The sequence below is a fragment of the Pseudomonas sp. GZD-222 genome, assembly GCF_049310525.1.
Classification (GTDB): domain Bacteria; phylum Pseudomonadota; class Gammaproteobacteria; order Pseudomonadales; family Pseudomonadaceae; genus Aquipseudomonas.
In genome coordinates, this window is the sequence record NZ_JBMOWO010000019.1 from 1 (window position 1) to 55,001 (window position 55,001).

Here is a 55,001-nt window from a genome sequence, read left to right on the forward strand (position 1 = left end):
GGGGTTGGCTGTCCCCTCCCTTTGTCGTATACCCCCCCCCCCCCCCCCCCCCCCCCCCCGCCCCCACAACAATCAGGCATAAAAAAAGCAGGCCGAGGCCTGCTTTTTTTGTTTTCAGCGCTGCTTACTTCTCGACGAATGCACGTTCGATCAGGTAGTCACCCGGCTCACGCATACGCGCCGAGATCTTCAGACCGAAGCTGTCGAGCACTTCGCTGGTTTCATCCAGCATGCTCGGGCTACCGCAGATCATTGCACGGTCGTCCTGCGGGTTGATCGGTGGCAGACCGATATCCTCGAACAGCTTGCCGCTGCGCATCAGGTCGGTCAGACGCCCCTGGTTCTCGAACGGCTCGCGGGTTACGGTCGGGTAGTAGATCAGCTTGTCACGCAGCGCCTCGCCGAAGAACTCGTTCTGCGGCAGGTGCTCGGTGATGAACTCGCGGTAGGCCACTTCGTTGACGTAACGAACACCGTGAACCAGGATCACTTTTTCAAAGCGCTCGTAGGTTTCCGGGTCCTGGATGACGCTCATGAACGGCGCCAGGCCAGTGCCGGTGCTCAGCAGGTACAGGTGCTTACCCGGGTTCAGGTCGTCCAGCACCAGGGTGCCGGTAGGCTTCTTGGAGATGATGATCTCGTCGCCTTCCTTCAGGTGCTGCAGCTGCGAGGTCAGCGGGCCATCCGGCACCTTGATGCTGAAGAACTCCAGATGCTCTTCCCAGTTCGGGCTGGCGATCGAGTAGGCGCGCATGAGCGGGCGGCCGTTGGGCTGTTGCAGGCCGATCATCACGAACTGACCGTTCTCGAAGCGCAGACCCGGATCGCGGGTGCACTTGAAGCTGAACAGGGTGTCATTCCAGTGGTGAACACTGAGGACACGTTCGTGGTTCATGTTGCTCATGTACGGGCTCCTGAAATAAAACGCAGCGCTAACCTAGAGCGCGATTGCGCGATAGTTTAGTGCGAGCGACAATATCTGTTAACTGAATTATCAAGATATGTCTTATCGGTTATATAGATATGCGATTTACCCTTCGTCAACTCCAGGTATTCGTCGCCGTAGCCCAGCATCAAAGCGTCTCTCGAGCCGCGGGAATACTGGCGTTATCGCAGTCTGCCGCCAGTACCTCGATCACCGAGCTTGAACGCCAGTCCAGCTGCCAGCTGTTCGACCGGGCCGGCAAACGCCTGAGCCTCAACGCCCTGGGTCATCAACTGCTGCCACAGGCAGTGGCGCTGCTCGACCAGGCCAAGGAAATCGAAGACCTGCTCAACGGCAAGTCCGGGTTCGGTTCACTGGCCGTCGGCGCGACCCTGACCATCGGCAATTACCTGGCCACGCTGCTGATCGGCAGTTTCATGCAGGCCCACCCGGAAAGTCAGGTCAAGCTGCATGTACAGAACACGGCCAATATCGTGCACCAGGTTGCCCATTATGAAATTGATCTGGGTCTAATCGAAGGCGACTGCAACCATCCGGATCTGGAAGTCCAACCCTGGGTTGAGGACGAACTGGTGGTGTTTTGCGCCCCCCAGCACCCCCTCGCCAGCCGCGGCCAGGCCAGCCTGGAAGAGCTGACCCACGAAGCCTGGATTCTGCGTGAACAAGGCTCCGGTACCCGCCTGACCTTTGACCAGGCGATGCGCCACCACCGCTCCAACCTGAACATCCGTCTGGAGCTTGAGCACACCGAAGCGATCAAGCGCGCCGTGGAATCCGGCTTGGGTATTGGCTGTATTTCACGCCTGGCCTTGCGCGACGCATTTCGCCGCGGCAGCCTGGTAGCGGTGGAAACACCCGAGCTGGACCTGGCCCGGCAGTTCTACTTCATCTGGCACAAGCAGAAATACCAGACCTCGACCTTGCGTGAGTTTCTCGAACTGTGCCGCAGCTTTACTGCCGGCGTGCAGCGCAGCGACGAGATCGTCCTGCCCAGCATTGCCTAAAGAAGAATCACCGCCCAGACCAGCCCCACCATTGTCAGGGCAACGAACTGGGCAGCGCTACCCATGTCCTTGGCGTTTTTCGACAACGGGTGACGGTCCAGGGAAATCCGGTCGATCGCTGCCTCGACTGCCGAGTTGAGCAGTTCGACGATCAGCCCCAGCAGGCACACCGCGATCAGGATCGCCCGTTCGGCACGACTGACATCCAGCCAGAACGCCAGCGGCACCAGTACCACATTGAGCAGCACCAGCTGGCGGAAAGCCGCTTCACCGGTAAAGGCCGCGCGCAGACCGTCAAACGAATAGCCGGCAGCATTGAAGATACGTTTAAGGCCGGTCTGGCCCTTGAAAGGCGATGACATAGAAGGTCACTTCATCCACTGAAAATGCGCTGCAGCCTAATGCAGGGCGGGTCAAAAAAGCGTGAATGCCCTGGCCTCAGCTCGGCGAAACCGATTCCAGTTGTTGCAGGAGCAACGCAGCCTGAGTCCGGGTACGCACACCCAGCTTGCGGAAAATCGCTGTCACGTGGGCCTTGATGGTCGCCTCGGAGACGTTCAACTCATAAGCGATCTGTTTGTTCAGCAAGCCTTCGCAGACCATGGTCAGCACGCGGAATTGCTGAGGTGTGAGGCTGGCCAAACCCTCACTGGCAGCCTTGGCTTCTGGCGATACGTCGACTTTTTCAAAGGCCTGTGGCGGCCACCAGATGTCACCATCAAGGACCTTTTTCACCGCTTCCTGAATCACTTCCAGTGAGCTGGACTTGGGAATGAAGCCACTGGCGCCAAATTCGCGCGACTTCACCACAACAGCGGCTTCTTCCTGAGCCGACACCATCACCACCGGAATCTGTGGGTACTGGCCACGCAACAGGACCAGACCGGAGAAACCGTAGGCCCCTGGCATGTTGAGGTCCAGCAGCACCAGGTCCCAGTCGGACTTTTCAGCGAGGCGGGTTTCAAGTTCTGCAATGCTCGCCACTTCTACCAGGCGAACATCGGGCCCCAGGCCCAGGGTTACAGCCTGACGCAGGGCACTGCGAAACAGCGGGTGGTCATCGGCAATCAGGATTTCGTACGTGGCCATCGATCTAATGATCCTGTTCTGTGCAGGCGCAGGGAGGAAGAATAGGCGCCTGGCGGGCAACTCAAGGTGTAAACGGCACTGCCGCACACCCAAAAGGCACTTCAAGGCCAGGAAAAACAGCGTTTCAAGCCTTGTATATGCCCGAATCGGCGCCAAGGATGCCGAGCCGGAACCGGGTGGTCAAGTTGATTACCCGGTCGCGGAACGCACGCAATGGTCGCCAGCCTGCCCATTATGACCCAATGTGCGCTATCTGCCCCTTGTACTATAGGAAGGTATGCAAACGCTGGTGGACGGCATCCTGCTCATCTATTGACCACTGGTGCTTGGCACTCAGGTAGTGGGTGCTGAACACATCCAGGTAGGCATCCAGCGCTTCGGCGGCACGCTGATCGCCGGCCAGCTCCAGGCACATGGCCGCCACTTCGGCAGTGCAGAAATGATCGTCTCGCTTGGAGCGGCGCAAACGGTAGCGCGACAGTTGCTCGGGCTGCAGGCTCAATACCGGGAAGCGATCCAGGTACGGGCTCTTGCGAAACATCTTGCGCGCCTCGGTCCAGGTTGCATCCAGGAGGATGAACAAAGGCCGCTTGCCCGGCTCGCGTTTTACTTCGCTGACCACCCGCTCGGGCGCTACGAACTCACCGGGGAACACGATGTAAGGCTGCCAGTGCGGCTGATCGAGCAAGGCCAGCAATGCCTCATCGACGGAGGTACGCTGCCAGCCGAACGCCGAGGTGTCGGCAATCAGGTCAGCGATCAGCCAGCCGGTATTGCTCGGCTTCAATGGCTCGGTGTCGTGCATCAACAGGCACATGGCCGAATCGGATGGAATCTGCGGACGCCAGGCACACAGGCAATGGCTGAAAATCACCCGGCACTGCGGGCAGCGTGGCGCCCGGGATCCGCGCGCGAGGAAAGGTTTGACACTGCGCGCCAGGCGCTCGGCGCGCAGGCGCGATACGGCATGGCTCATGGCAGCAGACTGTATAGGCAGGAAAGGGATGGCACTGCACGGACTCGGCAAGACAGGAAATCCGCGACAGTTTATCAGAGCCCGCCCGTGGGCAGACGGTATTTGCCGTGCAGCCAGCCTGCCGACTCCCCTATAATCCTCAGCCTGTCGCTACCCGCTGGCACCACGACTTCGCGCGTGACGGAACACCGTGCGCAGTTGCCGGTCCAATCGCCAGTTACCGAACCAGGAGAAACCCATGTTGCGCTTCATCGCCCCGTCCCTGAGCTTGCTGCTCGCCCTGCCCCTGGCTGCCAATGCGGCCTCCAAGCAGGAGTACGAGCTGAGCCAGATGCTGCAAAAAGTTGCCACTGAAAGCAGCGTGGGCACGCCGCGGGCGATCAACGAAGACATCCTCGACCAGGGCTACACCGTCGAAGGCAAGCAACTGATCAACCACCTGAGCGTGCTTCCCAGCCACGCGGAAAAAATGAAGGCCGACCCGAACCGGGTGCGCAGCCAATTGGGCGACAGCGTCTGCAAGAACACCGGCTACCGTCAGTTGATGGCCAAAGGTGCGGTACTGACCTACCGTTTCACCGAGTACAAGACCAACCGCCCGGTCAGTGAGCAGGCATTCGATGCCAAGAGTTGTGGTGTGAAACCAAACAAGTAAGCCTAGGCGACCTGCTCACTGTCGCGCCGCTGCTTTTCATCGGCGCGCAGTTCAGCCACCAGGGCCTGGACGTAACGTGAGTGCCGCACCCCTCCCCCCAAGCGACGTAGACACTCTTCTTCAAGGCTCAGGTTATTGGCCTGGGCCGAGCGCTCGAGCTGCTCGAACAGCTGTGCATCGAGCTCCAGATTAAGCCGTTGCATGTGACAGCCTCCCTGCACCGCGACAGTCGCTCAGACTTCCAGTTAACCAGACCCACGCCTGGATTGGATCCCGACTGACGAGCGGTCTGATTCCACGCCTCACCACGCTGATATCGCGAAGATCCGTCCGGCATAAATACCCTTCAGGGTCTAGATTGATAGCAAGCGCCCGCCCGTTTCAGGGCTCGCACAGGGGGATGCCTGCTGACGCCGTGCCTTAGCATTGCCGAGCGAAAACAACAAAGAGCCCATCACCACTGCACTAAGACCTTGCAGGTCTACTGCAATGCTCGAGGCGCACACTCGAGCCACGGCAGCCAGCGACACACGCAGTGTCGCGGCCGGACCTGAACAGATCCGGTCAGAGGTTTTGCTGCAGAAGGAGACGTTGAATGCCTTACCAACCGAATGAACTGCTAGCGAGTCACTTCAGGAACCACGGAATCGACCTGAGCAAGCTGGAAGAACAACTGCAACTGGTTGCACCTGAAAGCCCGAACCTGCCGCTGTACCGCGACATGCTGCTGACCGTCCTGCGCATGGCCCATGACGACAGCAACCGCTGGAACGCCAAGATCACCCTGCAAGCCCTGCGCGAGCTGGATCATGCCTTCCGCAGCCTTGAACAGTACAAGGGCCGACGCAAAGTCACCGTGTTCGGCTCCGCCCGCACCCCAATAGAACACCCCATGTATGCGTTGGCCAGGGAACTGGGCGCAACGCTGGCCCGTTCCAACCTGATGGTCATCACCGGTGCTGGCGGCGGCATCATGGCTGCCGCACACGAAGGCGCAGGTGTCGACCACAGCCTGGGTTTCAACATCACCCTGCCGTTCGAGCAACACGCCAACCCCACTGTAGACGGCACCGACAAGCTGCTGCCGTTTCACTTCTTCTTCATTCGCAAGCTGTTCTTCGTCAAGGAAGCAGATGCCCTGGTGCTGTGCCCGGGTGGTTTCGGCACGCTGGATGAAGCCCTGGAAGTGCTCACCCTGATCCAGACCGGCAAGAGCCCGCTGGTGCCAGTGGTGCTTCTGGATTCTCCGGGTGGCACCTTCTGGCAGGACGCACTGAATTTCATTACCCGGCAGCTGGAAGAAAACCGCTACATCCTGCCCAGCGACCTGAAACTGTTGCGCCTGGTGCAGAGTGCCGAAGACGCCGTGGAGGAAATCAACCAGTTCTACCGCAATTACCACTCCAGCCGCTGGCTGAAAAACCAGTTTGTGATCCGCATGCACCACCCGCTCAGCGAGGGCGCATTGCTCGACCTGCAGGAGGGCTTTGCCGATCTGCGTCTGAACGGCCACTACCATCAACACGCGTATGCAGGGGAACACCACGACGAAGCCCGGTTCAGCCACCTGACGCGGCTAACCTTCGCCTTCAATGGTCGCGACCAGGGGCGCCTGCGCGAACTGGTGGATTTCATCAACCTGTCGGAAAACTGGGCCAAGCCTGAAGCGATGCACACCACACAACGCGCGCGTGAAGCCTTGAAGGTCACGTGAGCGTTATGAGCGACTAGTCGTCCAGACCTCGGCCGCTCAACAGGCGGCCGATCATCTCCATGGAAAAACCACGGTAGACCAGAAAGCGGGTTTGCTGTGCGCGGGTGCGCGGATCGGTGGGTAACTGACCGGAAAACTTGCGCTGCCAGACATCCTGCAACTGCCCCGCCCAATCCACACCGCTCTCGCGCAGTGCCTGGTCGATGTCGCCGCGTTGCAGACCGCGCTGGCTCAACTCTTCGCGAATACGCGCCGGGCCGTAGCCGGAGCGCGAGCGGTAGCTGATGAAGCTTTCCAGGTAACGGGCTTCACTGAGCAGGCCTTCTTCCGTCAAACGGTCGAGTTCCTGATCAATCAATTCGGGGGGAGCGCCGCGCTGACGCAATTTGCGCGTCAGCTCGACTCGACCGTGCTCGCGGCGTGCGAGCAGGTCCATGGCTGTCCGTCTTACGGCGACGGGTGTGTCGAGTACGACGGACATGGGGACGATCAGTAGCCGGCTTCGGTTTCGGCTTCGTCTTCAGGCTCGGCGTTAACCGCAGCAGCCTTGCCAGCAGCCTCGACAGCACCTGCATTGAGCAGCTTGTCGCGGATCTGCTTCTCGAGGGTTGCAGCGATCTCCGGGTTATCCTGAAGGAACTTGGCCGAGTTGGCCTTGCCCTGACCGATCTTGCTGCCCTGGTAGCTGTACCAGGCACCGGCTTTTTCCAGGAAGCCGTGCAGCACGCCGAGGTCGATGATCTCGCCGTTGCGGTAGATGCCCTTGCCGTAGAGGATCTGGAATTCAGCCTGACGGAAAGGAGGCGCCACCTTGTTTTTGACGATCTTCACGCGGGTTTCGCTGCCGACCACTTCGTCGCCTTCCTTCACCGCGCCAGTACGGCGGATGTCCAGGCGGACCGAAGCGTAGAACTTCAGCGCGTTACCACCGGTGGTGGTTTCCGGGCTGCCGAACATCACGCCGATCTTCATACGGATCTGGTTGATGAAGATCACCAGGCAGTTGGCGTTCTTGATGTTACCGGTGATTTTACGCAGCGCCTGGGACATCAGACGGGCTTGCAGGCCCACGTGCATGTCGCCCATTTCGCCTTCGATTTCGGCCTTGGGTACCAGGGCAGCCACGGAGTCGACGATGATCACGTCAACAGCGTTGGAGCGCACCAGCATGTCGGTGATTTCCAGGGCCTGTTCACCGGTGTCCGGCTGCGAGACCAGCAGGTCGTCAACGTTGACACCCAGCTTGCCGGCGTACTCGGGATCGAGAGCGTGCTCGGCATCGACGAAGGCACAGGTAGCGCCCATTTTCTGGGCCTGGGCGATGACCGACAGGGTCAGCGTGGTTTTACCGGACGACTCAGGGCCGTAGATCTCGACGATACGACCTTTTGGCAGACCGCCAATGCCCAGGGCAATGTCCAGGCCCAGGGAGCCGGTGGAAATGGCCGGAATCGCCTGGCGCTCGTGGTCGCCCATGCGCATGACCGCGCCTTTACCGAATTGACGTTCGATTTGCCCCAGGGCCGCAGCCAAGGCGCGCTTCTTGTTGTCGTCCATTGAAGTCCTCACGTAATCGATAGGGCCTGACGGCCAGAACACCTGTATAAGTAGCCAGTATTATTCCACAGGGTTTTGTTCCCGCCTACCCCCGACGTGCGATTTACTCTGCACCAAGCTGTAACAAGCCCTCTAGCGCGGCGATTACCGTTTGTCGGCGTACCTCGTCGCGGTCGCCGTCGAAGTGCCGGCGCTCGCTGCTGACATGGCTGCCATCGGCCCACGCCAGCCATACGGTACCCACCGGTTTGGCCGGTGATCCGCCATCCGGCCCGGCCACGCCACTGACCGCCACGGCAAAACGAGCGCCACTGGCGGCCTGGGCGCCGCGGACCATGGCTTCGACCACCTCCTGGCTGACCGCCCCGACGTGAGCGAACAGGGTTTCAGGCACCCCCAGTTGGCGGGTCTTCTGCGTATTGGAATAGGTCACGTAACCGGCCTCGAACCAGGCCGAGCTGCCCGGAATCCGCGTGATGGCTTCGGCGATGCCGCCGCCGGTGCAGGATTCGGCGGTGCTCACCTGGGCATTGAAGCGACGCAAGTGTTCGCCCAGGCGGGCGGAAAGCGCAGTGATCGGGTCCATGGCAAGCTCCTTGAAAGACTGTCGCCTACCCTACACCAGCTACCGCCTGGCACAACTCCTCAGCGCTGTAGCGCGCGCACATAGGCCTGACAGGCGCGCAGGGCGATCAATCCCTGATCGCCCTGTTCGGTGATGGCGATAATTCGTCGAGCATGCGCCGGGTCAAGTCGGGCGCGTACGGGGTCATGATCCAGGCTGCCGGTGCCGGCGCTGGCAGGCAGACCGGGAGCGGCGCTGGGGTCAAGGAGGACTGACAGCCGTAGATCGGCAGTAGCCAGGCGGTCACGCAAACGAGCTTGAGCCTGTTGAGCATCGAGTAACTCCTGGTAATGGGATTGGTCAGTGGCCTCTATCTGTTGCTCCAGCACCCGGCGTTGCTGACGTTCGTCACGCTGCAGGCGCGCCAGGGCTTGAGCCTGTTGCTGGCGCTCCTCGGCATGGGCCTGCGCCTGCTGCGCCAACATAGCGCCGTAACGCCAGGCCTGAAGCTGCCAGGTCAATCCTGCAACCAGCAGCAACAGCGCTATCAGCACTCCGGCCTGCAAGCGCTTCAACACAGCACCTCACGGGCCCGCGCCCAGAGTTTCAGGCGATCCTCCAGGCCATTGAGCCCGCCATTGATGTGACGGGTTATACGGTTGAACTCACCGCGGTCGGCCAGTTGATTGAGCCCGCGCGAATGCCAGAACCAGGCCGCCGACTCACTTGCCCAACGCGGTTGCTCCAGTAGCTGTGGCAGCTCCAGCAACCGCTCATCGCCGAACAGTGCCATGCTGCAGGCACGGTAATTGTTGCGCCCGGTGACCTGAATCAGACCGCGGCCGCAATACCGCTGACCGTCGCCATCGGCTTCCGGGCTATTCCCCAGACGCAGGGCCAGGCTGCCGGTGTCATAGCGCGACAGGTAGCGGTCATTGCCCAGTTCCTTCACATAGCGCAACTGCCCCGACTCATGGCCAATCTGTGCCAGGAAGGCCGTTATGCGACGCGGGGAATCGATTTCCCAGCGCTGCATCGCGGCGTTCAAGGCAGGCACAAAAACGCCCGCTTGCTGGCGGGCGTTGGGGAAAATCAACAACAGCGTCTTCTCAGTTATTTCCATATCTACCTCGCCTGTATGGCAACGTCCTTCAACGCGTAACCTCAGCCTTACGCGGTGTATTACCCTTGGCCCGGGCTTTACCCTGCTTGCCACCGTTGCACTCGACTGTTGTTGTCCAGCCGGAAGCGCTGAACACCTGTTCCACCGTCTCCACCAGGTACTCGCCATCAAGTCCGCTCTTGAAGCCCTGCAGATCGACCGATCGCTCAGTAAACAGATCGGTACGCCCTGGCATGTCCAGGCGAACATTGGCCGTGCTGCGATTGAGTGCCGCCAGTTTGGCCCTGGCCGCCTGCTGCGCCGACGCCTGGTCCGGGTAGAGATGACGGTCGGTATGAACCGGCGCCAGCCCCTGCGGTGCTTCGGCGTTGGCCAGGTCGACCACCTTGAGCTGGCCGCTGCGCTTGTCCTGATGTCGGCTCTGCACGGCCTTGTAGGTACCCTTGTCAGCCAGACGAAACTGCCAACGCGTGACATCCGAACGCCGCAAGCGCACAACGCCCAGGGCTTTACCACTTGCGCTCTGCCCACCCTGGCGCGGCAACACCAACAACGTGCCGTCGCCGATCTTGGCCGTGCAGTCGTACTGCTTGGCCAGACGCGTGATGAAATTGAAATCGGATTCGTTGAACTGATCGACCCGCTGCACCCTGGTCAGCACCGGACACGCCGGCTGCCAACCATTGCGCGCAGCGATATCGCGCACGATCTGCTGCAACGGGACATTCTCCCAGCTGCCGCTGCGTATGGTTTTGCCAGTACCGCGCATGTCGCTGGCCTTGCCACGAATAATCACACTGTCGGGAGGCCCGGACAGCTCGACTTCATCCACGGTGTAGCGCCCCAGACGGGTCAGGGTCTGGCCGGCGTAGCCGAGGTGAATCTCGATGAGCGCCCCACGTGCGGGCAAGGTCACGGCGCCGTCACGGTCATCGATGCGCAGCTCGAAATCGTCCGACTCCATTCCTGGTTTGTCGGAGGTGCGCAGCAGCAACAATCGGTCGTTGATCACGGCGGTGATGTCGCTGCCGTCGGCAACGATGCGAAATTCAGGTTGCATGACTCATGCTCCAGAAAAGCAGACCCCGCACGCGGCGGGGTCTGGTGGCGGAACCTGTGACGGCGGCGTCAATCCCATAGCTGGACCGTGGCGTCGCTGGCTGCAACCAGCTGCGGTAGCTGGATCAGGACCCCGGCGCGAAACGGCTGGGGTTCGTCGGCCAGGCCCTGATTGGCATTGAGCACCGCTTCGACGCTGCCGTTCAGGTGTCCGTAGTAGTGCTGACACAAGGTGTCGAGCACGTCGCCGTCAGAGGTTCTGCAGGTCGTCGCCATAGCTCACAAACTCCAATGTGAATGCCTGTTTACGCGGGATTCCACCCGCCAGAAGGTAGCTCTGCTCTTCATCGATGCCGGTCAGGCACCAGTTGCCCAGCACCTGACCGTATCCGGTGACCAGGCTCATTGGCCGCAACAAACGTCCGAAACTGCGCAATGTCTGCAACTGGCCAAGACCGCTTTTAAGCGCCGGGAACACTGCGCCCCTGATGTTGATTTTTTCCTCACCCAGGCTCACCCCCTGCTGGGCAGCACTGCGCGTCAGACGCTCCTGGCCAACCCAGCGAAAGCTGGTCTGGCGGCGAAGTTCTTCGAAGGCTGCGGTATCGAGGTTGAAGTAGTACCCCGGTGACACGCCATCCAGCGGTTGCAGGATCAACAAATGAGGAAAAGGTTTGACCGCTTCCGCAGCCGGGGTGACCTCGGGCGCGAAACTGCCAGTGGGCAGGATATTGGCCAGCGATGGACTGATCTTGCCAGCCACCTGGTTGATCTTCGCCGCAGCCTTGGCCAACTGATCGTCGAATGCCTTGACCTGTCCCTGAACCCGTACCACCGCCGCAACACCCTTATCGTATGTGTCCACAACCTTCTTGACGGTGTTTTGCGCAGTATCGATGGCGCGCATCGTGCGTTGCAGCTTTGCCCCGATCACCGGCCCGACAAAGGGAATGGCTTCGAGCTCGGTAACCACGCCGGTGATGTCACTGACCGCGCTGTTCATCGGTGCCAGCATCTTGTCGATGCTCTGGCGCCCCTCCTGCCCGGCCTTCACCACGGAACTCAGGGCAGACTGTAACTGTTGCAGGTAAGCCATGGGTTCTCCTTAGACGTAGACATGGGGCACGTCGGATAGCTGACGAGATGTCGCCATGCGCATCAGCTCCTCAAGTTCCCGGCGGACCATGGCTTGCAGGTTCTGGGCAAGCAGCATGGGGTCGGTGACGCTGCCCTGAACGGTGATGGGCATGTTGGGGGTGAATGTGAACTGTTGGCTGATCTGTTGCGGCTGGGCCAGCGCAGGGCCAGCGTTGGCCAGAGTTGACGGTGATTCAGCCGTGGGCACGGCACTCACCAGCGAGCGCACCACATCTCCCGGTTGTGCGGCTGCAGCTAGGCTGTTGTCAGCTGGTTTGGCGGCCGCTACCGGCTCCTCGCCGGATGACGCCTTGCGCTTGCCCAGCCAGCCACCGATTGCATCGCCCGCCATACCACCGAGCAAGGCGCCGATGGAGACTCCGATCACCGGGACGAACGCACCGATCACGCCACCAACGACCGACCCCACCAGACCGCCAGCGGCTGCACCGTAGCCCTCGGCCTTTTCTTCCGGGGTTTCGGCACTCACGAAGGTGGCGACGGTCTTGATACCAGCCTCTAGAAAAGCCGGGCCACGAACCTCCTTGATCGCGGCGCCGATCTTGCCAACGGTACTGACCGGGGCCGACGGTATGGTCGGCGGCGCGGGTGAACGCGAACGCTCCGGTGGCCCCGCTGAAGGCGTCTGACGTTGTGGTGCCTTGCTTTGCGACGTCCTGCTGCGTGGTGTCTTACTTTGTGGCGTCCTGCGTTGCGAACCCTTTCGCCTGCTCTGCGGCGAGCGTCTTTGCTCGCGCCTCTTGTGCCCGACACAGCAACCGATATCGCTGGCGTTGACCACGAACACATTGAGCGGATCGCTGAATGCGAACATGTTCGACAGGTCGCTACCCGGCTCCGAGCCACCACTGACCGTCTCCGGCCTCGACGCGCCCGGCAATCGCTCTCGTACTTTATTCAAGAGGTTCTGAACGACCGTTCCGCCTTTGAACAGCATGAAGGTCGTGCCAAGCACAGTGGCCCCCGCGATCAGCCATTTGATCGCATCCGGGGCACCGGTAAATGCTTTTGCCGTCGCGGTAACACCCTCGGCCAGTCCGTCCGACAACGGCCGAATGGAATCGCCAAAGCTACGTAGCGAGTCATCGACCGCATCGGACGCTTCGCTCAAGCGTCGATCAGAAGTGCCACGGCGCGCAATCAGGTCCCTGTCGAGAATCCCACTGGACGCCTGGGGCTGAGTACTGTTGAGCGCCGTGTTCAAGCCCTGATTCTGTGAAGCAGTCAAGCTGTCAGCAACGCCCTCGCCCGTCCCTTTGCGCTGGAGCACGATATGCTCCAGCGCCTTTTCCAGGTCAGCCGGTTTTTTGATCTTCGGGTTGTTTCGCAACTCGCCGATCAAGTGCGCCGTGTCGTCAGTCGAGGCATCCTGCCCAACCGAAAACTTTGCCGCCACAGGAGCGTACGCCAGGGCCTGATCCAGCCCCATGCCGGAGTCGTACAGCTGTTTGATCAATGTGGCCGCCTGGTTACGCTCCATCCCGGTTGCCTCATTGATCGCACTGACGGTGCCGATCACTTCCTGCTCTTTCGCCGAAGGTTCATCGCCATCGGCCACTCCCGCGCTGATTGCAATATCGCGGGTGATCTTCTGGTACTGCGCGCTGATTTGCGTTGGCAGCACCAACGCCTTGCCAACCTTTACCGCCTGGCCGAGCACCGGAAGGTCCTCGAAAACCTTCAGGTTGTCCCGCTCAGGTGTTACCGCCTTTGCCGCAGCACCAGCCTGGCTCACTGACACCACTACCGGACGTTGCTGACGTAGCGCAACGAGTTGCTGCTGAAGCAGGTTGAGCGTTGCGTTCAGGTACGGTCGCAACTCACCTTCCCCATTAACACCCGTGCTCGGCACAGGCTTCGCCTCGTTACGCAGGCGAAAGACTTCGGCGAATATGTTCTCCAGTACCTTGGTATTTTTCTTGATACGGTCTTCGACCGCCTTGAACGCGATGCCCACCGTGAAGGTGACGGAGGCACCGAGCTGCAGGTTCACTTCCAGATTGCTCGCCATCCGATTCCCCTATAGCCAAGCCACAGGCTTAATCCGTGAGCCACCAGACCATGTCGTTGAACGACATGGTCATGATTTCGGCGGCGCAAAAGTTCAGCTCTTTGGCGAGCCGCCTTGCCGCCGCCCTCTGCACGGCGGGGTCAAACCTCGTCGTCTTGCACCAGACGAAAATACCCGGCCTGCAAGCGGCTGTAGTCCTTCAGGGCAAGCCCTTCGAGGTCCTTGATACCCACTTCGGCCAGCGAGGCGAAGAGGTTCAGCTCACGCTGTTCATCGTCACTGTTCGCTGTCGATTGCGCGGCACGAATGTCACGCACCGTGGGGGCGCGCAGCGACAGGCTGTCGACCTGTACGCCGTTGGCCTCGGAACGCTTGGTGAGCGTCACGACCACGCGCTCGGCGCTCACGTTCAACCAGCTCGGTGTGTTGTTTGCCTGATTCATGGAGTTTCCTTACAGGCCCAGGGCCGAACGTTGGGCGGCGAGCTGGTCGACACCGTTGATGACGCGCTTCATGCCCAGCGGATCGATTTCGTAAACCGGACGACCGTCCACTTCCAGCTTGTAATAGGTCAGCGCCACGTTGTGTTTGATCTCAGCCTTGTCACCAGCCTTCCAGTCGCCCATGTCGACTTCTTTCAGGGCCCCGCGCAGGGTCACGATGACCGGCGTGATACGCCCCTTGAGGCCTTTGAACGCACCGCGGAAGGTACCGTTGAAAGAAGAGCCGTCGGCCAGACCGAAGAACTTCAGCGACTCGCGGCGTACGCCGGTGGTGACGAAACCGGCCTCCTGCTTTTCCATGCCCATGTCGAGCTCGATGGGCATGTCCATGCCGCCGGCACGGTGCTCCTCCATCTTCAGGGTCAGCTTGGGCAGGGTCAGGCTGGGGACATCGCCTTGAAAACTGACGCCATCGACGAACAGGTTCAGGTTTGCCAGGGTTTCGGGAATCATTGCCATGGTTGTTGCTCCTTGATTAAGCGGCTTGGTCGAGGACTTCGGTCAACCACTGGTTGGTAACCTCGACCCGGAAGTTCGGGTTTTCTGCTGGCGGCACGTCGGTGAAACGGATATTCCAGTACACCTTGCCCTGCTCCAGCTGGCTGGCGGTGTTCAGCTCGGGATCGGCGAACACTTCGAAGTTGATGATTGCGCCCTGGGCTTTGAGATCACGCATGAACGCCTGCAGGCCTTCGGTCACGTCCTTGACGTAGGTGGCAGTGATCGAGCGGTCGACCGCCCACTTGTGGCCGTAGAGAATCGCGTCCATGACGATGTCCATGGTTCGCACGCGGGTGACGAAGGCCCATTTCGGATCGCTGCTCAGCGTGCGGTTACCCCACAGGCGGTAGCCGTCATCACGAATGATGGTGGTGATATTGGCGTTGTTGAGCAGGTTTGCCCGGCAGCTGGCGTCGCCGTCCAGGTACTCGATCGAGCGGCTGGTCCCGGTGAGGCCGACAAACTCCTTGTTCGATGGCGACGCCCAGAAGCCGTACTCGCTATCGGTCCAGGCAAACAGACCGGCGACCCAGGCCGAGGCCGGTGCGTCGACGGTGGCGTCTGCGCTGGTGTCCCAGTACTGCACCCCCGGATCGACCAGGAAGGCACGCTTGGCGCCGAAGTTCTCGGCATAGGCAATCGCTGCTTCATCGGTGGTGTTCGGACCATCGAGAATGGCCAGGCCACGCAGCTTGTCGGCCAGCGCTACCAGCGCAGTACCGACAGCCTGGGTCGCGCTGTGCTTGGGGGTCACCAGCAGGCGCGGTTGGGCGTTGAAGCGACTTTTGCCGTCGAGCAGCGCTTGCAGACCGGTGCGTTTACCGTCGGCCAATACACCGCCGATGATTGCCGAAGTCTGTTCAGCAGCGTCCTGCAGCTTGGCCACGCCACAGGCGACGATGACCGCCTTGGTTCGGCTGTAGATGGCCTGGCAGGCTTTGGTAATTGCTGCATTGGCACCGAACGCGGCGATGGCTTCACGTTCGCTGGTGATCAGCACCAGGTCGTTGGCCTTGGCCGTGGCGGTTGGGCCTTCGGTAAAGGTGTCGACCAAACCGATGATCGAGGAAGAAGGCAGCGTGATGGAGCGTGCGCCGGTGTCAACGTTGGTAACGGTAACGCCGTGGAAGAATCCACTCATGTTTGAATCTCCATATATGCGAAGGCCCCGCAGTGCGGGGCCTTCAAGGGGTTTGTTACAGGTAAGAAAAAGCCCCGGCGGTGCGGGGCTTTATTGAGTCAGTTCGGCAAGCCAGGAGGGTGCCAAGGGCCTGCTAGAAACGCTGGGGAAGACTAAGGCCGTTGGCCAATCGCGCAGTTGCTGTCGAAACACCTGCAGTTCCTTGAACTGAGTTGCCGACAACGTTGTGGTCAGCCCCATGTCCTTTTCATCGCGGTGACGGGCCACAATCCATTCGCTGCGAAGAATCTCGCTATCACGCCAATGTCTGGCGGCCGCCACCTGATCATCTACAGTGATAAATGGCGCTGCGAAGCCGGTCGCTTGCAGCAACCACCCCACCGCTACATCACTGGTACAAGGCGTCCAGACTAAATCCGGGTGAAATCGTCCTTCGGGGTCGAGGTCGGTCAGTTCGACGACAATTCCTCTTTCAATTCGTGCCCACATAATCACCACCAGATCGTCACGCGGCCAGCCGAACCGTCACCGCCATTACCATTTTCGTTTCCGCCACCACCACCGCTACCGGGCACAGTTCCAGAAGTACCCGGCCATCCGGTCGCACCACTACCCGAACCTCCGCCACGCGCGCCACCACCGTGGCCGCCTCCGTAGTTAGAGGAAGTTCCTCCGAGAGAGTTGTTGTCATGCCGTGTACTGTGATGGCCTGGGCCAAGTGTGTCGTTTACGTCGCCACCAATGCCGATGCCGCCACTGCCGCCGAACCATTTCGATGCACCGCCACCGCCAGAAGCGCTGAGGTACGCGCCAAAGGATGACGACCCGCCACTTTCACCGTCACCGTTACTTTCTATGCGCCCTGTCCCACCCGCGCCGACTACAACTGCAATTGTTGCACCAGGCACCAAACCTGAAACCAGTCGCCTAGAGCGCCCTCCTCCGCCACCGCCGCCGCCGCCATTCAAAAATCGGCCACCGCCGCCGCCTCCTCCGATTACTTCGACCCACGCAGAATTGACACCTTGTGGAACGACCCAAGTGGACGCCCCTAGCGCAGTAATTGAGCGAACCCCCCTAAATGGTAGATGGCGAGAGGTGATCAGTTCCTCCCAATCCGTCCAAACGCCTGATGCCAATCGTGACCGCTTAAACGTGAGACCGCCGAGCGGTGTGCCCACCCCAGAAGTAATCGACTCCCAAATTTGCAACGCACAGGTCGAGACGTTCCGCTCCATGTGAAAAAGCATACCGCCAATAATCTCTATCCCTAACGTCGGATGCTTCGGTCGTGTGCCCGTGGTGTCATTATTGGATGTATAGAGGCCTGTCTCAATAATCAGGTCAATATTACCGGTCCAAATAAAAGCGTTACTGGTAGCTAGCCCATAACGCGCTAGTAGGTTACGTACAAAGGCTGTTGTAGCAACCGAAGTATCGTTATCCGTAATTGCGGGCGTTGGCGCTCTCGGATCTCCTGTAAATATCGGACCTGCCAAAGGTGCCTTGAGGGCTAATTGGTTGACCATCGTGGTAGCAAAGTTCGGATCGTTGCCAATGGCTGATGCCAGTTCCTTCAGCGTGTCGAGCGCCTCTGGCGATGACGCAACCAGGGCTGCAATTGCCGCTTGAACGAAAGCCGTGTTTGCGAGTTGGCCTGTATTGGTCCCCACCGCTGCTGTCGGGGCAGAGGGCGCGCCAGTAAACACCGGACTCGCCAAGTTCGCTTTAAGTGCTATCGCTTGGTCAATCTGGCCCTTTGTGTACACGTCGGTTAGGGCATAGCCAGCCACTGTGGTCGGATTGGTCGCGGCTACTACACGGCCGTATGCATCTACCGTAACGCTACGGTAACTCCCGGCCGCAACGCCCGTGCGCCCGAACGCCATTTCGAAAGCCAGCGCCGAGACACCCAGGGTGATCGGACTGTCGGTCACCAACTGCCAAGTACTGTCAGCGTTAATGGTGCCCTTTTCCACCGGTACCAACATACCGGGGGTTACCTTGGCGCTGGTGTCTGCATCGCTGCAGCGCGTCCAGGCGCCGCCCGCAACCACCAGATACAGGCCGTTGTCCTTGGCGGCAGCCTGGTTCTTCACCAGCACCCGCGCACCGGCTGACAACGCCACGCCGTCGACAGACTGCAAACCACTCAGGGTGATGGCCGCCGTAGTGGCGACGAGTACCGAGTGCTTGAAGTCCTGCTTGGCCAGCTCTTCAGTCACCCATTCACGGGTCGCCAGCACAACACTCGGATCAATCTTGAGCTGCACATTACTGGCACTGCTCACAATCAGGTTCATCCGTACCACCTGGGTACGCCCTGAGCCCTGATTGAGCAAGGGTTTGTAGGTCGGTGCGCAGTTGGCTACCGCGATCATGTCGCCGTCGGCATCGTACAGCGCCAGCTCGCGGATCCAGCGTCCGCCGACATCGGCCGGGATCACCTGCTCGGCGACGATGACCGCGCTGTTCTTGTCGTCCACTTTGAGCTGGTTCAGCGGTGCCCGTCGCCACTCGTTGAGCAAGGCGCGCGCACTGGCATCGGGCATCGGTAGTGCCGGGTTTTCCAATCCGGCCGGGTTGCCGTCACCAACGGCCATTTGCGTGATTTTCCAGGGAATGCCCAGGGCATCCGCATTGGCCTGCTTCGCGGCTCCTACCGTAGTGAGGATCGCGTAAAACTGAGAGGTTTGATCAACCATGATAAACGTCCAGATAGTCAATGATGTGCTCGCGTCCACCGCGCCCGACTGAGCCGGTAACCTCGATATCAGCAGCGTGAGGGGGATAGACGTCGAGCTCGTCGCCGTCGTAGACCGCGGAGCCCAGGTGCAACGCTCCAATGCTTTCCAGGCTGATGACCAACCCGGTCATGTGTCGGCTCACCGGCCGGGCGTCATCGATGAGCCAGGAAAGCTCTTGATAGGTCTGCTCGCTGATGCCTGCATCGGATACACCGATCTTCAGGGCGAAGGTGCCCGGTACGCCCTGAGGCTGAGTCTGGAACCACTCTTCAACCTCAATCAGGTAACCGAAAGGCTCGACCACCCGGCGCAACGCGCCGATGGTGCCTTTATGCGCATGCACGTGGAACGCCGAACGAATCACCGAGCGTTTGATTGCCTCAGGCCAGGTTTCGTCCCAGCGATCCACCGACCAGGCCCACGCCAGTTGGTGCAGCAGGTGCGCCGGACAGGTGTCCGGGTTGTACAGGCTGCGTAGTGGAATCGGAGTGGTTTCGGCGCCAGCCGTTTCGATGGCGCGTTCGAGTTCAGTGCTGTTGAGCGGCAGCAGGCTGTCCATCTCAGCTCCCCCGCGTCACGGTGATCCCTTCGCACCAGGCCGCTTGCGCCTGGGTCGGGCGGATGTCGCTCCAGTTGTTCAGATCGACCCGGCTGACGCCATTGATATGCAATTGGGCGTCGACCCCCGAGCGCGACACCTCGACGCCCAGGCGGCGGCGTGGATTGATCCAGTCCTGCAGCCGGCGTTTGCATTCGGCGAGCGTCGCCTCGATCTCCGGACCACTGCCACTCATGTGCACCACAGCATCGATGCGAAAGCGCAGGATCGTCGCACCTTGCACGGCCAGGCGGTCGCCGACAGGACGCACATCATCGTCATTGAGAGCCAGCCGCACGGTGTCCAGCAAATCGGCCCCGGCCCCGCCATCGCCCTCAAGCGCCAATACAGTGACCACGACCTGGGCCGGTGCAGGACTCTCAGCCGTGGCATCTGCCACCTGCCCTGAAGCATTGCGGGCGTGCAACACGTAGCTGTTGCGCGGGCCTGCAGTGGTCAGCCCTTCATAGACCAGCTGCACCCGTTCGCGCAGCGCGTCGTCCTCTTCAAGCACCTGGAACGTCGGCGGCACCGTGCTCAGGTCTTCCACCTGCACGACCAAGCGCTGCAACTGCACATTGGCTGCCAGCTGGTCCAGGTCGGCACCTTGTGCATACGCCAGCAGCAGTGCCTTGGCCGCATCGTTGACCCGCGCGCGGTTGAGCAGTTTGCGATAAGCACCGACTTCCAGCAGCTTGCTCACCGGGTCACTTTCCAGTGATGCGTCCCAGTTGTCGCCCATATGCGAGCGGAAGGTCGCCAGGTCAGCCTGGAAGATCGCCTCAAAGTCGAGGTCCTCCAGCACCTGCGGCGCGGGCAGCGCCGATAGATCCACACTACTCATGCCGTCACCTCCCGGTGAGTTGTAAAAATGAAAACGCCCCGAAGGTCGGGGCGCTCAAGGGACGCGTGTAGTGATCAGGCGTTACCGACGCCGACCACGCTGGCGCGGATAGTGGCGATGGCCGTATCGGCAAAGCCCTCAGCCTGTTCATGACTGGTCGCCTTGAGCACCGCCTGCTTGCCCTTCAGACGCGCGGCCCGGATGGCGTACAACGCGCCCTGCCAGGCCTGCGCCTCTGCAAGGATGCTTTCGGCGGCTGCGCGCGGTTCCAGCCCGGCAGCTTCGACCCAGGCCTGCACGGCGGGCGGCGTGTCACCCTCGAAACCCGTTGCCGCGAAGGCTTTTGCTTCGTGCTCGGCCAACTGATACTCGACGACGCGCAGAGGATCACCAATGACAGCAGTGCGGGCCTGATCGGCCACTTGATCGATTTGTTGCTGCGCCGCCAACAGGGCCGCTGGCAAAGGGAGGTTATCGAACGCATAACCCACGTAAGAAAGTCCGCCATGGACGACGTTCAAGAATTCTTTTTGCATGCTTGTCTCACAGGGTGGCAAGGTTGGTAATGACGTGACTGAGGGTTTTCGACTCGGTACCTGCGGCAATACCGGGGATGAGTCGGCCATTCAAACTTGCCGGCAGCGATGTACCGACGAGGGCCAGCTGAAACAACACTGAACCTGGGCCCATCAGGGTGCCAAGGAACGCGCCGCGCAGCTCGAAAGTCAGGTTGTAAAGGCGCAATTGGTTTACGGCGGGTGCCGAACTGCCGCTACCGAAACTCAACGCGTAGTAAGCGGTGTTATCTCCGGGCGTAGTGGCCGGAAGACTCAGCGTCAGGCTGACGAGTTCAACTGCAGACTCACCGCCTTGCCAGAAGGAGCCCATTCGTCGGTTCACGGTACCGTCGTTGTCGACCTGAAACTCGTTGAGGATCAGCTTGCGCCCGGCCCCGGGCTCACCACGCACCACCAGTTTGCGGCCGCTCAGCACAACGTGAGCACTCAAGGTGTAGTCGCGCTGCAGGGTCACGTCCGCCCGCCCCCCCGCTGGCACTGCCTTGATAGCTGCCTCCAGAGTCTTGAACGGGCTGGCGGAAGTGCCGAGGTTGTCATCGCTACCCAACTGGCTATCGACAAAGAAAGCTCGGGAAATGCTCGGCGCCGCCGCGACCGCCGCCGACACAGCCGCGTCAATACCCGCCTTCTTGCCATTGAAGTAGGTAATCAAATCAGTAGTTTTCGTCACCAGGTTGGCGACATCAGTCTCAAGACTCATCGGTCTTATGCTCCATGGATTTGTTGAACAACAAGGGTTTGCAGAGCGATCAGCGCCGCCGCGTTGCTGACCACCGCACTGAGCAGGCCATCATGGTCATCGCTCTGGCGTTGCTCGACGACCTTCATGCGCACCCGCAAATTGGCGATCTGCTCGCCATCGATCCGCAGACGCTTTTCGTGATCGTCCAGGCGATCCTGCTGCTGCATGCTGCGCAGTTGCTCGGCAATCAACGCCGAAGCCTGGGCCGCGAGCGGCGCCGCCAAGGTCAGATTGAGCCCTGCTGCACCGCTGACAATAGTGACGCTGTTAGCTGGCAGCGCGGCCAGCGACAGGTCGTAGGCCAGCAGCAAGTCAGTACCGGCGGGCTTGTAGGCCAGCGCCTCGGTGGGATGCGACCACACCGCCAGCAGCGTGCCGTCACTCAGCAGAAAGCCGATTTCGCGCACCCAGAACGCCCGGTCACCATCGGCGACGGCAGTCAGGTGGATTTGCGTGTTACCCAAGCGCTCACCACCGGAAACAGGGTATTTGGCGGTTTGCGCGATCAGGCTTTTCTGCTCGGTGTTCGGCGTATAGCCCGAGGTACCAAGGACGATATGGGTGATCTCGGCGGCCAGGCCGGTTTTGTCGGCCCGCCAGATCGCGGCCAGGCCGGCCTTGGTAATCACAGGTTGTAGCGGGATACTCATAGAACAGCCTCCATCGTGCCGCGCACGACAATGCGGGCCCGTGTCGCATTGGCGATCTGCAGGCCGTGCTCAGCGTTGATCGGAACGCCCAGCGCCTCGACGGAACGTCGAACCACCGCACGCAGGTTTGACACGTTGGCCATCTGCAGGCCCTGGACGGCCGGATCAACCGGGACCACCCGGGCGTCCATCGACCGCCGCTGCACCGCACGCATTTGTGTGGCATTGCCCAGCCGAAAGCCGCCATCAAAGCGGGCACCCAGGCGAAAGTCATAATGGCTACGCTCATTCTTCGCGGCATCGACCAGGGCACGCAGCCGGGCGTACAGTTGCGGCGAAATAATCGAGCCCTCGCCGGGCCGGTTGTTGTTGGCCCAGGCGGTCAGCTGGAACGTGTACGGTGCGGCTCCCGGTATCTGCTGCCATTCCTTGAAGTCGGAATTGACCCGCACCGCCTTGAGCACCCGGCGCACCGCGCCTACGGTGCCTTTGGTCTTGTGCAGCGGGATCGCCTCACGAATCAGGGCGCGCTGTTGCTCCCCGGATTCGGCGACCTCCCAGCCATCGACTTTCATCGCCCAGGCCAGCCACGGCAGGAAGTTCGTCGGGCAGCGCTGCGAGTCGGCTACGCCGCGGATAATCCCAGGGTCGATACCCAGATCACAGGCAGCTTCAAGCGCTTGTTCCAGGGGCGTGGCGTTGTGCGGTAGCAGGCTCATGCCACCACCTCGACGGTTAGCTCGATGCCACTGCAACTGGGAAAATGACGCTTGTCGCTGGTCACGTCGGCGACCGGCTGGATCAATTTGACCCGGCTCACGCCCGTTACATGCAAGGCAGCGTATATAGCCGACATTGGCAACTGCCCCTCCAGGCGTCGTGCCTCGGCAATGGCCTTACCGAGGCTCATCCGCACAGCCGCCTGGACCACCTCAGGATCGGGGCCTGCCTGCAACTCCAGGATCGCCTCCACCTTGAATGGCGTTGGCTCGCCCAACTGCACGCGCGGCCGATCCGTCAGCGGCCGCACATCTTCGGCGGACAACGCAGCCTGCACCGTCCTCACCAGCTCGTCACCCGGCACCGGGCTGTCGATCCGGGGCAGTACGGCCAGCGACACGTCACCCGGCAAGGGCTGGAACAGGCCGGCCTCATAGTCACAGACCAGCACAATCGCTCCGGGAGGTAGCTGCGTCTGCAGCGCAGCACTGACTTGCACCCCTGTGAACGTTGGCGAGTCCACCGACACGCTGGCGACCTGGGCCGACGCACTCAACCCATGAAACTCGTAGGCGCCACGACTGCCGGCAACCGACAAGGCCTCCAGCGATAACCGCGTGCGGTACCGCAGCCCGGCGTCCCCCTCCATGACCGCCGCCACAGGGGGCATGGCATCGGGATCGGCCGCACTGATGATCAGGCGCTGCACACCATAATCAGCGGCGCGGTTGTCCAGATCGGCGCCCTTGGCATAGGCCAGCAGGCTTGCTTTGGCCGCGTCATTGACCCGAGCCTGCCCCAGCATCTTCTGGTAGGCAGCTACTTCCAGCAGCTTGACCACTGGATCGGACTCCAACAGTGCAGTCCACTGATCGCCCATTTGCTGGCGAAAATGGCCCAACACCTGTTGATACAGCGTTTCAAATTCAAGCGTTTCCAGCACATCGGGCGGCGGCAACAGGGACAGGTCAATCATGCGACGACCTCCAGAGTGGTGGCTTGCGCCAGGTAGACCCCAGTCAACTGCAAGGTGATCTGGCCACCGACCACTGCGATCACCCTGACTCGCTCCAGTTTCAAGCGCGGCTCCCAGCGTCCGAGGCAGCGCGCGACTTCTGCCTGCACCGCGCTTTTCCAGCCCTCGTTAACCGGCAAGTCGACAAAACGGCGCAGCTGGCTGCCATAGTCCGGGCGCATGCGCCGACTGCCCAGCGGGGTCGTCAGGATGTCTTCAATGGATTGGCGCACATGCTCGATGCCCGATAGCGATGCGCCGGTACGGCGATTCACTCCGATCATCGGGTTACTCCTTCATTAGCGTGGCCATGATTTCTCCAGGCGTAAAAAAGCCCGCGTCGGCGGGCAGGGTTCAATGCTTGTGGTTAGCGGTGTTGCCACCGGTGTCGATGATTTTTCCGCCGCCGAGAATGTCGCCGGTTACCCGAAGCATCCCGTTGATCTGCACCTCGCCAGTCAAGGAAATGCTGGTGGCTTTGGCGGCAATGGAGTCGGCGGTGACCACGGCTGAACTGCCACCAACCTTGAGGGTCAGGGTGCCACCCGGTAGGTCGATGGTGTAGCTACTGGCCTGCCAGTCGTAGATCAGCGAGCCGCCATCGGGGAAGCGCCAGACTTCGACGTGTTCGCGATTGTCCGGCTGATCGCCAGCGTTACCGTACAAACCAGGTATGAAAGTACCTTGCGCGGGCTCACCGCTTGGGCTGACCAGCACACCTTGCTCATCAAGACCTGGCGCACGCCAATGCCGCGCTTTGCCTGCGGCCAGGCTGTGCCAGCGAACCCAGGTGCTGGTCCAGCCAGCCCCATCGGAAACCCGTACTCTCGCGGCGGCAAGATCGACCGCAACCACCCGACAGGGGATGACCAACGCCGCCAGCATTCGATCATGGGCTGCACTGGCGTAGCTCATGCCAGATCCTCCGGTAGCTGATAGCGGTCTTCGTTACCGAGGCCCGTGTCAGGACTGAAGGCAAAGGCCAACGGACCCGGCTGATCGGGCCACGGCCATTGTGTAATGCCCAGGCGCAACAGTTGCTGCCATTGCACCAACCAGATCGATGTGGGCGCTGCAGCAGCAGGCACCGCCCGAACAACTGAGGCCTCCTCAACAAAATCCAGCGCCCAGAACTGTTTGCGCAGCAACACCGTAAGTTCGGTCGCCAGCGTGACCGCCAACAAAGGGGCATGCGGGTGAGCGGGGTCGACCAGAATGCGTGCCTCGAAACTTGCAATGATGCCCGTACGTCCATCACCTGGATCAACTCCAGGCTCAAGGCTGGTGATGGTGTAGAACAATGCGGGTAGAACTGTGGATTGGTCCGCTGCCGCATAAGCGCCAACAGTTTCAAACTGAGGAATCGCGGCCTTGATGGACGCGGTGATGGCCTCATGTAAGGTCGTTAGTTCGTTCATGTTCACTCCTGAGTGAGAGTCGTAACGGCCGGGCTGGAGGCACGCGCCAGCCGGCCGGGCAGGCGCTCGACCTCATGGAGAGGGAAGTTTTGACAGGGATATGCTGGACACAACAAAGTGCGTCCTTGCAAGCGGGGCGAAGGCGTTAACTACGTCGCTGAATTAACGTCTGCGGGTGCTTTGAGATATCGCCTCCAGGTCAAAAAGGCATGTCCCAGGCACAGCGTGACCAGAAACACAGTGAGGACTGACGTTCGCACTATTGAATCGTTACCGGTGGATGCGATGTAGCGCTCCATGTTGGCATCGAACAACACGCGACCTTCATGCGTGCTCAGCTTACGCACCAGAGCGCCCTCTGCCGTATGCTCGACCTCGAGTGCAACCGTTGCCCCCCTGCGCAATCCTGTGCTCTGGTAAACATCCTTGTAGGCATACACGGGTTGTCGGTCTTCATATAAGCCATGTGGCGCCACACCGAAGTCGACAATCCTGCGGTCTTGCTTCCACACCTGCGCATCGCTGGTCAGCCTACCCTCAAGCTGCACGACTCGTTCAGGATTCGGTTCTTGATAAACCCTCCATTCAAGCAGGAACAAAGTGCCAATCAACAAGGAGAAAACTGCCATCATCAAACAGAGTTTGACTTGGGACTTTGGTGGCAGGGCTTTTATTTGTTTGATTACAGAGGGCATTTCATTCCTTTGAGCAATCCGGGTGTAATTTTCCAAGCAGTCAAAACCCTAACACGAAAACAATCAGTGATAGCCATCCTGGCTACCGCTGCAACAGCCGTAGCCGTCCTGTGGCTGACCATTGATAGACTCAATAAAGATGTCGATGTTTTCGCTCGGGCGCTCCGGTCGCGGAATCACCAACGGAGGCATCACAGAGCCGCCAGCATAAGAACCACCCGGAACTGAGCCGCTAGCCCCTCCACCACGCAAACCGCGGGAGACTTTGACTGTGTTGACTCGAGGATCCCAATGGCTCACTGCAACCTGGTTACCATAACGGGCTATGATCTCTGCCAGAGGGACCAACTTCAGATCTGGTGCAACCCAATAATCGGGATACGTTGCGCTAGGCTTATTCTTGAAATTCTGGTTCCAGACAGGCAGAACGGTGGAATTGAAGAAATTGGTCACCGCCTCCGACGTAAAGATCCCGTAGAGGCTTGTCACTACGCCAGCGGCAACAAACGCTGAGGCGGCCAACCCTGGACCCGCAACCAACAACGTAATGCCCGCGGCAATGCCGGCAACGTTTCCAACCAGACTAACAGCATCGCCTGTTTTGAATTTTGTGTTGCCTTTGTATTCCGCCGTGATCTTCAGAAACATCATCGTACCGGCGAGAGCATTGGTCTGAATGTTCAAAAACGGCACAAACCCTTTAGTCAGCTGAACGATGGAGGTCACTGTAGCGACCACCGACACCCCGGTCTGCGCACTTTGATTGACCAGCTCAAAGCCTTTTTTGTCAGTCGTGTATTGATCGATCACCGATGTACCGGCGTTAGCGATACCCACATTTTTATCGGCCTTACCGACTAGGCCTACGAAGATTTCGACTTTTCCTGCCATGGATTATTACTTCCTTAGATAATGGTTTTGAACGCAAGCGTCATCCGTAACCGATCACAGCTAGCGGAAGGCGAACGGGCGCTATGGGGCACATGCCCGTTGAAAATGACTATCCGCCCAGGTTTGGGCAGTACCGCCTTGATGATGTTTTCCTTCTGATCGTCATAGAACACCAGTTCACCGCCCCAACACGTGGCCCAGTGATCGTTGCAGAACATCACTACTGTCAGTCCTTTTTCACTGGCTTTGTTGTCGCGATGAATTGGAGACTCCTGGCCGAAGGTCTGGCCATTGGCATAGACACCCAACAGTGTTGCGCCAGGCATATGGGCGAGTCTCACCCGGTCCCAGAACGTTGAAAGAAAGCCCCATTGCGGATGACTGGCCAGTTCGCCATCCGATGACTGCCGCTCGACCCGCTGACTGCCAACAATAAAACTGTGCCAGCAAGGGCGGGCAAACGGTGCGTGATTCACTGGCCAGCCGAATCGCCAGATCGCGCTGTTGAGTTGCTCAGCAATCTGCTGCTGTTCTTCTTCAGTGACGGCGTCGTCAATGACGCAGATGTCTGCTTCGGTAAAAACCCGGCTCATCCTCACTCCTTGTTGCCCTGTTTATGAAAATCCGCATCTTGCGCGTCGACCCCCAAGCGCCGTGCAGCCCACCGCTCATAAAGCCCGATCGCCACATCGGCGCCGGCCATCGCCGTCAGGCAGCCAAAAGCACTGGCGGTCCAGATCGACATGCCGCTGGCATACAGCAGCATCACCGTCGATACGCCGCAGACCATGCAGGCTCCCGAACGCAAAAGCAGACGCCGAAACAGTGCCCAACCTCGGGCACCGGCCTTGTCCGCCCGCCACATCTCGCCAGAAAGACCGCCCAGCAGGGCCAGGACGATCACCAGCCAGATCGGCATTTCCAGTAACGTCTGTTGCTCGCTTGTCACTGTCCTGTCTCCTTTTTATTGTTCCGCATGGCACCTTGCCTGCGGCATGTGCTTAAAACCGATCACTCGGCATTCCAAAAAGCCCGGTTTCCCAGGCTTTTCAGTAATGCGTTGTCGAATCGCCGGCCACGACTGGTGCGCTGACGACTGCGCTTCAAATTGTTCCTCCGACCGCGGCCGCCTGCCCGCCGGATAACTGCTTGTGGTGCTTTACGCTGCACACCCGGGCCAGTTGCCAACCCTCTGAACAGTTCAGGCCTGTTCATCGCTGCCTTTGTCGCTACCGGTGATGACCGGCTTGAGACAAAGATTATGCACTGATGCATATGCAGTCAATGCATTTGCGGAAATATTTATGCATGAGAAAATGCACACGTGCATGTAGGCCTTGTCCTATGCGGCGTGGAGCACTTTCCTGGAGACGAAAAAAAACCCGCCGTAGCGGGTTTTTTGATGATCTGGATGTGAATCAGCGAGCGTACATGCCCCACCAGAAGACGTGGCCGAGGATGCTGATCTGCTCCTCTTGCATCTGCTGGAAGCTGTAGTCTTCATCCGGATGCTCATCACGGTTGAAGCTGCGCAGGCGTATACCGGTAGGCAGGCGGTAGAGCTGCTTCACCCGCAGTTGACCATTGTGATTGATGGCGTACAGGTCACCATCGACGATATCGCCGATGCCGCTCTTGCCCGCATTGACCCCCACCGTGGCGCCATCGCGCAACACCGGCAACATACTATTGCCGCGCACCGTGACACACTTGGCCTGGTCGAACTGCACGCCGTTGTGGCGCAGGCTGCGCTTGCCGAAACGCAGGCTGGCCTTCTCGCTTTCCTCGATGACGAATCGTCCTGATCCTGCTGCCAACTCGACCTCACGAAGAAACGGAATGGAAACCTCGTCGTCCTCGACAGGGGTGTCGTCATCCCACAGGCTGATATCGCGCAACTCAGCGTGGCTACGCCCGGGCGCGGCTTCGCGGCTTTCACCGAATTCGACGCGACCACGCAGTTGATCGGTGCTCACGCCGAAATACTCGGCGATCTTCGACACATGTTTGTCGGAAGGATCGACGATCTTCTCGCTGAGAATGCGCGACAGGGTGGATTGCGGCACGCCGGTACGCCGGTGCAGCTCCGTGGGGGAGATACCGTGGCGGTCGAGCAGTGCTCTCAAGACGGATGCTACGTTGCGTTTTTGCATAATCCGCATAATGCAACCGGATAATGCAAAAAGCAATTGCCGATATGCACACAAATGCATGGACAAATGGTCGCGCCAGGGCTGTTGGCCTCGGCATCGCGCGCAAAATCCCTGTACCATTGCCCGCTTGCCTTTGGTCTAAACGACACTGCGAGCCAAGTTTCTGTAATGAGCGATCTCTCCGCACACACTCCGATGATGCAACAGTACTGGAAGCTGAAAAACCAGCACCCAGATCAACTGATGTTCTACCGCATGGGCGACTTCTACGAAATCTTCTATGAAGACGCGAAGAAGGCCGCAAAACTCCTGGACATTACCCTGACTGCCCGTGGGCAATCGGCGGGCCAGTCAATTCCCATGTGTGGTATCCCCTTCCACGCGGCCGAGGGTTACCTGGCCAAGCTGGTGAAGCTGGGCGAGTCGGTGGTGATCTGCGAGCAGATCGGCGACCCGGCCACCAGCAAGGGCCCGGTAGAGCGCCAGGTGGTACGCATCATCACCCCCGGCACAGTCAGTGACGAGGCGCTGCTGGATGAACGCCGCGACAACCTGATCGCTGCCGTGCTCGGTGACGAGCGTCTGTTCGGCCTGGCCGTGCTGGATATCACCAGCGGCAACTTCACCGTGCTCGAGATCAAGGGCTGGGAGAACCTGCTGGCCGAACTTGAACGCATCAACCCGGTCGAGCTGTTGATCCCCGATGACTGGCCGCAAGGCTTGCCGGCGGAGAAACGCCGTGGTGCGCGCCGTCGTGCGCCCTGGGATTTCGACCGCGACTCGGCGCGCAAGAGCCTCTGCCAGCAGTTCGCAACCCAGGACCTCAAGGGCTTTGGCTGCGAGAAGCTGACCCTGGCGATCGGTGCCGCCGGCTGTCTGCTGGGTTACGCCAAAGAAACCCAGCGCACTGCCCTGCCGCACCTGCGCAGCCTCAAGCACGAGCGCCTGGACGACACCGTAGTGCTCGACGGTGCCAGCCGCCGCAACCTCGAGTTGGATGTGAACCTGGCCGGCGGTCGCGACAACACCTTGCAGTCGGTCATCGACCGCTGCCAGACCGCCATGGGCAGCCGTTTGCTGACCCGCTGGCTGAACCGCCCGCTGCGCGACCTGAAAGTACTGCAAGCGCGCCAGGGTTCAATTCGCTGCCTGCTCGACAGCTACCGCTTTGAAAAACTGCAGCCGCAGCTCAAGGAAATCGGCGACCTCGAACGGATCCTTGCCCGTATCGGCCTGCGCAACGCCCGTCCACGAGACCTGGCGCGCCTGCGCGATGCCCTCGGCGCCCTGCCGGAACTGCAGAACGCCATGGCGGAGCTTGAAGCACCGCACCTAGCACGCCTGGCGGCCATCACCGGCACCTACCCGGAACTGGCCGACCTGCTGGAAAAAGCCATCATCGACAACCCGCCTGCGGTAATCCGTGACGGCGGCGTGCTGAAAACCGGCTACGACAGCGAACTGGACGAACTGCTGTCCATGAGCGAGAACGCCGGCCAGTTCCTGATCGATCTGGAAGCCCGGGAAAAAGCCCGCACTGGCCTGGCCAACCTCAAGGTCGGCTACAACCGTGTGCATGGCTATTTCATCGAACTGCCGAGCAAGCAGGCCGAACAGGCGCCTGCCGACTATATTCGCCGGCAGACGCTCAAGGGTGCCGAACGCTTCATCACCCCGGAGCTGAAGGTCTTCGAAGACAAGGCGCTGTCGGCCAAGAGCCGTGCCCTTGCCCGCGAGAAGATGCTCTACGACGCGCTGCTGGAAACCCTGATCGGTCATCTGGCGCCCCTGCAAGACACCTCCGCGGCCCTGGCTGAACTGGATGTGTTGAGCAACCTCGGCGAACGTGCGCTGAACCTGGACCTGAATTGCCCGTCGTTCGTCGACGAGCCGTGCATGCGTATCACCCAGGGTCGCCACCCGGTGGTCGAGCAGGTACTGACCACGCCGTTCGTGGCCAACGATCTGTCGCTGGATGACAACACCCGCATGCTGGTAATCACCGGCCCGAACATGGGCGGTAAATCCACCTACATGCGCCAGACTGCCCTGATTGTGCTGATGGCGCATATTGGCAGCTTTGTACCTGCAGCCAGTTGCGAACTGTCGCTGGTCGACCGGATCTTCACCCGTATCGGCTCCAGCGACGATCTGGCCGGTGGCCGCTCGACCTTCATGGTCGAGATGAGCGAAACCGCCAACATTCTGCACAACGCCACCGACCGCAGCCTGGTGCTGATGGACGAAGTCGGCCGCGGCACCAGCACCTTCGACGGCCTGTCCCTGGCCTGGGCCGCGGCAGAACGTCTGGCGCAACTGCGTGCCTACACGCTGTTTGCCACCCACTACTTCGAACTCACCGTATTGCCGGACAGCGAACCACTGGTAGCCAACGTGCACCTGAACGCCACCGAGCACAACGAGCGCATCGTATTCCTTCACCATGTGCTACCGGGGCCGGCCAGCCAGAGCTACGGCCTGGCCGTGGCGCAATTGGCGGGCGTGCCGACGCCGGTGATCCAGCGTGCGCGCGAACACCTGGGCCGGCTGGAAACCGCCAGCCTGCCGCATGAAATGCCTGTAGTGCCCAAGGGTGCAGCCGATGTTCCGCACCAGAGCGACCTGTTTGCCAGCCTGCCACACCCGGCCATCGAGAAGCTCGGGAAGCTCGACCTGGACAATATGACGCCGCGTCAAGCTATCGAAATGCTCTATACACTGAAGACTCTGTTATAACGCGAGCCCGCACAAGCTGATAGAATCCCGCGCGGTTTGGCGGTGCTGCAGGTTACTAGCCTGGTCTGCAGCCGAACGACCAAACCGAGCGACCCTGTCTGGAAGGGTATCGCTGCCGTCGCCTGAGGAGAGAATTAGAAATGACCTTCGTCGTCACCGACAACTGCATCAAGTGCAAGTACACCGACTGCGTAGAAGTCTGTCCGGTGGACTGCTTTTACGAAGGCCCGAACTTCCTGGTCATTCACCCGGATGAGTGCATCGACTGTGCACTGTGTGAGCCTGAATGCCCTGCCCAAGCCATTTTCTCGGAAGACGAAGTGCCAAGTGGCATGGAGAACTTCATCGAGCTCAATGCCGAGCTGGCAGAGATCTGGCCGAACATCACCGAGCGTAAGGATGCCCTGCCAGACGCTGAAGAGTGGGATGGCAAGCCAGGCAAGATCGCCGACCTGGAGCGTTAAGCGCCCCGGATCAATAAAAAAGGCCCTTCAAGGGCCTTTTTTCATGTTTATTGCGGGCAAAAAAAAGGGGCGGTTTAACCCGCCCACATTTTTTCCGTAGTCCCTTTGTTCCCTTTCATCATCCTGATGAATCGCATCCTGCGATGTCCTTGGCCTTCATCCTTGAGAGCCTGTGTCAGTCCGTAGACACAGTTGAGATACTAGCCTCTGCAGTATTTCCAGCAACTGGTCAAAGCTCTCAAAAAGCTGCAGCAATCTTACTAAAACAAACAATAAAAACGTTATTTATCAAAAAGTTATAAAAAAGCGTACAGTGAAAACGACAACGATTTACTAACGCTTAGAACAATGGCTTACAGCACGAGTAAGCGATGGCTTACACGGAAAACAACTGTGCCAACCGCGAAGGACAAATCTGGATGTTTCCGTAGCAATGGCAGGAAACACCCGCTCTGACAGGCTTTCATACACAAACAAAAACGCCTCGATCATGTCGAGGCGTTCTTTGCTGCAAGCCAAGCTTATTGAAACAGCGACTCACTAGACAGGCCATTCTTCTCGAGGATCTCACGCAGGCGCTTGAGCCCCTCGACCTGGATCTGGCGAACCCGCTCACGGGTCAGACCGATTTCCAGTCCTACATCTTCCAGAGTACTGCTCTCATGCCCCCGCAGGCCGAAACGGCGAATTACCACCTCACGTTGCTTGTCAGTCAGCTCACTCAGCCACTGGTCGATGCTCTGGGACAGGTCATCATCCTGGAGCAGCTCACAAGGGTCGGTGGGACGGTCATCGGTCAGGGTATCGAGCAAGGTCTTGTCAGAGTCTGGGCCAAGGGACACATCCACTGACGATACACGCTCGTTGAGCCCGAGCATGCGTTTGACCTCACCCACCGGTTTCTCCAGGAGGCTGGCGATCTCTTCCGGGGACGGTTCGTGATCGAGCTTCTGGGTCAGTTCGCGCGCCGCACGCAGGTAAACGTTCAGCTCTTTGACCACATGTATCGGCAAGCGAATGGTACGGGTCTGGTTCATGATCGCCCGTTCGATGGTTTGCCGGATCCACCAGGTGGCGTAGGTAGAGAAACGGAAACCACGTTCAGGGTCGAACTTCTCGACCGCGCGAATCAACCCCAGGTTGCCCTCTTCGATCAAGTCGAGCAGCGACAGTCCACGATTCACATAACGCCGGGCGATTTTCACCACCAGACGCAGGTTGCTTTCGATCATGCGCTTGCGCCCGGCCGGATCGCCACTTTGCGACAGACGCGCAAAATGAACCTCTTCCTCTGGCGAGAGCAAAGGCGAAAAACCGATTTCATTGAGGTACAACTGGGTTGCATCAAGCGCACGGGTATAATCGATGTACTTGTGCTGCTTGAGCGTAGAGCCTTGTTTAGCCCTGGTCCGAACCGAAGATACAGCAGGTTCGTCTGACACCACATCCGTTTCCAAAACGATGCCCGTCTCCATCAGGAGCACTTCATCGTCGATGTCAAACTCCGGCACTTCTTTACTGAGAGCCATTGTTATAGTCCTTTGCTGAGTTCGAACTCAGACTCGAGCGACGCCGATATCCTTGGCAGCGCTGGAGCCTGTCCCCTCTACGCGAGGAACAGGCCGGGTACTAGCAATCAACGACGCGGCAGGAATTGCAGCGGATCAACAGGTTTGCCCTGGCGGCGAATCTCAAAATGCAGCTTCACCCGGTCTGTGCCCGTGGAACCCATTTCGGCAATTGTCTGCCCAACTTTGACCTGCTGTCCCTCCCGAACCAAAAGCCTGCGGTTGTGGCCGTAGGCACTGACGTAGGTGTCGCTGTGCTTGATGATGACCAACTCGCCGTAGCCCCGCAAGCCACTCCCGGCGTAGACAACTGAACCATCAGACGCAGCAAAAACAGGCTGTCCCAAATCACCGGCGATATCAATGCCTTTATTCAAACTACCGTTTGAAGCAAATTTGCCAATCAACACACCCGAAGCCGGCCATGCCCAACCGCCCACTGCACGCTCTGTTGCAGGCACCTGAACCGGTGCGGGGGTAGTGCTCACCACCGGTGCTGGCGTGGCTGGCGTCGTGGTCACAGGCTTGGCTGGCGTCCCTGCTGGGCGCGTGGTGACAGTGGTCTTGCTCGAAGGCGATGACGAGGTGGTCACCACGGTGGTGGTGCCGCTGGCTGGGCCACTGGAGCGACCATCGAAACGGATCGCCTGGCCTGGACGTATGGTGTACGGCTCGGCGATGCCGTTGCGGGCAGCCAGGGCCTTGTAGTCCCAGCCATAACGAAAGGCAATGGAGTACAGGGTGTCGCCAGGGCGAACCACGTACTGGCCACTGGTGGTGGCCGGACGCTTGGCCACTGGCGCATTACGGTCAACCACACGAGCACTGGTGGTGGAGGTACTGGAGCAGCCCGAAACCAACGAACCCACGGCAAGTGCAATCACCAGAAGCTTGAAGCTCGAAAATCCCCTGCGCTGCCGAATGATTGTGTGACCCACCCGCCGCTCCCTCTCTTGGTGACTGCTGTGAAAATGCAATATTGTTGCAATTATAACCGAGCGCATGCGCCTTGCGGATGCCGGGCTTCGGCAAAATGTGAACCCTGACAGATCAGGGTAGCCCGCCAGATAGACAGGGCAATGCCGGAGTAATTCGCCCGCTGCGAAAAAAAGTCCTGATCAGGCCAGCGGGCCGGTCAGCAAGGGAACGAAGCGCACGGCGCCCAGCACCCGCCGTGAAAAGCCATGTTCTTCACGCACGATCAGCATCAGGTGCTGGGTGTCGCCTGTCGGCCCCACCGGAATGACCATACGCCCACCCGGGGCGAGTTGATCGAGCAGCGCCTGGGGGACTTCCGGGGCCACAGCCGTGACGATGATGCCGTTGTAAGGCGCGAGTGCCGGCCAGCCTTCGCAGCCGTCGCCCCAACGAAACACCACGTTGCGCAGATTGAGCTCGGTCAGACGCTCCTTGGCGCGATCCTGCAGCACCTTGATGCGCTCCACGGAGAACACGCGCTCAACCAGTTGCGCCAGGATCGCGGTCTGGTAGCCCGAACCGGTACCGATCTCCAGCACCTTGTCCAGCGGGCCGGCCTCGAGCAGCAGCTCGCTCATGTGCGCGACCATGAACGGCTGGGAGATCGTCTGGTTGTTACCGATCGGCAGCGCCGTGTCTTCATAGGCACGGTGCGCCAGCGCCTCGTCGACAAACAGGTGACGTGGCGTGCGACGCAGCACATCAAGCACCTTGGGGTTCGACACCCCTTCTTCGATCAGGCGCTTGATCAGCCGTTCGCGGGTTCGCTCAGAGGTAAAGCCGATACCATGGCGCATCAGATCCTCCTGTTCACGCATCAGAGCAGCCCCTCCAGCCAGCCATCCAGACGCTCGAAAGCGTCGTTGAAGGTGCGGTCGAGCTGCAACGGTGTGATCGAGACGTAGCCTTGCATCACCGCATGAAAATCGGTGCCCGGGCCGCCGTCCTCGGCGTCACCGGCCACCGCGATCCAGTAACCTTCCTTGCCCCTTGGGTTGACCACCTTGGTCGGTGCCGCGGCGCGGGCGCGATGCCCCAGACGCGTCAACTGGATGCCGCGGATATGCTCGAGCGGCAAGTTGGGGATATTCACATTGAGCACTGTTCGCGGCGGCAATTCCAGAGTCTTGTGCGCCTCAACCAGCTTGCGCGCGAAATAGGCAGCGGTAGGCAGGTTGTCCGGCAGGCGCGAGAGCAGCGAGAAGGCAAAGGATGTGCCTCCCAGGAAACGCCCCTCCAAGGCTGCAGCGACCGTGCCGGAATACAGCACATCGTCACCCAGGTTGGCGCCCAGGTTGATCCCCGAGACCACCATGTCCGGTGTCTGCTCCAACAGGCCGTTGAGCCCCAGGTGCACGCAATCGGTCGGCGTGCCATTGAGACTGATAAAGCCATTGGCCAACGTTTGCGGGCACAGTGGACGGTCGAGCGTCAGCGAACTGCTGGCGCCGCTCTTGTCTTGGTCCGGGGCAATCACCACACATTCGGCATAGTCCGCCAGCGCAGCATGCAGCGCGGCGAGTCCGGGTGCGGTGACCCCGTCGTCGTTCGAAATCAGAATACGCATGGGCTGTCCGTCTGCCCTGCCGTTACCAGATCAACAAGCTCGCGCACCACAACGGTGGCAAAGCATCCGGCCGGAAGGACGAATTCCAGTTGCAGAATATCAGGCTCGGGATAATGCCACGTCAGGCCGCCAATGGGCAGTCGCAGGATACGACGCTCGTGACTCATGCCCGCGCGTGCCAACCACTGGCACAACGACACATGTTGCTCACCGATGCCCTGCTCGAGCTCGCCGGTGGCACCGCTGGCCGGTGAAGGCCCCTCGCCCCAGAGCGGGCCGGTGGGATGCAGATCAAGAATGGCCAGGCGCGGATCGCAACACTCGGCTTCGCCTGCCGGGAAAAAACTGCGGCTGTCGGTAAAGGCCAACAGGTCACCGACCTGGGCCCGCTGCCAACTGCCGTCGGCGACACGCTGCGCCAGGACCTGGTTGAACACATAGCTGCGTGCACTGGAAAGCAGCCGTGAGCGCACATTGCGCTGCTCGGGCAACGCCTGACGTCCGGCCCAGTCGCGGGCATCGTGGACGTTGCCGCCCTGATGGCCGAAGCGCTGGCTGCCGAAGTAATTGGGCACACCCTGGATGCGCAGCTGCTCCAGGCGTGCGTCCAATGCCTGGCGATCAGCACTCAGGCCGGTCAGGCGCAAGGTGAAACCATTGGCCGAATGGGCGCCGCGCTGCAATTTGCGCGAGTGCCGGGTCTGCTTGAGGATGCTCAGGGTTTCGTTTTCCGCCGCGCTCAGGTCCGGATCGGCCTTGCCTGGCAAGTGCAGGCTGAACCACTGGCGGGTCAGGGCCTGACGATCCTTGAGACCGGCATAGCTGATGTTGCGCAGCGGCACGCCAGCAGCCCGGGCTAGACGGCGGGCAGCCTCTTCAGTGTTGAGGTCGCGCTTTTCGACCCATAACCACAGGTGCTCGCCAGTACCTGACAACGGGATATCGAGGACTTCATCGACCTGAAAGTCTTCAGCGGTGGCCTTGAGAATCGCGCTACCCAACACCGGGCCCGAGGCGCGCGGGCCTAGAAGTTCCAGTTCGGTCATGCTGGCAGCAACAAGGCAACGGAGTGGACGGCAATGCCTTCTTCACGACCGGTAAAGCCAAGCTTCTCGGTGGTGGTGGCCTTGACGTTGACCTGGTCCAGTTCAACCTGCAGGTCTTCGGCGATCAACTGGCGCATGGTGTCGATATGCGGCGCCATCTTCGGTGCCTGGGCAACGATAGTGGCGTCGATATTGCCTACGCGCCAGCCTTTGGCCTGAACGATCTTGACCACATGACGCAACAGCACGCGGCTGTCAGCGCCCTTGAACTGCGGGTCGGTATCGGGAAAGTGCTTGCCGATGTCGCCCAGCGCCGCGGCGCCAAGCAGGGCATCGCTCAGGGCGTGCAACAGTACGTCGCCATCGGAATGGGCCAGGAGCCCGAACTTGTGCGCAATGCGCACCCCACCCAAGGTGATGAAATCGCCTTCCGCGAAGCGGTGCACATCGTAGCCGTGGCCAATACGCATAAAAAAACGCCCTGATTGAGTCAGGGCGTGATTCTACCTGCTTTGCCGGGCATTAGGCTGATTTGTAAGACCGTGCCTACAACAAACCCAGGGCCACTCCATGATGGCGCAGGTGCTCATCGATAAAGCTGGCGATGAAGTAGTAGCTGTGGTCATAACCGGGCTGCAAGCGCAGCTCCATGGGATGCCCCGCCGCCTTCGCCGCCTGGACCAGCATCTGAGGTTTGAGCTGGTTTTCGAGGAAGTCGTCGCGATCTCCTTGATCCACCAGTAAAGGCAAGCGCTCCTGCGCATCGGCGATCAGCACACTGGCATCCCATTCACGCCAGCGCGCCCGATCTTCACCCAGGTAGCGGGAGAACGCCTTCTGCCCCCAGGGACAATCCATCGGGTTGCTGATCGGCGCGAACGCCGATACCGAATGATAACGTCCGGGATTGCGCAGCGCGCAGACCAGCGCACCATGGCCACCCATGGAGTGCCCACTGATACCGCGACGATCTGACGCGGGAAAGTGCGCTTCGACCAGCTTCGGCAGCTCCTGCACCACATAGTCATGCATGCGGTAGTGCTGGGCCCAAGGATGCTCGCTGGCATTGAGGTAGAAGCCTGCGCCCAGGCCGAAGTCCCAGGCACCGTCGGGATCGCCCGGCACCTGAGGTCCGCGGGGACTGGTGTCGGGCGCGACGATGATTAACCCCAATTCAGCGGCGAGTTTGTGCGCACCGGCTTTCTGCATGAAGTTCTCATCGGTGCAGGTCAGGCCGCTAAGCCAGTACAGCACCGGTAGCGTGCCGCCCTGCTCCGCTTGCGGCGGCAGGTAGACGGCAAACACCATGTCACAACCAAGCACCTCGGAGCGATGCCGGTAGCGCTTGTGCCAGCCGCCGAAGCTCTTCTGGCAGGAAATGTTTTCCAGGCTCATGGCAAACCTCAGAAATGGATGACGCTACGAATGCTCTTGCCTTCGTGCATCAGGTCGAATGCCTTGTTGATGTCTTCCAGGCCCATGGTATGGGTGATGAAGGTATCCAGTGGAATTTCGCCCTTTTCCGCCATTTCCACGTAGCTTGGCAGCTCACTGCGACCACGTACGCCACCGAACGCCGAACCGCGCCAGACGCGACCGGTGACTAGCTGGAACGGACGTGTGGCAATTTCCTGACCGGCACCGGCAACGCCGATGATCACAGACTCGCCCCAGCCCTTGTGGCAGCACTCCAGCGCGGCACGCATCAACTGAACGTTGCCCACACACTCGAAGGAGAAGTCCACACCGCCATCGGTGAGGTCAACGATGACTTCCTGGATCGGACGGTCGTAATCCTTCGGATTGACGCAATCAGTAGCGCCCAGCTGTTTGGCAATTTCGAATTTGCCCGGGTTGATGTCCACGGCAATGATCCGCGCAGCCTTGGCCTTGACCGCACCAATGATCGCCGACAGGCCAATGCCGCCCAGGCCGAAGATGGCCACGGTGTCGCCCGGCTTTACCTTGGCGGTATTAAGCACCGCGCCGATACCGGTGGTGACGCCACAGCCCAGCAGACAGACCTTTTCCAGTGGCGCTTCTTTCTGGATCTTGGCCACGGAGATTTCCGGCAGCACGGTGTACTCGGAGAACGTCGAAGTACCCATGTAGTGGAACAGTTGCTGGCCTTTGTAGGAGAAACGCGTGGTGCCGTCGGGCATCAGCCCCTTGCCCTGAGTCGCGCGGATCGCCTGGCACAGGTTGGTCTTGCCGGAGCGGCAGAATTTGCACTGGCCACACTCGGGGGTGTACAGCGGGATCACGTGATCGCCGACGGCAACCGAGGTGACGCCTTCACCCACCGCTTCGACGATGGCACCGCCCTCATGGCCCAGAATCGACGGGAAGATACCCTCAGGGTCCGCACCGGACAGGGTGTAGGCATCGGTATGGCAGACACCGCTGGCGACAACGCGCAGAAGCACTTCGCCAGCCTTGGGCATGGCCACGTCGACTTCGACGATCTCCAGCGGTTTCTTGGCTTCGAAGGCTACGGCGGCACGGGACTTGATCATCAATCTTCTCCAGCAAAGGGTCAGTTCAGGCTCGAAGTGTAATTCATCGTCATTTGATTAATAATCAGGCCAAAGACAAAACATTATTGCTACACAGGGATAATCAATGAGCAGCCGCTGGGAAGGCATCGACGAATTTGTCGCGGTGGCCGAGTCAGGTCAGTTCACCGCTGCGGCCGAACGCCTGGGGGTTTCCTCTTCACATATCAGCCGCCAGATCGCCCGCCTGGAAGACCGCCTGCAAACCCGTCTGCTCTACCGCAGTACGCGCAAAGTAACCTTGAGCGAAGCCGGACAGACCTTCCTGCAGCATTGCCAGCGTCTGCAGGATGGCCGCGAGGAAGCCCTGCGCGCCATCGGTGATCTGACCAGCGAGCCCAAAGGCTTGCTGCGCATGACCTGTGCGGTGGCCTATGGCGAACGCTTCATCGTGCCGTTGGTGACACGCTTCATGGCGCTGTACCCACAACTGCGGGTCGATGTCGAACTGAGCAACCGCACACTGGATTTGCTGCACGAAGGCATGGACCTGGCGATTCGCCTGGGCCGCCTTCAGGACTCGCGGCTAGTTGCCACTCGCCTGGCCCCACGGCGTATGTACCTGTGTGCCTCGCCTGCCTATCTTGAGCGTTATGGTCGCCCCCATAGCCTGTCGGAGCTGGCTCGACACAATTGCCTGATCGGCAGCTCGGATACCTGGACGCTGCAGCAGGACGGCCGCGAGCAAGGCTTGCGGGTGCAAGGCAACTGGCGCTGCAACAGCGGCCAGGCGGTGCTGGATGCGACACTGCAAGGAATGGGCCTGTGTCAGTTGCCCGACTATTACGTGCTCGAGCACCTGAAGACTGGGGCGCTGGTGTCGTTGCTGGAGGCCCAGCAACCCCCTAACACCGCCGTGTGGGCGCTATACCCGCAGCAACGGCATTTGTCACCGAAGGTACGCAAGCTGGTGGACTATTTACGTGAGGGGTTGGCGTTGTTACCCGAGTATCGCGATCAGCCGCGCTTGGCCCAGCGCTGACGCAACCACTCCAGGTCTTCCGGCCGGGTCACCTTGATGTTGTCACTGCGCCCTTCGATCAAGCGCGGCGCCTGCCCGGCCCATTCGATGGCCGAGGATTCATCGGTGATTGCCACATCCGCCACCAGGCTATCGGCCAGGGCCCGATGCAAGGTGCCCAGACGAAACATCTGCGGCGTATAAGCCTGCCAGACAGTACTGCGGTCGATGGTGGCGCTGACCCGCCCGTTGCCATCGGCACGCTTGAGGGTGTCGCGTGCGGGCACGGCCAACAGGCCACCGACTGGATCGTCGGCAAGCTCGAACAGCAGCTTGTCGAGGTCGCTGCGCGCCAGGTTCGGCCGGGCGGCATCGTGCACCAGCACCCAATCGCTGTCAGCCGCGCCCTGGGCGTGCAGCAGCAACAAGGCGTTAAGCACCGAGTCAGCGCGCTCCTGGCCACCGGCGGCGCGCTGAATGCGCGGATCACTGGCGCAGCGCAGGCCGGGCCAGTAAGGGTCGTCGTCAGCGACACTGACGACCACCCCTTTGACACCGGGATGGTCGAGAAAACAGTCGAGACTATGCTCGAGAATGGTCTGCCCGCCCAATTGCAAGTATTGCTTGGGACGGTCGGCTGCCATGCGGGCGCCAACGCCCGCGGCGGGAATCACGGCCCAGAAGGCCGGCAAGGTCTGGTTCATTGGGCAAGCTGGTAGAGGGTTTCACCCTCCTTGACCATACCCAGTTCATGGCGAGCCCGTTCTTCGACGGTTTCCATACCTTTTTTCAACTCCAGTACTTCAGCGTCAAGCACACGGTTACGTTCCAGCAGACGCTCGTTTTCGGCGTGCTGGTCAGCAATCTGTTGCTTGAGTTCGGTGACATGGGCCAGGCTGCCATTGCCCACCCATAGACGATACTGCAGGCCACCGAGCAGCAGGAGCAGAACGAGGAACAACCAATAGGGACTGCGCATCAGGGTATCCAGTGGAAAAAGACCGCCACCTCTGCAGGGCACTGATGGCACGAAGCCTGGCCGAAGCCAGGCTTTGTGTACTCAGACCTGCTGCAACAAGTTACTGAACAGTCAGTATGGCTGTTCAGCAAACCTTGGCTGCTGTCTTTTTACCATCTCTTGCTTAGCCGCGAAACTCGGCACGACCACGGTACACGGCCTTGGCACCCAGTTGCTCTTCGATACGCAGCAGCTGGTTGTACTTGGAAACGCGGTCGGAACGGCACAGCGAACCGGTTTTGATCTGGCCGGCAGCGGTACCGACGGCGAGGTCGGCAATGGTCGAATCTTCGGTTTCGCCCGAACGGTGCGAGATCACCGCGGTGTAACCGGCAGCCTTGGCCATCTGGATGGCTTCCAGGGTTTCGGTCAGCGAGCCGATCTGGTTGAACTTGATCAGGATCGAGTTGCCGATGCTCTTGTCGATGCCTTCCTTGAGGATCTTGGTGTTGGTCACGAACAGGTCGTCACCGACCAGTTGTACCTTGGCACCGATCTTGTCAGTGAGGATCTTCCAGCCAGCCCAGTCGGACTCGTCCAGACCGTCTTCGATCGAGATGATCGGGAAACGCTCGGTCAGGCCTTTCAGGTAGTCGGCAAAACCTTCAGCGTCGAACGACTTGCCTTCGCCGGAGAGGTTGTATTTGCCGTCTTCGTAGAATTCGCTGGCCGCGCAGTCCAGGGCCAGGGTCACGTCGGTGCCCAGCTTGTAGCCAGCGTTGGCCACAGCTTCTGCGATGGCGCCCAGGGCGTCTTCGTTGGACGCCAGGTTAGGCGCGAAACCGCCTTCGTCACCGACAGCAGTGTTCAGGCCACGGGCCTTGAGCACAGCTTTGAGGTGGTGGAAAATTTCGGTGCCCATGCGCAGGCCATCGGAGAAGGTCTTGGCGCCAACCGGCTGAACCATGAACTCCTGGATGTCGACGTTGTTATCGGCGTGCTCGCCACCGTTGATGATGTTCATCATCGGTACCGGCATCGAGTACTGGCCTGGGGTGCCGTTGAGGTTGGCGATGTGCGCGTACAGCGGCAGGTCCTGATCCTGGGCAGCGGCTTTGGCAGCGGCCAGGGATACGGCGAGGATGGCGTTGGCGCCCAGCTTGGCCTTGTTCTCGGTACCGTCCAGGTCGATCATGGCGCGGTCGAGGGCTTTCTGGTCAACCGGGTCTTTGCCCAGCAGCAGGTCGCGGATCGGACCGTTGATGTTGGCAACAGCCTTCAATACGCCCTTGCCCATGTAACGGCTTTTGTCGCCATCACGCAGCTCCAGCGCTTCGCGCGAGCCAGTGGAAGCACCGGACGGCGCGCACGCGCTACCGATGATGCCGTTGTCGAGCAGTACGTCCGCTTCTACGGTGGGGTTACCACGCGAATCGAGAACTTCACGACCTTTGATGTCGACGATTTTTGCCATTGTTGTAAGCACTCCAGAATTGACGAAAACAACGCAGCTGAGAAAAATCTTTGCCGTTCGCCTGGCTGTTGGAAACGGGCAGGCCTGACGAAGGCGTACCCCTGACCCGAAGGTCAGGGGTTGAACGGGCGGTACTTTACCGGAGAATTGAGGATTACGCGGTTTCTACCGTCGGAAAACTCTTCACCAGGTCGTCCAGTTGCTTGAGCTGGGCCAGGAAAGGCTCCAGTTTGTCCAGGCGCAGGGCGCATGGACCGTCACACTTGGCGTTGTCCGGGTCCGGGTGGGCTTCGAGGAAAAGCCCGGCCAGACCCTGGCTCAGACCGGCCTTGGCCAGGTCGGTGACCTGGGCGCGGCGGCCACCGGCGGAATCGGCGCGACCACCCGGCATCTGCAGGGCATGGGTTACGTCGAAGAACACCGGGTATTCGAACTGCTTCATGATGCCGAAGCCGAGCATGTCTACCACAAGGTTGTTGTAGCCGAAGCTCGAACCACGCTCGCAGAGGATCAACTGATCGTTACCGGCTTCTTCGCACTTGGTCAAGATGTGTTTCATTTCCTGAGGCGCGAGGAACTGGGCCTTCTTGATATTGATCACCGCGCCGGTCTTGGCCATGGCCACCACCAGGTCAGTCTGCCGCGACAGGAAGGCCGGCAACTGGATGATGTCACAGACGTCCGCCACGGCTTGCGCCTGGTGCGGTTCGTGAACGTCGGTGATCACCGGCACATTGAAGGTGCGCTTGATCTCTTCGAAGATCTTCATCCCCTCTTCCAGGCCTGGGCCACGGTAGGAGTTGATCGACGAACGGTTGGCTTTGTCGAAACTGGCCTTGAACACGTAAGGGATACCGAGTTTCTCGGTAACCCGCACGTACTCTTCGCAGACCGTCATGGCCAGGTCACGGGATTCCAGCACGTTCATGCCGCCGAAGAGGACGAACGGCTTGTCGTTGGCGATCTCGATGTTACCGACGCGAATGATCTTCTGGGTCATGTATCAGGCCTTGTTCTTTTGAGCCAATGCTGCCTTGACGAAACCGCTGAACAGCGGATGGCCGTCACGCGGCGTCGAGGTGAACTCAGGGTGGAACTGGCAAGCGACGAACCACGGATGATCCTGGGACTCGACCACTTCGACCAGCGCGCCGTCACCGGAACGACCGGAAACCTTCAGGCCGGCGTCTACCAGCTGCGGCAGCAGCTTGTTGTTCACTTCGTAGCGATGACGATGACGCTCGACGATCACATCCTTGGCGTAGCAGTCATGGACTTTGGAACCGCTTTCCAGCTGGCATTCCTGTGCGCCCAGACGCATGGTACCGCCCAGATCGGACGCTTCGGTACGGGTTTCAACCGCGCCGGTGGCGTCTTCCCACTCGGTGATCAGACCGACAACCGGGTGAGCGCTGTTGCGATCGAACTCGGTGGAGTTGGCATCTTTCCAGCCCATGACGTTACGGGCAAATTCGATGACCGCCACCTGCATGCCCAGGCAGATCCCCAGGTACGGGACCTTGTTCTCGCGAGCATATTGCACGGCAGTGATCTTGCCTTCGACACCGCGCAGACCGAAGCCGCCCGGTACCAGGATGGCATCAGCGCCTTCGAGCAGGCTGGTGCCCTGGTTCTCGATGTCTTCAGAATCGATGTAGCGCAGGTTGACCTTGGTACGGTTGCTGATGCCAGCATGACTCATCGCTTCGATCAGCGACTTGTAGGCGTCCAGCAGCTCCATGTACTTGCCGACCATCGCGATGGTGACTTCGTGCTCAGGGTTGAGCTTGGCGTCGACTACCGCATCCCACTCGGACAGGTCGGCACCAGCGCACTGCAGACCGAAACGCTCAACGACAAAATCATCCAGACCCTGGGAATGCAGGATGCCCGGGATCTTGTAGATGGTGTCGGCGTCTTCCAGGGCAATCACCGCACGCTCTTCAACGTTGGTGAACTGGGCGATCTTGCGACGCGAAGAAACGTCGATCGGGTGATCGGAGCGGCATACCAGCACGTCCGGCTGCAGGCCGATGGAGCGCAGTTCCTTGACCGAGTGCTGGGTTGGCTTGGTTTTGGTTTCGCCGGCAGTGGCGATGTACGGCACCAAGGTCAGGTGCATCAGCATCGCGCGCTTGGCACCGACTTCGAAACGCAACTGGCGGATGGCTTCGAGGAACGGCTGGGATTCGATGTCACCTACGGTGCCGCCGATTTCGACCATCGCCACGTCAGCATCGCCAGCACCCTTGATGATGCGGCGCTTGATTTCGTCGGTGATGTGCGGAATGACCTGAATGGTCGCGCCCAGGTAATCGCCACGGCGCTCTTTGCGCAGCACGTGCTCGTAGATACGGCCGGTGGTGAAGTTGTTGTTCTGGGTCATGGTCGTGCGGATGAACCGCTCGTAGTGGCCCAGGTCCAGGTCGGTTTCGGCGCCGTCGTGGGTGACGAACACTTCACCGTGCTGGAACGGGCTCATGGTGCCCGGGTCGACGTTGATGTACGGGTCCAGCTTGAGCATGGTGACCTTGAGCCCCCGCGCCTCCAGGATGGCCGCCAATGAAGCCGAGGCAATGCCTTTCCCCAATGAAGAAACAACACCGCCCGTGACGAATATGTAGCGCGTCATGAAAAACCCTAGAAGTCTGCGTTAAAGCGGTCAGTGCCGCCGGGGAAAGCGAAGGAAGGCCGAAGCCCCCGATCACCTGCGTCAATCACAGTGCTACTTAAAAAACTGCCGCGTCTGGACAGACCGGGGGTTGAAAACCCGGTACGGAGCTCGCTACACATTTTTAGAATCGCCCAGCAAAAAACTGCTTGGTAATCGGCAACTGCCGTGATTTCAGGGAAGCCACAGAAGTTGTATCAAGAAGGGAGCGTAGTCTACCGGAATGTGGCTTTCATCTCAAACCTTGCTCACTCGTCGGTATACACCACTCTAATCGCCACGGCCCCTGACTCAGTTCCGGCAGGTTGGCCACCGCCAGCAACTGTTCGTCGCGAAAGAGCAACGGCAGGCGCAAACGGACAAAGGCCGGCACCTGCGACTCGTTGAGCAGGCGCTTGAGATCACGGCGGCCACGCCCGGCAATCTGCACAGACTCACCGCCTTGGCGGTAGGCGATGCGCAACGGCCCCTGCGGCATCATGCCGCTCAAGCGCAGGCTGCCATTGCCTGGCAACACCAGGCTCTGCGTCGGATCGCCCCAGCCCTGCCCCACGGGAACCTTGAGCCAGTCGTCGGCCAACCACCAGATGCGGTCATTGGCACGGTGCAACTCGCCGTCGGTCAGGCGCCAGCATGGCCGTCCGTCGCCTGAGGCATCACGCAGGTCTTCCCAGCCGGCCCAGTGCCGGGTATCCGGCAGACGCGTGCGCTTGGCCAGCCAGTACTGCAACGCATTGCGCTGGCGTGCCGGGGACAGTTCGCGCAACACCGCCAGGTCCAGTGAGGCGAGCGTCAGCCAGTCGAAACCGCACGGTGTCGATGCCAGCAGCAGGTCCTGGATAGCCAACTCATCGAGCAGGCCCTGGGCTTCACTCAGGTGTTCGGCGGTACGCGCCAGGTTCTGCGCGACGTGCGGCCAACGCTGGCGCATCTGCGGAAACACCGCATGACGCAAATAATTGCGGGAATACTGAGTGTCGTCATTGGTGGGGTCTTCAACCCAAACCAACTGTTGCGCATCCGCGTAAGCCTCCAGCGCCGCTCGCGAAACCTCGAGCAAAGGCCGTAACAACACCCCTTGCCCCAGTGCCCGCTGGCTCGGCATAGCGCTCAGTCCGCGCACACCGGCCCCGCGCAACAGACGGAACAGCAGAGTCTCGGCCTGATCTTCGCGATGCTGCCCGGTCAGCAGCACTTCGCCTGGACGCAAGGCCTCGGCGAAGGCAGCGTAGCGCGCCTCACGAGCGCCCTGCTCGAGGCTGGCACCGGGAGCGACCTTTACGTGGATGATCTGCAGATCGACGCCGAGATCGTCGCACAGGCGCTGACAATGAGCGGGCCAGGCGTCGGCCGCAGCCTGCAGGCCGTGGTGGATGTGAATCGCGCGAAGGGGGGGTAACGGATGCTGACGAGACAGATTTGCCAGCAGATGCAACAGAACCGTGGAGTCGAGGCCACCGGAGAGAGCGACACACCAGGAAGGGGCGTGGAGCCAGGGAGTGAGCTTGCTTTGCAGATCAATCATCGGTGTGGACTCGATTGCGCATCGCGGGGCAAGCCCGCTCCCACCAGTTTCACACACCACTGTGGGAGCGGGCTTGCCCCGCGATTGCTTGGTGCCAGTTGCGTCGCGTCGCGGGGCAAGCCCGCTCCCACCGTCAGTTTTGTATCTGAACGCAGGCCAACGCCTGCTCAACACGGCTGCGCGCATTCTCCATCTCATGCACCGCAGCACGCACCAACGCTTGTCCATGCAAGTCCGGGTGCAGCGACACCGCCTGCTGAGTTACGGCTAGCGCGCAGGTCAAGTGCTCGGAGGCATACACCAAGGCGTCTTCAAGGCAATAAGGGGATTCGGTGGGGAGAAGCGGGGGATCGGGGACTATCTTCAGCATGGTCAACTCCTGTATCAGTGGAGCTGCTACAAACCCGCTGTCAAACAGGTGGGTGGCAGCTGTACGTGGGTTGACAGACCGGTGATACAGGAACCGGCGCACACGAGTGTGCCCCACGCATAGCTGCCATAGAGCAGTGCGGCTGTATCAATGGCGGTCTGTCAAAACCGGTCGTTGAATTAGCAACGACCGGCCAAGACTAGGCAGCTACCGAGGCAGGCGCAACAGCTGAAGTGCCCGGGGATTATGCTTGGGAAATGGACTACACGAAATGGCGAAATGGCAGCGTCCAGCAATGTTTTCTGCTGGGGTATTGTAAGAAAAGTCGTTGTCTCCCGAAGTCATTCAACCGCCAGACTAGCCTGCAACCAGGTACTGAAACTCCGCGTCAACGGGCTCTTCTCACTGTCCCGATGAATCAGGCAACTCCAGTCAGGTCCACGCACGGTTTGCGCACACAGCGGCTGCAATAGCCCTTGCGTACAGGCCTGGGTGGCGAGCAACTGGCTGACCAGTGCGATGCCATGGCCAGCGCACGCTGCATCGAGCAGCAAGCCAGGATCGGAGAAGTTCAAGCCGTTGCTGCGCTGGCCTACATCCTCACCGCCCTCAACCAGCCAATGACTCCAGTCCATTTCCCGTTCGCCATGCAAGGTGGTGCGCTGTTCTGCGGGCACTTTGAGCAGGTCAGGGTGGCAGGCCGGGTACAGGCGGTCGCGAAACAGAGTCTGGTGGCTGCAATCGGCCTGGGCGCTGAGGTCATCGCGCAGGCTCAGGTCGATGGTCTGGGTGGCCATGTCCGGCGGATCAAAGCTGGTGAACAGCCACAGATCCACCTCGGGGTGCTGGCGATGGAAATCTCCCAGGCGCGGCAGCAACCAGTGCCGGGCGAACGCGGGGGTGGTGTTGACCACCAGCTGATTGGGCTTGCGGTACTGCTCCAGGCGCCGGATACCTACTGACAACTGCTGCAGCATCGCCTGGGTGGTGCTCTGCAGGTCGTAGCCGGCGTCGGTCAGGCTGACGCTACGGCCATTGCGATGAAACAGCGGCTGCTCAAGGAAGGTCTCCAGGCTGCGGATCTGCTGGCTGATCGCAGACTGGGTCAGGTGTAGTTCTTCGGCGGCTTTGTGAAAGCTGCCCAGACGCGCGGCGGCTTCAAAGCCGCGCAGGGCATTCAAGGGAGGCCAGTGCTTTAGCATTGATAAGCTCTACTGATCAGTTGTCAGCTAAATCTATCGTTTGTTCGCGCAATTATGAAGCCATAGCATTGTATTCATCACCGCAGCAGCGGTTTTCAGTAATTAATATCCCTTAACTGAAAGGTGAGAAGCATGCAGCGCAATGGCGATCTGAGCAGTGGTTGGTTCATGCCCGCAGAGTGGGTGAACCATGCAGCGACCTGGATGGTCTGGCCGCACAATAAGGCGTTGTGGGAGTCCGGCTGGGGCGTGACTCTGGAGCAGGTTCAGGTGGACTTTGCCCGTGTTGCCAATGCCATTGCGCGCTTCGAACCAGTCAAGATGGTGGTGGATCCGTCTGCCCGCGCCAGCGCCAGCGACCTCTGCGGGGCGAACATCGAGCTGATCGAAACGGCGGTCAACGACAGCTGGTGCCGCGACTCCGGCCCAAGCTTTATCTGCCATCCGCAACAAGGGCTGGCCGGGGTCAGCTGGCGCTTCAACGCCTGGGGCGGCAAGTCGGCGCATGATCTGGATGAAAGCCTGGCGCGGCGCGTGCTCAATCAGCTCGGTCTCGACTGCTTTGGCACGGCCTTGAGCAACGAAGGCGGCGCCATCCATGTTGACGGCGAGGGCACCCTGATTACCACCGAGTCGGTGTTGCTCAACCCCAACCGCAACCCGGGCATGACCAAGGCCGAGATCGAGGAGATCTTCACCCGCTTTCTCGGCGTGAAGAAAACCATCTGGCTGCCGGGCGATCCGGACTATGTCACTGGCGATATGACCGACGGCCACGTTGATGGCGTCTGCGCCTTCGCTCGCCCCGGTGTATTGCTGGTCGATGCTACTCGTGACCAGAGTTCGGTGTATGCCAAGGTCGCACGGGAAAACCGTCGGGCGCTGGAGCTGGCCACTGATGCCCAGGGCCGTCACTTCGAAATGCTCGAGCTGTATGAAGCCAGCGAAGCGGTGGATGTCGATGCCGAGGTGTTCTGCGCCTCCTACACCAACTTCTACATCGCCAATGGCGCGATCATCATGCCGGCCTACGGTATCGAAGCCGATAAGGCGGCGGCCGAGGTATTGGCCAAGGCGTTCCCGGGGCGTGAAGTGGTGCCGGTGCAGATCAACAACCTGGCCCACGGCGGCGGTGGCGTGCATTGCATCACCCAGCAGCAGCCGGCCTGGCCAGTGAAGGGGTGATGCCATGACGCTACTGACCGTCGCCACTACGCAGATGCCATGCACCTGGAACCTGCAGCACAACCTTGACCGGGCCGAGCAACTGGTGCGCGAAGCGGCCGCTCAAGGGGCTCAGGTGATTCTGCTGCAGGAGTTGTTTGCCACGCCGTACTTCTGCATCGAGCAGCATCACAAACATCTGGCATTGGCAGAGGAGTATCAACACAGCCAGGTGCTCAAACGCTTTGCCGCATTGGCCGCAGAGTTGGGCGTGGTGCTGCCGTTGAGCTGGTTCGAGAAAGCCGGTAATGCCTACTTCAATTCGCTGAGTGTGGCCGATGCCGATGGCCGCCTGCTGGGGGTGTATCGCAAGACCCACATCCCTAACGCTATCGGCTATCAGGAGAAGGAGTACTTCAGCCCTGGCGATACCGGCTTCCGCGTTTGGGATACGGCCTTCGGGCGCCTCGGTGTGGGCATCTGCTGGGACCAATGGTTCCCCGAGACTGCACGCTGCCTGGCACTGATGGGCGCCGAAGTGTTGCTGTTCCCGACCGCTATCGGCTCTGAACCGGGCGCGGCAGAACTGGATTCGCGAGATCACTGGCAGATGGCGATGCGCGGTCACGCGGCGGCCAACATTTTGCCTGTGGTGGCGGCCAACCGCGTGGGTCTGGAGGCGGCGACTACCGATCCGGAATTGCAAATGACCTTCTACGGCTCGTCGTTCATCAGCAACCACAAAGGCAAATTGCTGGTCGAAGCCGACCGCGAAACGCCCGGTGTGCTGCTGCAGCAACTGGACCTGGCAGCGATGCGTGAAGAGCGCCAGACCTGGGGGATCTACCGCGATCGCCGCCCGGAGATGTACGCCGCGCTGCTGGGGCTCGACGGTCGTCAAGTCAATGCATGCTGGAAGACTCAAGGGGTGTGACATGAACATCAGCCACAAGCGTTTGCTGCTGACCCTCGGCCTGGTGCTGGGGACCACCCTGACCACGGCGCAGGCCGAGGACAAGACCCTGCGCCTGTACAACTGGGCGGACTACTTTGCCGAGGACACGCTGTCGAGGTTCACGGCTGAAACCGGGATCAAGGTGATCTACGACGTCATGGATGGCAGTGAAGTGCTGGAGGCCAAGCTGATGACCGGCGGCAGCGGTTACGACCTGATTTTCCCGGGTGACACCGTGGCCGAGCGTTTGATGCGTGCCGGCAGCCTGCAGGCCTTGGATCCTGCGAAGCTTGAGGCGCTGGCCGATGTCGAACCGGGCTTGCAGAAGCTGCGCACCCATTACCCGCATGCCAGCAAGGCCACGGTGCCCTACACCTGGGGCACCATCGGCCTGACCTACAACGACGAGCAGATCCGCCAGCGTATGGCGGATGCACCGGTGGAGAGCCTCGACCTGCTGTTCAAGCCTGAGTTTGCCGCCAAGTTCGCGGACTGCGGGATCTCGATGATCGACTCGCCGGACGAAGTGCTGGCGGTAGTCCTCAACTACCTGGGCCGCGATCCGCGCAGCGCCAAGCGCGAAGACCTGGCCGCTGCCAGCGATCTGTTGCTGAAAATTCGGCCGTATATCCGCAAGTTCCAGTCGCAACCGGTCACCGACCTGGTCAACGGCAACCTGTGCTTGTCGCTCGGTTACAGCGGCGACATGACCCAGGCCCAGCGCACGGCTGATTCGGCAGGCAAGAAAGTCAGCTTCCAGTACCGTATCCCCAAGGAGGGCACCACGGTGTGGATGGACAACATGGCCATTCCGGTAGATGCCAAACACCCGGAGTACGCCTATACCTTCATCAACTTTGTCATGCGCCCGCAGAACATGGCGGCCATCAGTAACTTCACCGGATACCCGACTTCGAACGCCAAGGCGCGCCCGGATGTCGATCCACAGATGCGTAACAACCTGGATATCTACCCGGCAGAAGCCACTTTCGAGCGGCTGGTGACCGGCAAGGATATTCCGCAGTCCGACATGCGTGCGCGGATGCGCGTGTGGACCAAGTTCAAGACCGCACCGGGCAGTTGATTGCCCGGCACCCGCACAACGAATTGATAGAGAGTCAAACAGATGCCAACGCGTCGTGAGTTTATAAAGCAGGTTTCAGCGACCGCAGGCCTGGGTCTGGTCGCCTCCATGGGCTTTGGCCTGAATGTCCCGCAGTCGCTGGCGGCCGGTGGCAAGCGATGGTTCATGCCGGATGAAGGCGACAAGCAGGAGTGTGCCTACGTTTCTTTTGGCGCGCAGGAGGCCATCTGGGAAGACTTCACCGCCGATGTGCAGGAAGCCATCGGCCTGATCGCCAGCACCATCGCGCGTTATCAGCCGGTCGTTGTGCTGTGTCGTGCAAGCGAGCGCGAGCTGGCGCAAGAGTTGTGCGGCAGCAAGAACATCACCTTTGTCACCACCGAGCTGGACGACATCTGGATGCGTGACATCGGTGCCAACTTTGTGATCACCGAACAGGGTGACCTTGGCGCGGTCGATTTCAACTTCAACGGCTGGGGCAACAAGCAGCAGCATAAATACGATGCCCGAGTGGCGCGATTGCTGGCGGACGATGCCGAGGCGACTTACCTGCGCAGCGAGCTGGTGGGCGAGGGCGGCGGTATCGAAGTGGACGGTCACGGTACCGGTATCATGACCGAAAGCTGCTGGATCAATGGCAACCGCAACCCCGGCTGGAGCAAGGCCGAAGTCGAAGAGGAACTGAAGGCACGTCTCGGGCTACGCAAAATCATCTGGCTGCCGGGTATCAAGGGCAAGGACATCACCGATGCCCATGTCGATTTCTACGCGCGCTTTGTTGAGCCCGGGGTGATCATCGCCAATCTCGACACCGATCCCGACTCCTACGACCACAAGGTCACCAAGGCGCACCTGGAAATTCTCAAGAACGCCACAGACGCCGACGGCCGCAAGCTCAAGGTGCATACCGTGTCGCCACCGCTGAAACCGCGTAGCAGCAAGTTCAGCAAGGACAACCCGGATTTTGCCGCCGGTTACATCAACTACTTCGTCATCAACGGCGCGGTGATTGCTCCGCAGTTTGGCGACAAGGCCGCTGATGCCAAGGCCTTCGACCTGCTGACCGAGCTTTACCCGAACCGGGAGGTGGTACAGCTCAATATCGATGCCATTGCCGCGGGCGGGGGCGGCATTCACTGCGTGACCCACCAACTGCCTCGGGTTTGAACTCAGGTTTTACCCAGTTGTTGAGCTGAGCGCGCCGGCTGCCCGTGCTGGCGTGTCAGGACGATGCCGAGCAATGAGATGACCAGCGCCAGACCGATGGTCGAGGTCACCTCGGAGCGGTGCTCCGGGGTCACCAGCATGACCCCGAGCGCGGTGACGATAAAGGCGATGACCGCATAGGTCAGCCAGGGGAACAGCCACATGTGGCAGTCGAGGCGGGTGTTTTGCTGCTGCAGCCTGCGGCGCATGCGTAACTGAGAGATGGCGATGACCAGGTACACCAGCAAGGCAATGGCGCCGGAACTGGCCAGCAGGAACTGGAACAGGCCGGCCGGGGCAAAGTAGCTGACCACGGTAATCACTGCTCCCAACACCGTACTGGCAATCACTGCGGTCCGCGGCACGCCGACCTTGGAGGTCACCTTCACTTGCCGCGGCGCCTCGCCTCGCTTGCCCAGCGAGTAGAGCATGCGAGAGGCAATGTAGATCGATGAATTCATGCAGCTGGCCACCGCCACCAGCACCACCACATCCATCATGAACTTGGCGTGGGGAATGTTCATCAGCTCCAGTGCGCGCTGATAAGAGCCCACTGACGCCAGTTGCGGGTCGTTCCAGGGCACGATGGAAATGATCACCGAAATCGACAGCAGGTAGAACACCCCGATCCGCCAGATCACCGAGCGGGTGGCCTTGGCGATGTTCTTCGCCGGACTCTGCGATTCAGCAGCGGCGATGGTCACGGCCTCGATGCCGATAAAACTGAACATGACCGTGATAAAAGCGCCGACCACGGCAGAGGCGCCGTTGGGCGCGAAGCCGCCATGCTCGGCCAGCAGGCGACTGAAGCCGCTGACTTCCCGGTCTGGTACCCAGCCCATCAGCACTGCGGCGCCAAGGCTGATGAAGGCGATGATCGCCAGCACCTTGAACATGGCGAACCAGAACTCGAATTCACCGTACTTGGCCACACTGAACAGGTTGGTCGCCGCCAGGGCAATGATCGACAGCAGGGCAAACAACCAGGCCTCGACCTGGGGAAACCAGCTGTTCAGTACATGCCCGGCGGCCAGTGCTTCGATGGGAATGACCAGTACCCAGAACCACCAGTACATCCAGCCAATGGTAAAACCCGCCCAAGGCCCGATGGCCTGATCGGCATAGGTGGAAAACGAGCCGGTATCGGGGTTGGCCACGGCCATCTCGCCGAGCATGCGCATCACCAGAATGACCAGGATGCCGGAGAGGAAATAAGCCAGTATTGCCGCAGGGCCGGCGGCGGCAATTGCATGCCCGGAGCCGACGAATAGCCCGGCACCGATAATGCCGGCGATGGAAAGCATGGTGACATGGCGTGGCTTGAATCCCTGCGCCAACTGACCCTTCGAATCTTCGGAGCCCAAGCTGATCATTATGCTTATTCTCATTGTGTTTGATCTTGGGATGCGCTGACTGACCGTTAGGCGAACATCACTCCTTCCTCTTCGAACACCTTGAAAGTGG

The 55,001-nt window shown here is 60.3% G+C and carries 61 protein-coding genes; 10 read left to right on the plus strand and 51 right to left on the minus strand.

Translation table 11 applies throughout. The annotated features are described in order from the left end of the window. Nucleotides 1-124 precede the first annotated feature (124 nt). On the minus strand, nt 125-904 hold the full coding sequence (gene fpr, locus ACO6VD_RS03540) for a ferredoxin-NADP reductase (protein WP_400170476.1): 780 nt from the start codon (nt 902-904) through the stop codon (nt 125-127). Nucleotides 905-1,023: 119 nt separating this feature from the next. Here fpr and ACO6VD_RS03545 point away from each other — a divergent pair, with 119 nt between their 5' ends. After that, nucleotides 1,024-1,950: a LysR family transcriptional regulator gene (locus tag ACO6VD_RS03545; RefSeq protein WP_422417070.1), complete on the plus strand. Its 927-nt coding sequence runs from the start codon at nt 1,024-1,026 to the stop codon at nt 1,948-1,950. On the opposite strand, the gene ACO6VD_RS03550 is transcribed toward ACO6VD_RS03545, so the two are convergent. The 3 genes from ACO6VD_RS03550 to ACO6VD_RS03560 all read right to left on the minus strand — a co-directional run bounded on the left by ACO6VD_RS03550 (nt 1,947) and on the right by ACO6VD_RS03560 (nt 4,015). Next, nucleotides 1,947-2,312 carry a diacylglycerol kinase gene (locus ACO6VD_RS03550; protein WP_422417071.1) on the minus strand — a complete coding sequence of 122 codons (366 nt, stop codon included), beginning with the start codon at nt 2,310-2,312 and terminating at the stop codon, nt 1,947-1,949. The two genes, ACO6VD_RS03545 and ACO6VD_RS03550, sit on opposite strands and share 4 nt — an antisense overlap. 76 nt (nt 2,313-2,388) lie before the next feature. Beyond that, a complete protein-coding gene (gene erdR / locus ACO6VD_RS03555) occupies nt 2,389-3,039 on the minus strand; it encodes a response regulator transcription factor ErdR (protein WP_422417072.1) in 651 nt (216 codons plus the stop codon). Between the two features lie 265 nt (nt 3,040-3,304). Continuing rightward, nucleotides 3,305-4,015, minus strand: a complete 711-nt coding sequence (locus tag ACO6VD_RS03560) for a tRNA-uridine aminocarboxypropyltransferase (protein WP_422417073.1) — start codon at nt 4,013-4,015, stop codon at nt 3,305-3,307. Between the two features lie 238 nt (nt 4,016-4,253). Between ACO6VD_RS03560 and ACO6VD_RS03565 the strand changes: the two genes are divergently transcribed. After that, entirely contained in the window at nt 4,254-4,670 is a 417-nt protein-coding gene (locus ACO6VD_RS03565; RefSeq protein ID WP_422417074.1) for a quorum-sensing-regulated virulence factor family protein, read from the plus strand. A gap of 2 nt (nt 4,671-4,672) precedes the next feature. Here the strand turns inward: ACO6VD_RS03565 and ACO6VD_RS03570 are convergent, their stop codons facing one another. Beyond that, on the minus strand, nt 4,673-4,873 hold the full coding sequence (locus ACO6VD_RS03570; RefSeq protein WP_422417075.1) for a hypothetical protein: 201 nt from the start codon (nt 4,871-4,873) through the stop codon (nt 4,673-4,675). 392 nt (nt 4,874-5,265) lie between these two features. Here ACO6VD_RS03570 and ACO6VD_RS03575 point away from each other — a divergent pair, with 392 nt between their 5' ends. After that, nucleotides 5,266-6,384 (plus strand): LOG family protein, encoded by a 1,119-nt coding sequence (locus ACO6VD_RS03575; protein WP_422417076.1) that lies wholly within the window; start codon nt 5,266-5,268, stop codon nt 6,382-6,384. A 13-nt stretch (nt 6,385-6,397) separates the two neighbouring features. Here ACO6VD_RS03575 and recX read toward each other — a convergent pair whose 3' ends face one another. From recX to ACO6VD_RS03720, 29 genes are all read right to left on the minus strand, one after another. Next, nucleotides 6,398-6,865 carry a recombination regulator RecX gene (recX, locus tag ACO6VD_RS03580; protein WP_400170468.1) on the minus strand — a complete coding sequence of 156 codons (468 nt, stop codon included), beginning with the start codon at nt 6,863-6,865 and terminating at the stop codon, nt 6,398-6,400. A gap of 8 nt (nt 6,866-6,873) precedes the next feature. Continuing rightward, a complete protein-coding gene (recA, locus tag ACO6VD_RS03585) occupies nt 6,874-7,941 on the minus strand; it encodes a recombinase RecA (protein WP_400170467.1) in 1,068 nt (355 codons plus the stop codon). Between the two features lie 103 nt (nt 7,942-8,044). Next, nucleotides 8,045-8,527: a CinA family protein gene (locus ACO6VD_RS03590; protein ID WP_422417077.1), complete on the minus strand. Its 483-nt coding sequence runs from the start codon at nt 8,525-8,527 to the stop codon at nt 8,045-8,047. A 59-nt stretch (nt 8,528-8,586) separates the two neighbouring features. Then, nucleotides 8,587-9,081, minus strand: a complete 495-nt coding sequence (locus ACO6VD_RS03595; RefSeq protein ID WP_422417078.1) for a lysis system i-spanin subunit Rz — start codon at nt 9,079-9,081, stop codon at nt 8,587-8,589. After that, nucleotides 9,078-9,629: a glycoside hydrolase family 19 protein gene (locus tag ACO6VD_RS03600; RefSeq protein WP_400170464.1), complete on the minus strand. Its 552-nt coding sequence runs from the start codon at nt 9,627-9,629 to the stop codon at nt 9,078-9,080. The genes ACO6VD_RS03595 and ACO6VD_RS03600 overlap by 4 nt, the downstream gene beginning before the upstream one ends. 28 nt (nt 9,630-9,657) lie before the next feature. Continuing rightward, nucleotides 9,658-10,689 (minus strand): phage late control D family protein, encoded by a 1,032-nt coding sequence (locus ACO6VD_RS03605; protein ID WP_422417079.1) that lies wholly within the window; start codon nt 10,687-10,689, stop codon nt 9,658-9,660. 68 nt (nt 10,690-10,757) lie between these two features. Continuing rightward, complete coding sequence (locus ACO6VD_RS03610; RefSeq protein ID WP_422417080.1) at nt 10,758-10,964, minus strand: tail protein X; 207 nt, start codon at nt 10,962-10,964, stop codon at nt 10,758-10,760. Next, a complete protein-coding gene (locus ACO6VD_RS03615) occupies nt 10,939-11,784 on the minus strand; it encodes a phage tail protein (protein ID WP_422417081.1) in 846 nt (281 codons plus the stop codon). Before ACO6VD_RS03615 ends, ACO6VD_RS03610 begins: the two co-directional genes overlap by 26 nt. 9 nt (nt 11,785-11,793) lie before the next feature. Continuing rightward, the gene (locus ACO6VD_RS03620; protein WP_422417082.1) at nt 11,794-13,857 is read right to left on the minus strand and encodes a hypothetical protein; all 2,064 of its coding nucleotides are present in this window, start codon (nt 13,855-13,857) and stop codon (nt 11,794-11,796) included. 140 nt (nt 13,858-13,997) lie between these two features. Further along, nucleotides 13,998-14,300, minus strand: coding sequence for a phage tail assembly protein (locus ACO6VD_RS03625; protein ID WP_422417084.1), 303 nt, complete (start codon nt 14,298-14,300; stop codon nt 13,998-14,000). Nucleotides 14,301-14,309: 9 nt separating this feature from the next. Then, nucleotides 14,310-14,819, minus strand: coding sequence for a phage major tail tube protein (locus tag ACO6VD_RS03630; RefSeq protein ID WP_422417086.1), 510 nt, complete (start codon nt 14,817-14,819; stop codon nt 14,310-14,312). 16 nt (nt 14,820-14,835) lie between these two features. Next, nucleotides 14,836-16,002, minus strand: coding sequence for a phage tail sheath subtilisin-like domain-containing protein (locus tag ACO6VD_RS03635; protein WP_422417087.1), 1,167 nt, complete (start codon nt 16,000-16,002; stop codon nt 14,836-14,838). A 90-nt stretch (nt 16,003-16,092) separates the two neighbouring features. Further along, nucleotides 16,093-16,491, minus strand: a complete 399-nt coding sequence (locus tag ACO6VD_RS03640) for a hypothetical protein (RefSeq protein WP_422417088.1) — start codon at nt 16,489-16,491, stop codon at nt 16,093-16,095. A 2-nt stretch (nt 16,492-16,493) separates the two neighbouring features. After that, nucleotides 16,494-18,707, minus strand: coding sequence for a phage tail protein (locus ACO6VD_RS03645; protein WP_422417089.1), 2,214 nt, complete (start codon nt 18,705-18,707; stop codon nt 16,494-16,496). Beyond that, nucleotides 18,700-19,308, minus strand: coding sequence for a phage tail protein I (locus tag ACO6VD_RS03650; RefSeq protein ID WP_422417091.1), 609 nt, complete (start codon nt 19,306-19,308; stop codon nt 18,700-18,702). Before ACO6VD_RS03650 ends, ACO6VD_RS03645 begins: the two co-directional genes overlap by 8 nt. 1 nt (nt 19,309) lies before the next feature. Continuing rightward, complete coding sequence (locus ACO6VD_RS03655; protein ID WP_422417092.1) at nt 19,310-20,191, minus strand: baseplate J/gp47 family protein; 882 nt, start codon at nt 20,189-20,191, stop codon at nt 19,310-19,312. A gap of 74 nt (nt 20,192-20,265) precedes the next feature. Next, nucleotides 20,266-20,727 carry a hypothetical protein gene (locus tag ACO6VD_RS03660; protein WP_422417094.1) on the minus strand — a complete coding sequence of 154 codons (462 nt, stop codon included), beginning with the start codon at nt 20,725-20,727 and terminating at the stop codon, nt 20,266-20,268. Nucleotides 20,728-20,734: 7 nt separating this feature from the next. Next, nucleotides 20,735-21,469 carry a hypothetical protein gene (locus ACO6VD_RS03665; RefSeq protein ID WP_422417095.1) on the minus strand — a complete coding sequence of 245 codons (735 nt, stop codon included), beginning with the start codon at nt 21,467-21,469 and terminating at the stop codon, nt 20,735-20,737. Between the two features lie 5 nt (nt 21,470-21,474). Beyond that, nucleotides 21,475-22,161, minus strand: coding sequence for a phage tail protein (locus tag ACO6VD_RS03670; RefSeq protein WP_422417096.1), 687 nt, complete (start codon nt 22,159-22,161; stop codon nt 21,475-21,477). Beyond that, nucleotides 22,158-22,880: a phage tail protein I gene (locus ACO6VD_RS03675; RefSeq protein WP_422417097.1), complete on the minus strand. Its 723-nt coding sequence runs from the start codon at nt 22,878-22,880 to the stop codon at nt 22,158-22,160. Before ACO6VD_RS03675 ends, ACO6VD_RS03670 begins: the two co-directional genes overlap by 4 nt. After that, nucleotides 22,877-23,857, minus strand: coding sequence for a baseplate assembly protein (locus ACO6VD_RS03680; RefSeq protein ID WP_422417099.1), 981 nt, complete (start codon nt 23,855-23,857; stop codon nt 22,877-22,879). Before ACO6VD_RS03680 ends, ACO6VD_RS03675 begins: the two co-directional genes overlap by 4 nt. After that, nucleotides 23,854-24,180 (minus strand): GPW/gp25 family protein, encoded by a 327-nt coding sequence (locus tag ACO6VD_RS03685; protein WP_422417101.1) that lies wholly within the window; start codon nt 24,178-24,180, stop codon nt 23,854-23,856. The genes ACO6VD_RS03680 and ACO6VD_RS03685 overlap by 4 nt, the downstream gene beginning before the upstream one ends. Nucleotides 24,181-24,250: 70 nt before the next feature. Beyond that, a complete protein-coding gene (locus ACO6VD_RS03690; protein WP_422417103.1) occupies nt 24,251-24,811 on the minus strand; it encodes a phage baseplate assembly protein V in 561 nt (186 codons plus the stop codon). Next, nucleotides 24,808-25,314 (minus strand): hypothetical protein, encoded by a 507-nt coding sequence (locus tag ACO6VD_RS03695; RefSeq protein ID WP_422417105.1) that lies wholly within the window; start codon nt 25,312-25,314, stop codon nt 24,808-24,810. Before ACO6VD_RS03695 ends, ACO6VD_RS03690 begins: the two co-directional genes overlap by 4 nt. A 149-nt stretch (nt 25,315-25,463) precedes the next feature. Next, the gene (locus tag ACO6VD_RS03700; protein ID WP_422417107.1) at nt 25,464-26,009 is read right to left on the minus strand and encodes a hypothetical protein; all 546 of its coding nucleotides are present in this window, start codon (nt 26,007-26,009) and stop codon (nt 25,464-25,466) included. 63 nt (nt 26,010-26,072) lie between these two features. Continuing rightward, nucleotides 26,073-26,900 (minus strand): hypothetical protein, encoded by an 828-nt coding sequence (locus tag ACO6VD_RS03705; protein WP_422417109.1) that lies wholly within the window; start codon nt 26,898-26,900, stop codon nt 26,073-26,075. 14 nt (nt 26,901-26,914) lie between these two features. Beyond that, nucleotides 26,915-27,493 carry a 2OG-Fe(II) oxygenase gene (locus tag ACO6VD_RS03710; protein WP_422417111.1) on the minus strand — a complete coding sequence of 193 codons (579 nt, stop codon included), beginning with the start codon at nt 27,491-27,493 and terminating at the stop codon, nt 26,915-26,917. Between the two features lie 2 nt (nt 27,494-27,495). After that, a complete protein-coding gene (locus tag ACO6VD_RS03715) occupies nt 27,496-27,849 on the minus strand; it encodes a phage holin family protein (protein WP_422417113.1) in 354 nt (117 codons plus the stop codon). A gap of 469 nt (nt 27,850-28,318) precedes the next feature. Beyond that, a complete protein-coding gene (locus tag ACO6VD_RS03720; protein ID WP_422417115.1) occupies nt 28,319-29,062 on the minus strand; it encodes a LexA family transcriptional regulator in 744 nt (247 codons plus the stop codon). Between the two features lie 159 nt (nt 29,063-29,221). On the opposite strand from ACO6VD_RS03720, the gene mutS reads away from it, so the two are divergent. Continuing rightward, nucleotides 29,222-31,789 carry a DNA mismatch repair protein MutS gene (gene mutS, locus ACO6VD_RS03725; protein WP_422417117.1) on the plus strand — a complete coding sequence of 856 codons (2,568 nt, stop codon included), beginning with the start codon at nt 29,222-29,224 and terminating at the stop codon, nt 31,787-31,789. Between the two features lie 140 nt (nt 31,790-31,929). Then, entirely contained in the window at nt 31,930-32,253 is a 324-nt protein-coding gene (fdxA, locus tag ACO6VD_RS03730; RefSeq protein ID WP_003252355.1) for a ferredoxin FdxA, read from the plus strand. A 521-nt stretch (nt 32,254-32,774) separates the two neighbouring features. On the opposite strand, the gene rpoS is transcribed toward fdxA, so the two are convergent. From rpoS to ACO6VD_RS03770, 8 genes are all read right to left on the minus strand, one after another. Continuing rightward, entirely contained in the window at nt 32,775-33,782 is a 1,008-nt protein-coding gene (gene rpoS, locus ACO6VD_RS03735) for an RNA polymerase sigma factor RpoS (RefSeq protein WP_038613944.1), read from the minus strand. A 107-nt stretch (nt 33,783-33,889) separates the two neighbouring features. Further along, the gene (locus ACO6VD_RS03740) at nt 33,890-34,759 is read right to left on the minus strand and encodes a peptidoglycan DD-metalloendopeptidase family protein (protein ID WP_422417119.1); all 870 of its coding nucleotides are present in this window, start codon (nt 34,757-34,759) and stop codon (nt 33,890-33,892) included. Between the two features lie 180 nt (nt 34,760-34,939). Continuing rightward, on the minus strand, nt 34,940-35,617 hold the full coding sequence (locus ACO6VD_RS03745) for a protein-L-isoaspartate(D-aspartate) O-methyltransferase (protein ID WP_400170439.1): 678 nt from the start codon (nt 35,615-35,617) through the stop codon (nt 34,940-34,942). Continuing rightward, complete coding sequence (surE, locus tag ACO6VD_RS03750; protein WP_422417121.1) at nt 35,617-36,366, minus strand: 5'/3'-nucleotidase SurE; 750 nt, start codon at nt 36,364-36,366, stop codon at nt 35,617-35,619. The genes ACO6VD_RS03745 and surE overlap by 1 nt, the downstream gene beginning before the upstream one ends. Further along, on the minus strand, nt 36,354-37,412 hold the full coding sequence (truD, locus tag ACO6VD_RS03755; protein WP_422417123.1) for a tRNA pseudouridine(13) synthase TruD: 1,059 nt from the start codon (nt 37,410-37,412) through the stop codon (nt 36,354-36,356). The genes surE and truD overlap by 13 nt, the downstream gene beginning before the upstream one ends. Beyond that, nucleotides 37,409-37,882, minus strand: a complete 474-nt coding sequence (gene ispF / locus ACO6VD_RS03760) for a 2-C-methyl-D-erythritol 2,4-cyclodiphosphate synthase (RefSeq protein WP_422417125.1) — start codon at nt 37,880-37,882, stop codon at nt 37,409-37,411. Before ispF ends, truD begins: the two co-directional genes overlap by 4 nt. A 76-nt stretch (nt 37,883-37,958) precedes the next feature. Beyond that, entirely contained in the window at nt 37,959-38,807 is an 849-nt protein-coding gene (fghA, locus tag ACO6VD_RS03765; RefSeq protein ID WP_422417127.1) for an S-formylglutathione hydrolase, read from the minus strand. A gap of 8 nt (nt 38,808-38,815) precedes the next feature. Further along, nucleotides 38,816-39,928 carry an S-(hydroxymethyl)glutathione dehydrogenase/class III alcohol dehydrogenase gene (locus ACO6VD_RS03770; protein WP_400170434.1) on the minus strand — a complete coding sequence of 371 codons (1,113 nt, stop codon included), beginning with the start codon at nt 39,926-39,928 and terminating at the stop codon, nt 38,816-38,818. A 106-nt stretch (nt 39,929-40,034) separates the two neighbouring features. On the opposite strand from ACO6VD_RS03770, the gene ACO6VD_RS03775 reads away from it, so the two are divergent. Further along, nucleotides 40,035-40,949: a LysR substrate-binding domain-containing protein gene (locus ACO6VD_RS03775; RefSeq protein ID WP_422417129.1), complete on the plus strand. Its 915-nt coding sequence runs from the start codon at nt 40,035-40,037 to the stop codon at nt 40,947-40,949. On the opposite strand, the gene ispD is transcribed toward ACO6VD_RS03775, so the two are convergent. The 8 genes from ispD to ACO6VD_RS03815 form a co-directional block, all read right to left on the minus strand. Next, nucleotides 40,925-41,632: a 2-C-methyl-D-erythritol 4-phosphate cytidylyltransferase gene (gene ispD / locus ACO6VD_RS03780; protein ID WP_422417131.1), complete on the minus strand. Its 708-nt coding sequence runs from the start codon at nt 41,630-41,632 to the stop codon at nt 40,925-40,927. The genes ACO6VD_RS03775 and ispD overlap by 25 nt on opposite strands. Next, nucleotides 41,629-41,907 (minus strand): cell division protein FtsB, encoded by a 279-nt coding sequence (gene ftsB / locus ACO6VD_RS03785; RefSeq protein WP_038613966.1) that lies wholly within the window; start codon nt 41,905-41,907, stop codon nt 41,629-41,631. Before ftsB ends, ispD begins: the two co-directional genes overlap by 4 nt. A gap of 163 nt (nt 41,908-42,070) precedes the next feature. Further along, the gene (eno, locus tag ACO6VD_RS03790) at nt 42,071-43,360 is read right to left on the minus strand and encodes a phosphopyruvate hydratase (protein ID WP_400170431.1); all 1,290 of its coding nucleotides are present in this window, start codon (nt 43,358-43,360) and stop codon (nt 42,071-42,073) included. A gap of 154 nt (nt 43,361-43,514) precedes the next feature. Further along, entirely contained in the window at nt 43,515-44,360 is an 846-nt protein-coding gene (kdsA, locus tag ACO6VD_RS03795; protein ID WP_422417133.1) for a 3-deoxy-8-phosphooctulonate synthase, read from the minus strand. Between the two features lie 3 nt (nt 44,361-44,363). Beyond that, nucleotides 44,364-45,992 (minus strand): CTP synthase, encoded by a 1,629-nt coding sequence (locus tag ACO6VD_RS03800; protein WP_422417135.1) that lies wholly within the window; start codon nt 45,990-45,992, stop codon nt 44,364-44,366. 271 nt (nt 45,993-46,263) lie between these two features. Further along, nucleotides 46,264-47,556, minus strand: coding sequence for a tRNA lysidine(34) synthetase TilS (tilS, locus tag ACO6VD_RS03805; RefSeq protein ID WP_422417137.1), 1,293 nt, complete (start codon nt 47,554-47,556; stop codon nt 46,264-46,266). Between the two features lie 133 nt (nt 47,557-47,689). Next, nucleotides 47,690-47,926 carry a hypothetical protein gene (locus tag ACO6VD_RS03810; protein WP_422417139.1) on the minus strand — a complete coding sequence of 79 codons (237 nt, stop codon included), beginning with the start codon at nt 47,924-47,926 and terminating at the stop codon, nt 47,690-47,692. A gap of 341 nt (nt 47,927-48,267) precedes the next feature. Further along, a complete protein-coding gene (locus tag ACO6VD_RS03815) occupies nt 48,268-49,128 on the minus strand; it encodes a LysR family transcriptional regulator (RefSeq protein ID WP_422417141.1) in 861 nt (286 codons plus the stop codon). A 132-nt stretch (nt 49,129-49,260) separates the two neighbouring features. Here ACO6VD_RS03815 and ACO6VD_RS03820 point away from each other — a divergent pair, with 132 nt between their 5' ends. From ACO6VD_RS03820 to ACO6VD_RS03835, 4 genes are read left to right on the plus strand one after another with little or no spacing between them, the layout of a single operon-like run. Then, a complete protein-coding gene (locus ACO6VD_RS03820) occupies nt 49,261-50,313 on the plus strand; it encodes an agmatine deiminase family protein (RefSeq protein WP_422417142.1) in 1,053 nt (350 codons plus the stop codon). Between the two features lie 4 nt (nt 50,314-50,317). Then, the gene (gene aguB, locus ACO6VD_RS03825; RefSeq protein ID WP_422417144.1) at nt 50,318-51,226 is read left to right on the plus strand and encodes an N-carbamoylputrescine amidase; all 909 of its coding nucleotides are present in this window, start codon (nt 50,318-50,320) and stop codon (nt 51,224-51,226) included. A 1-nt stretch (nt 51,227) separates the two neighbouring features. Beyond that, entirely contained in the window at nt 51,228-52,331 is a 1,104-nt protein-coding gene (locus ACO6VD_RS03830; protein ID WP_422417146.1) for an extracellular solute-binding protein, read from the plus strand. Nucleotides 52,332-52,373: 42 nt separating this feature from the next. After that, nucleotides 52,374-53,498 carry an agmatine deiminase family protein gene (locus ACO6VD_RS03835; RefSeq protein WP_422417148.1) on the plus strand — a complete coding sequence of 375 codons (1,125 nt, stop codon included), beginning with the start codon at nt 52,374-52,376 and terminating at the stop codon, nt 53,496-53,498. 2 nt (nt 53,499-53,500) lie between these two features. On the opposite strand, the gene gabP is transcribed toward ACO6VD_RS03835, so the two are convergent. Next, nucleotides 53,501-54,910 carry a GABA permease gene (gene gabP / locus ACO6VD_RS03840; RefSeq protein ID WP_422417150.1) on the minus strand — a complete coding sequence of 470 codons (1,410 nt, stop codon included), beginning with the start codon at nt 54,908-54,910 and terminating at the stop codon, nt 53,501-53,503. Between the last annotated feature and the right edge of the window lie 91 nt (nt 54,911-55,001).

Excerpts from the sequence above, each read along its gene's own strand:
- fpr (WP_400170476.1), bottom strand. The coding sequence starts at position 904 with ATGAGCAACATGAACCACGAACGTGTCCTCAGTGTTCACCACTGGAAT.
- ACO6VD_RS03545 (WP_422417070.1), top strand. The coding sequence starts at position 1,024 with ATGCGATTTACCCTTCGTCAACTCCAGGTATTCGTCGCCGTAGCCCAG.
- ACO6VD_RS03550 (WP_422417071.1), bottom strand. The coding sequence starts at position 2,312 with ATGTCATCGCCTTTCAAGGGCCAGACCGGCCTTAAACGTATCTTCAAT.
- erdR (WP_422417072.1), bottom strand. The coding sequence starts at position 3,039 with ATGGCCACGTACGAAATCCTGATTGCCGATGACCACCCGCTGTTTCGC.
- ACO6VD_RS03560 (WP_422417073.1), bottom strand. The coding sequence starts at position 4,015 with ATGAGCCATGCCGTATCGCGCCTGCGCGCCGAGCGCCTGGCGCGCAGT.
- ACO6VD_RS03565 (WP_422417074.1), top strand. The coding sequence starts at position 4,254 with ATGTTGCGCTTCATCGCCCCGTCCCTGAGCTTGCTGCTCGCCCTGCCC.
- ACO6VD_RS03570 (WP_422417075.1), bottom strand. The coding sequence starts at position 4,873 with ATGCAACGGCTTAATCTGGAGCTCGATGCACAGCTGTTCGAGCAGCTC.
- ACO6VD_RS03575 (WP_422417076.1), top strand. The coding sequence starts at position 5,266 with ATGCCTTACCAACCGAATGAACTGCTAGCGAGTCACTTCAGGAACCAC.
- recX (WP_400170468.1), bottom strand. The coding sequence starts at position 6,865 with ATGTCCGTCGTACTCGACACACCCGTCGCCGTAAGACGGACAGCCATG.
- recA (WP_400170467.1), bottom strand. The coding sequence starts at position 7,941 with ATGGACGACAACAAGAAGCGCGCCTTGGCTGCGGCCCTGGGGCAAATC.
- ACO6VD_RS03590 (WP_422417077.1), bottom strand. The coding sequence starts at position 8,527 with ATGGACCCGATCACTGCGCTTTCCGCCCGCCTGGGCGAACACTTGCGT.
- ACO6VD_RS03600 (WP_400170464.1), bottom strand. The coding sequence starts at position 9,629 with ATGGAAATAACTGAGAAGACGCTGTTGTTGATTTTCCCCAACGCCCGC.
- ACO6VD_RS03605 (WP_422417079.1), bottom strand. The coding sequence starts at position 10,689 with ATGCAACCTGAATTTCGCATCGTTGCCGACGGCAGCGACATCACCGCC.
- ACO6VD_RS03610 (WP_422417080.1), bottom strand. The coding sequence starts at position 10,964 with ATGGCGACGACCTGCAGAACCTCTGACGGCGACGTGCTCGACACCTTG.
- ACO6VD_RS03615 (WP_422417081.1), bottom strand. The coding sequence starts at position 11,784 with ATGGCTTACCTGCAACAGTTACAGTCTGCCCTGAGTTCCGTGGTGAAG.
- ACO6VD_RS03620 (WP_422417082.1), bottom strand. The coding sequence starts at position 13,857 with ATGGCGAGCAATCTGGAAGTGAACCTGCAGCTCGGTGCCTCCGTCACC.
- ACO6VD_RS03625 (WP_422417084.1), bottom strand. The coding sequence starts at position 14,300 with ATGAATCAGGCAAACAACACACCGAGCTGGTTGAACGTGAGCGCCGAG.
- ACO6VD_RS03630 (WP_422417086.1), bottom strand. The coding sequence starts at position 14,819 with ATGGCAATGATTCCCGAAACCCTGGCAAACCTGAACCTGTTCGTCGAT.
- ACO6VD_RS03635 (WP_422417087.1), bottom strand. The coding sequence starts at position 16,002 with ATGAGTGGATTCTTCCACGGCGTTACCGTTACCAACGTTGACACCGGC.
- ACO6VD_RS03640 (WP_422417088.1), bottom strand. The coding sequence starts at position 16,491 with ATGTGGGCACGAATTGAAAGAGGAATTGTCGTCGAACTGACCGACCTC.
- ACO6VD_RS03645 (WP_422417089.1), bottom strand. The coding sequence starts at position 18,707 with ATGGTTGATCAAACCTCTCAGTTTTACGCGATCCTCACTACGGTAGGA.
- ACO6VD_RS03650 (WP_422417091.1), bottom strand. The coding sequence starts at position 19,308 with ATGGACAGCCTGCTGCCGCTCAACAGCACTGAACTCGAACGCGCCATC.
- ACO6VD_RS03655 (WP_422417092.1), bottom strand. The coding sequence starts at position 20,191 with ATGAGTAGTGTGGATCTATCGGCGCTGCCCGCGCCGCAGGTGCTGGAG.
- ACO6VD_RS03660 (WP_422417094.1), bottom strand. The coding sequence starts at position 20,727 with ATGCAAAAAGAATTCTTGAACGTCGTCCATGGCGGACTTTCTTACGTG.
- ACO6VD_RS03665 (WP_422417095.1), bottom strand. The coding sequence starts at position 21,469 with ATGAGTCTTGAGACTGATGTCGCCAACCTGGTGACGAAAACTACTGAT.
- ACO6VD_RS03670 (WP_422417096.1), bottom strand. The coding sequence starts at position 22,161 with ATGAGTATCCCGCTACAACCTGTGATTACCAAGGCCGGCCTGGCCGCG.
- ACO6VD_RS03675 (WP_422417097.1), bottom strand. The coding sequence starts at position 22,880 with ATGAGCCTGCTACCGCACAACGCCACGCCCCTGGAACAAGCGCTTGAA.
- ACO6VD_RS03680 (WP_422417099.1), bottom strand. The coding sequence starts at position 23,857 with ATGATTGACCTGTCCCTGTTGCCGCCGCCCGATGTGCTGGAAACGCTT.
- ACO6VD_RS03685 (WP_422417101.1), bottom strand. The coding sequence starts at position 24,180 with ATGATCGGAGTGAATCGCCGTACCGGCGCATCGCTATCGGGCATCGAG.
- ACO6VD_RS03690 (WP_422417103.1), bottom strand. The coding sequence starts at position 24,811 with ATGAGCTACGCCAGTGCAGCCCATGATCGAATGCTGGCGGCGTTGGTC.
- ACO6VD_RS03695 (WP_422417105.1), bottom strand. The coding sequence starts at position 25,314 with ATGAACGAACTAACGACCTTACATGAGGCCATCACCGCGTCCATCAAG.
- ACO6VD_RS03700 (WP_422417107.1), bottom strand. The coding sequence starts at position 26,009 with ATGCCCTCTGTAATCAAACAAATAAAAGCCCTGCCACCAAAGTCCCAA.
- ACO6VD_RS03705 (WP_422417109.1), bottom strand. The coding sequence starts at position 26,900 with ATGGCAGGAAAAGTCGAAATCTTCGTAGGCCTAGTCGGTAAGGCCGAT.
- ACO6VD_RS03710 (WP_422417111.1), bottom strand. The coding sequence starts at position 27,493 with ATGAGCCGGGTTTTTACCGAAGCAGACATCTGCGTCATTGACGACGCC.
- ACO6VD_RS03720 (WP_422417115.1), bottom strand. The coding sequence starts at position 29,062 with ATGCGGATTATGCAAAAACGCAACGTAGCATCCGTCTTGAGAGCACTG.
- mutS (WP_422417117.1), top strand. The coding sequence starts at position 29,222 with ATGAGCGATCTCTCCGCACACACTCCGATGATGCAACAGTACTGGAAG.
- fdxA (WP_003252355.1), top strand. The coding sequence starts at position 31,930 with ATGACCTTCGTCGTCACCGACAACTGCATCAAGTGCAAGTACACCGAC.
- rpoS (WP_038613944.1), bottom strand. The coding sequence starts at position 33,782 with ATGGCTCTCAGTAAAGAAGTGCCGGAGTTTGACATCGACGATGAAGTG.
- ACO6VD_RS03745 (WP_400170439.1), bottom strand. The coding sequence starts at position 35,617 with ATGCGTGAACAGGAGGATCTGATGCGCCATGGTATCGGCTTTACCTCT.
- surE (WP_422417121.1), bottom strand. The coding sequence starts at position 36,366 with ATGCGTATTCTGATTTCGAACGACGACGGGGTCACCGCACCCGGACTC.
- truD (WP_422417123.1), bottom strand. The coding sequence starts at position 37,412 with ATGACCGAACTGGAACTTCTAGGCCCGCGCGCCTCGGGCCCGGTGTTG.
- ispF (WP_422417125.1), bottom strand. The coding sequence starts at position 37,882 with ATGCGTATTGGCCACGGCTACGATGTGCACCGCTTCGCGGAAGGCGAT.
- fghA (WP_422417127.1), bottom strand. The coding sequence starts at position 38,807 with ATGAGCCTGGAAAACATTTCCTGCCAGAAGAGCTTCGGCGGCTGGCAC.
- ACO6VD_RS03770 (WP_400170434.1), bottom strand. The coding sequence starts at position 39,928 with ATGATCAAGTCCCGTGCCGCCGTAGCCTTCGAAGCCAAGAAACCGCTG.
- ACO6VD_RS03775 (WP_422417129.1), top strand. The coding sequence starts at position 40,035 with ATGAGCAGCCGCTGGGAAGGCATCGACGAATTTGTCGCGGTGGCCGAG.
- ispD (WP_422417131.1), bottom strand. The coding sequence starts at position 41,632 with ATGAACCAGACCTTGCCGGCCTTCTGGGCCGTGATTCCCGCCGCGGGC.
- ftsB (WP_038613966.1), bottom strand. The coding sequence starts at position 41,907 with ATGCGCAGTCCCTATTGGTTGTTCCTCGTTCTGCTCCTGCTGCTCGGT.
- eno (WP_400170431.1), bottom strand. The coding sequence starts at position 43,360 with ATGGCAAAAATCGTCGACATCAAAGGTCGTGAAGTTCTCGATTCGCGT.
- kdsA (WP_422417133.1), bottom strand. The coding sequence starts at position 44,360 with ATGACCCAGAAGATCATTCGCGTCGGTAACATCGAGATCGCCAACGAC.
- ACO6VD_RS03800 (WP_422417135.1), bottom strand. The coding sequence starts at position 45,992 with ATGACGCGCTACATATTCGTCACGGGCGGTGTTGTTTCTTCATTGGGG.
- tilS (WP_422417137.1), bottom strand. The coding sequence starts at position 47,556 with ATGATTGATCTGCAAAGCAAGCTCACTCCCTGGCTCCACGCCCCTTCC.
- ACO6VD_RS03810 (WP_422417139.1), bottom strand. The coding sequence starts at position 47,926 with ATGCTGAAGATAGTCCCCGATCCCCCGCTTCTCCCCACCGAATCCCCT.
- ACO6VD_RS03815 (WP_422417141.1), bottom strand. The coding sequence starts at position 49,128 with ATGCTAAAGCACTGGCCTCCCTTGAATGCCCTGCGCGGCTTTGAAGCC.
- ACO6VD_RS03820 (WP_422417142.1), top strand. The coding sequence starts at position 49,261 with ATGCAGCGCAATGGCGATCTGAGCAGTGGTTGGTTCATGCCCGCAGAG.
- aguB (WP_422417144.1), top strand. The coding sequence starts at position 50,318 with ATGACGCTACTGACCGTCGCCACTACGCAGATGCCATGCACCTGGAAC.
- ACO6VD_RS03830 (WP_422417146.1), top strand. The coding sequence starts at position 51,228 with ATGAACATCAGCCACAAGCGTTTGCTGCTGACCCTCGGCCTGGTGCTG.
- ACO6VD_RS03835 (WP_422417148.1), top strand. The coding sequence starts at position 52,374 with ATGCCAACGCGTCGTGAGTTTATAAAGCAGGTTTCAGCGACCGCAGGC.
- gabP (WP_422417150.1), bottom strand. The coding sequence starts at position 54,910 with ATGATCAGCTTGGGCTCCGAAGATTCGAAGGGTCAGTTGGCGCAGGGA.